Source organism: Flavobacterium sp. KMS (genome assembly GCF_000813005.1).
Taxonomy (GTDB): domain Bacteria; phylum Bacteroidota; class Bacteroidia; order Flavobacteriales; family Flavobacteriaceae; genus Flavobacterium.
The window spans coordinates 1-57,671 of record NZ_JSYP01000024.1; the positions used below are offsets into that span (position 1 = coordinate 1).

Annotated in this window: 45 protein-coding genes; 11 read left to right on the top strand and 34 right to left on the bottom strand. The window is 32.8% G+C overall.

Annotation, left to right across the window (positions count from 1 at the left end; translation table 11 throughout):
- On the bottom strand, positions 1-2,849 hold a 2,849-nt coding region (locus OA93_RS19650; RefSeq protein ID WP_117615860.1), incomplete at its 3' end, for a choice-of-anchor L domain-containing protein.
- A 381-nt stretch (positions 2,850-3,230) separates the two neighbouring features.
- Between OA93_RS19650 and OA93_RS19655 the strand changes: the two genes are divergently transcribed.
- On the top strand, positions 3,231-6,179 hold the full coding sequence (locus OA93_RS19655) for an ATP-binding protein (protein WP_039115586.1): 2,949 nt from the start codon (positions 3,231-3,233) through the stop codon (positions 6,177-6,179).
- Positions 6,180-6,217: 38 nt separating this feature from the next.
- Here the strand turns inward: OA93_RS19655 and OA93_RS19660 are convergent, their stop codons facing one another.
- The 4 genes from OA93_RS19660 to OA93_RS19670 form a co-directional block, all read right to left on the bottom strand.
- A complete protein-coding gene (locus OA93_RS19660; protein WP_039115587.1) occupies positions 6,218-6,850 on the bottom strand; it encodes a response regulator transcription factor in 633 nt (210 codons plus the stop codon).
- A gap of 129 nt (positions 6,851-6,979) precedes the next feature.
- The gene (locus OA93_RS19665; protein WP_039115589.1) at positions 6,980-8,083 is read right to left on the bottom strand and encodes a lipase family protein; all 1,104 of its coding nucleotides are present in this window, start codon (positions 8,081-8,083) and stop codon (positions 6,980-6,982) included.
- A 305-nt stretch (positions 8,084-8,388) separates the two neighbouring features.
- A complete protein-coding gene (locus OA93_RS25160; RefSeq protein WP_165572124.1) occupies positions 8,389-8,565 on the bottom strand; it encodes a hypothetical protein in 177 nt (58 codons plus the stop codon).
- A gap of 8 nt (positions 8,566-8,573) precedes the next feature.
- Entirely contained in the window at positions 8,574-8,789 is a 216-nt protein-coding gene (locus OA93_RS19670; RefSeq protein WP_039115590.1) for a hypothetical protein, read from the bottom strand.
- 181 nt (positions 8,790-8,970) lie between these two features.
- Between OA93_RS19670 and OA93_RS19675 the strand changes: the two genes are divergently transcribed.
- On the top strand, positions 8,971-9,477 hold the full coding sequence (locus tag OA93_RS19675; RefSeq protein ID WP_039115591.1) for a GNAT family N-acetyltransferase: 507 nt from the start codon (positions 8,971-8,973) through the stop codon (positions 9,475-9,477).
- A 20-nt stretch (positions 9,478-9,497) separates the two neighbouring features.
- On the opposite strand, the gene OA93_RS19680 is transcribed toward OA93_RS19675, so the two are convergent.
- Together OA93_RS19680 and OA93_RS19685 are read right to left on the bottom strand one after the other, a co-directional pair.
- Entirely contained in the window at positions 9,498-9,887 is a 390-nt protein-coding gene (locus tag OA93_RS19680) for a hypothetical protein (RefSeq protein ID WP_039115592.1), read from the bottom strand.
- Between the two features lie 215 nt (positions 9,888-10,102).
- Complete coding sequence (locus OA93_RS19685; RefSeq protein ID WP_039115593.1) at positions 10,103-10,450, bottom strand: helix-turn-helix domain-containing protein; 348 nt, start codon at positions 10,448-10,450, stop codon at positions 10,103-10,105.
- A gap of 152 nt (positions 10,451-10,602) precedes the next feature.
- Between OA93_RS19685 and OA93_RS19690 the strand changes: the two genes are divergently transcribed.
- From OA93_RS19690 to OA93_RS19700, 3 genes are all read left to right on the top strand, one after another.
- Positions 10,603-11,406, top strand: coding sequence for a DNA alkylation repair protein (locus OA93_RS19690; RefSeq protein ID WP_039115595.1), 804 nt, complete (start codon positions 10,603-10,605; stop codon positions 11,404-11,406).
- 181 nt (positions 11,407-11,587) lie between these two features.
- Entirely contained in the window at positions 11,588-11,968 is a 381-nt protein-coding gene (locus OA93_RS19695) for a hypothetical protein (protein ID WP_039115596.1), read from the top strand.
- A gap of 33 nt (positions 11,969-12,001) precedes the next feature.
- The gene (locus tag OA93_RS19700) at positions 12,002-12,604 is read left to right on the top strand and encodes a DNA-3-methyladenine glycosylase (RefSeq protein WP_039115598.1); all 603 of its coding nucleotides are present in this window, start codon (positions 12,002-12,004) and stop codon (positions 12,602-12,604) included.
- 245 nt (positions 12,605-12,849) lie between these two features.
- On the opposite strand, the gene OA93_RS19705 is transcribed toward OA93_RS19700, so the two are convergent.
- Complete coding sequence (locus OA93_RS19705; protein WP_039115599.1) at positions 12,850-13,605, bottom strand: dihydrodipicolinate reductase C-terminal domain-containing protein; 756 nt, start codon at positions 13,603-13,605, stop codon at positions 12,850-12,852.
- A 238-nt stretch (positions 13,606-13,843) separates the two neighbouring features.
- Between OA93_RS19705 and OA93_RS19710 the strand changes: the two genes are divergently transcribed.
- A complete protein-coding gene (locus OA93_RS19710; RefSeq protein WP_039115601.1) occupies positions 13,844-14,221 on the top strand; it encodes a hypothetical protein in 378 nt (125 codons plus the stop codon).
- Between the two features lie 78 nt (positions 14,222-14,299).
- On the opposite strand, the gene gldM is transcribed toward OA93_RS19710, so the two are convergent.
- Together gldM and gldL are read right to left on the bottom strand one after the other, a co-directional pair.
- Positions 14,300-15,838, bottom strand: a complete 1,539-nt coding sequence (gldM, locus tag OA93_RS19715; protein WP_039115602.1) for a gliding motility protein GldM — start codon at positions 15,836-15,838, stop codon at positions 14,300-14,302.
- Positions 15,839-15,886: 48 nt separating this feature from the next.
- Positions 15,887-16,540, bottom strand: coding sequence for a gliding motility protein GldL (gene gldL, locus OA93_RS19720; RefSeq protein WP_039115604.1), 654 nt, complete (start codon positions 16,538-16,540; stop codon positions 15,887-15,889).
- 376 nt (positions 16,541-16,916) lie between these two features.
- Here gldL and OA93_RS25165 point away from each other — a divergent pair, with 376 nt between their 5' ends.
- Entirely contained in the window at positions 16,917-17,054 is a 138-nt protein-coding gene (locus tag OA93_RS25165; protein ID WP_165572125.1) for a hypothetical protein, read from the top strand.
- A 216-nt stretch (positions 17,055-17,270) separates the two neighbouring features.
- Here the strand turns inward: OA93_RS25165 and OA93_RS19725 are convergent, their stop codons facing one another.
- From OA93_RS19725 to OA93_RS19740, 4 genes are all read right to left on the bottom strand, one after another.
- Positions 17,271-18,323: a UDP-glucose--hexose-1-phosphate uridylyltransferase gene (locus OA93_RS19725; protein ID WP_039115605.1), complete on the bottom strand. Its 1,053-nt coding sequence runs from the start codon at positions 18,321-18,323 to the stop codon at positions 17,271-17,273.
- Between the two features lie 6 nt (positions 18,324-18,329).
- Complete coding sequence (gene galK / locus OA93_RS19730; protein WP_039115606.1) at positions 18,330-19,496, bottom strand: galactokinase; 1,167 nt, start codon at positions 19,494-19,496, stop codon at positions 18,330-18,332.
- Positions 19,497-19,903: 407 nt separating this feature from the next.
- Positions 19,904-20,380, bottom strand: a complete 477-nt coding sequence (locus OA93_RS19735) for an MEKHLA domain-containing protein (protein WP_039115607.1) — start codon at positions 20,378-20,380, stop codon at positions 19,904-19,906.
- A gap of 11 nt (positions 20,381-20,391) precedes the next feature.
- Positions 20,392-22,098, bottom strand: coding sequence for a thiamine pyrophosphate-dependent enzyme (locus tag OA93_RS19740; RefSeq protein ID WP_039115608.1), 1,707 nt, complete (start codon positions 22,096-22,098; stop codon positions 20,392-20,394).
- Between the two features lie 440 nt (positions 22,099-22,538).
- Here OA93_RS19740 and OA93_RS19745 point away from each other — a divergent pair, with 440 nt between their 5' ends.
- Positions 22,539-24,317, top strand: a complete 1,779-nt coding sequence (locus OA93_RS19745; RefSeq protein WP_039115609.1) for an ABC transporter ATP-binding protein — start codon at positions 22,539-22,541, stop codon at positions 24,315-24,317.
- A 95-nt stretch (positions 24,318-24,412) separates the two neighbouring features.
- On the opposite strand, the gene OA93_RS19750 is transcribed toward OA93_RS19745, so the two are convergent.
- Together OA93_RS19750 and OA93_RS19755 are read right to left on the bottom strand one after the other, a co-directional pair.
- Positions 24,413-24,808: a DoxX family protein gene (locus OA93_RS19750; RefSeq protein ID WP_039115611.1), complete on the bottom strand. Its 396-nt coding sequence runs from the start codon at positions 24,806-24,808 to the stop codon at positions 24,413-24,415.
- A gap of 247 nt (positions 24,809-25,055) precedes the next feature.
- Positions 25,056-25,508, bottom strand: coding sequence for an Hsp20/alpha crystallin family protein (locus OA93_RS19755; protein WP_039115613.1), 453 nt, complete (start codon positions 25,506-25,508; stop codon positions 25,056-25,058).
- A 319-nt stretch (positions 25,509-25,827) separates the two neighbouring features.
- On the opposite strand from OA93_RS19755, the gene OA93_RS19760 reads away from it, so the two are divergent.
- Entirely contained in the window at positions 25,828-26,232 is a 405-nt protein-coding gene (locus tag OA93_RS19760; RefSeq protein ID WP_039115615.1) for a hypothetical protein, read from the top strand.
- A 5-nt stretch (positions 26,233-26,237) separates the two neighbouring features.
- Positions 26,238-26,924 (top strand): VIT family protein, encoded by a 687-nt coding sequence (locus OA93_RS19765; protein ID WP_039115616.1) that lies wholly within the window; start codon positions 26,238-26,240, stop codon positions 26,922-26,924.
- Here OA93_RS19765 and OA93_RS19770 read toward each other — a convergent pair.
- The 14 genes from OA93_RS19770 to OA93_RS19835 all read right to left on the bottom strand — a co-directional run bounded on the left by OA93_RS19770 (position 26,921) and on the right by OA93_RS19835 (position 50,411).
- Positions 26,921-27,667: a rhamnogalacturonan acetylesterase gene (locus OA93_RS19770; protein WP_039115618.1), complete on the bottom strand. Its 747-nt coding sequence runs from the start codon at positions 27,665-27,667 to the stop codon at positions 26,921-26,923. The two genes, OA93_RS19765 and OA93_RS19770, sit on opposite strands and share 4 nt — an antisense overlap.
- 580 nt (positions 27,668-28,247) lie before the next feature.
- Entirely contained in the window at positions 28,248-29,552 is a 1,305-nt protein-coding gene (locus OA93_RS19775) for a glycoside hydrolase family 28 protein (protein WP_052259535.1), read from the bottom strand.
- A gap of 245 nt (positions 29,553-29,797) precedes the next feature.
- Positions 29,798-30,673, bottom strand: coding sequence for a pectinesterase family protein (locus OA93_RS25430; protein WP_082001853.1), 876 nt, complete (start codon positions 30,671-30,673; stop codon positions 29,798-29,800).
- Positions 30,673-31,797: a pectate lyase gene (gene pelA / locus OA93_RS25435; RefSeq protein WP_039115621.1), complete on the bottom strand. Its 1,125-nt coding sequence runs from the start codon at positions 31,795-31,797 to the stop codon at positions 30,673-30,675. Before pelA ends, OA93_RS25430 begins: the two co-directional genes overlap by 1 nt.
- A gap of 6 nt (positions 31,798-31,803) precedes the next feature.
- Complete coding sequence (locus OA93_RS19790) at positions 31,804-33,027, bottom strand: glycoside hydrolase family 88 protein (RefSeq protein WP_039115623.1); 1,224 nt, start codon at positions 33,025-33,027, stop codon at positions 31,804-31,806.
- Positions 33,028-33,048: 21 nt separating this feature from the next.
- Entirely contained in the window at positions 33,049-34,233 is a 1,185-nt protein-coding gene (locus tag OA93_RS19795; protein ID WP_039115625.1) for a glycoside hydrolase family 88 protein, read from the bottom strand.
- A 187-nt stretch (positions 34,234-34,420) separates the two neighbouring features.
- Positions 34,421-35,389: a DUF4861 family protein gene (locus OA93_RS19800; protein ID WP_039115627.1), complete on the bottom strand. Its 969-nt coding sequence runs from the start codon at positions 35,387-35,389 to the stop codon at positions 34,421-34,423.
- 11 nt (positions 35,390-35,400) lie between these two features.
- Positions 35,401-36,336 carry an alpha/beta hydrolase gene (locus OA93_RS19805; RefSeq protein ID WP_039115629.1) on the bottom strand — a complete coding sequence of 312 codons (936 nt, stop codon included), beginning with the start codon at positions 36,334-36,336 and terminating at the stop codon, positions 35,401-35,403.
- A 118-nt stretch (positions 36,337-36,454) separates the two neighbouring features.
- A complete protein-coding gene (locus tag OA93_RS19810) occupies positions 36,455-38,158 on the bottom strand; it encodes a RagB/SusD family nutrient uptake outer membrane protein (RefSeq protein WP_039115632.1) in 1,704 nt (567 codons plus the stop codon).
- An 11-nt stretch (positions 38,159-38,169) separates the two neighbouring features.
- Positions 38,170-41,343, bottom strand: a complete 3,174-nt coding sequence (locus tag OA93_RS19815) for a SusC/RagA family TonB-linked outer membrane protein (RefSeq protein ID WP_039115634.1) — start codon at positions 41,341-41,343, stop codon at positions 38,170-38,172.
- Between the two features lie 960 nt (positions 41,344-42,303).
- Positions 42,304-43,860 carry a DUF4957 domain-containing protein gene (locus OA93_RS19820; RefSeq protein ID WP_039115636.1) on the bottom strand — a complete coding sequence of 519 codons (1,557 nt, stop codon included), beginning with the start codon at positions 43,858-43,860 and terminating at the stop codon, positions 42,304-42,306.
- Positions 43,861-43,896: 36 nt separating this feature from the next.
- On the bottom strand, positions 43,897-45,708 hold the full coding sequence (locus tag OA93_RS19825) for a RagB/SusD family nutrient uptake outer membrane protein (protein ID WP_039115638.1): 1,812 nt from the start codon (positions 45,706-45,708) through the stop codon (positions 43,897-43,899).
- Between the two features lie 18 nt (positions 45,709-45,726).
- Entirely contained in the window at positions 45,727-48,864 is a 3,138-nt protein-coding gene (locus tag OA93_RS19830) for a TonB-dependent receptor (RefSeq protein WP_240474771.1), read from the bottom strand.
- Positions 48,865-48,977: 113 nt separating this feature from the next.
- Entirely contained in the window at positions 48,978-50,411 is a 1,434-nt protein-coding gene (locus tag OA93_RS19835) for a glycoside hydrolase family 28 protein (protein ID WP_039115642.1), read from the bottom strand.
- 291 nt (positions 50,412-50,702) lie between these two features.
- Here OA93_RS19835 and OA93_RS19840 point away from each other — a divergent pair, with 291 nt between their 5' ends.
- Positions 50,703-51,731 carry a LacI family DNA-binding transcriptional regulator gene (locus OA93_RS19840; protein WP_039115643.1) on the top strand — a complete coding sequence of 343 codons (1,029 nt, stop codon included), beginning with the start codon at positions 50,703-50,705 and terminating at the stop codon, positions 51,729-51,731.
- A gap of 685 nt (positions 51,732-52,416) precedes the next feature.
- On the opposite strand, the gene OA93_RS19845 is transcribed toward OA93_RS19840, so the two are convergent.
- The 4 genes from OA93_RS19845 to OA93_RS19860 form a co-directional block, all read right to left on the bottom strand.
- Positions 52,417-54,039, bottom strand: coding sequence for an altronate dehydratase family protein (locus OA93_RS19845; RefSeq protein ID WP_039115644.1), 1,623 nt, complete (start codon positions 54,037-54,039; stop codon positions 52,417-52,419).
- A gap of 2 nt (positions 54,040-54,041) precedes the next feature.
- The gene (locus tag OA93_RS19850) at positions 54,042-55,508 is read right to left on the bottom strand and encodes a tagaturonate reductase (RefSeq protein ID WP_039115645.1); all 1,467 of its coding nucleotides are present in this window, start codon (positions 55,506-55,508) and stop codon (positions 54,042-54,044) included.
- A 196-nt stretch (positions 55,509-55,704) separates the two neighbouring features.
- Complete coding sequence (locus OA93_RS19855) at positions 55,705-56,373, bottom strand: bifunctional 4-hydroxy-2-oxoglutarate aldolase/2-dehydro-3-deoxy-phosphogluconate aldolase (protein ID WP_039115647.1); 669 nt, start codon at positions 56,371-56,373, stop codon at positions 55,705-55,707.
- An 11-nt stretch (positions 56,374-56,384) separates the two neighbouring features.
- Positions 56,385-57,407: a sugar kinase gene (locus tag OA93_RS19860; RefSeq protein WP_039115649.1), complete on the bottom strand. Its 1,023-nt coding sequence runs from the start codon at positions 57,405-57,407 to the stop codon at positions 56,385-56,387.
- Positions 57,408-57,671: the final 264 nt, after the last annotated feature.

Below are 57,671 nucleotides of genomic sequence, written 5' to 3' on the forward strand. Positions count from 1 at the left end.
TCAATTGTCTGGCTTGCATAATACGTTCCTGATGCTAAAACATCTGTTACTGAATATAATGTTCCGTTTGTTGCTGCGGAATACCATTGAATAGCTGTTCCTGTAGCTTGTAAATCACCTACTTTTTTAGCTTCGGCTGAACAAAATGTTTGCGTTGTAGCGGTTGGTTCTGCTGGTGTAGGAGTAATTTTTACCACTATAGCAGTTCTTGCACTTTCGCAGCCGTCAATTGTTTGGCTTGCATAATACGTTCCTGATGTTAAAACATCTGTTACTGAATATAATGTTCCGTTTGTTGCTGCGGAATACCATTGAATCGCTGTTCCTGTAGCTTGTAAATCACCTACTTTTTTAGCTTCGGCTGAACAAAATGTTTGCGTTGTAGCGGTTGGTTCTGCTGGTGTAGGAGTAATTTTTACCACTACAGCAGTTCTTGCACTTTCACATCCATCAATTGTCTGGCTTGCATAATACGTTCCTGATGCTAAAACATCTGTTACTGAATATAATGTTCCGTTTCTACTTGCCGAATACCATTGAATCGCTGTTCCTGTAGCTTGTAAATCGCCTACTTTTTTAGCTTCTGCTGAACAAAATGTTTGAGTTGTTGCGTTTGGTTCTGCTGGTGTAGGAGTTATTTTTACTACTACAGCAGTTCTTGCACTTTCGCATCCGTCAATTGTCTGACTTGCATAATACGTTCCTGATGCTAAAACATCTGTTACTGAATATAATGTTCCGTTTGTGCTTGCGGAATACCATTGAATAGCTGTTCCTGTAGCTTGTAAATCACCTACTTTTTTAGCTTCTGCAGAACAAAATGCTTGCGTTGTTGCTGTTGGCTCTGCTGGTGTTGTTTTTGGAGCAGCAATTCCACTACCTGAATTGGTACATCCATTTACAGTAGTCGTAACTGTATAGGTTCCTGCTGTACTTACTATAATACTAGATGTTGTTTCGCCATTACTCCACAATAAAGTACCAGCAGCTGTAGTCGATAATTTTGATGTACCATCACAATTATCTTCAACTATTACAACTGGTGCTACTGGAGCAGAATTAATCGTTACAGTCACCGCTGTTCTCGTACTTTCATTTCCGTTTATAGTCTGACTTGCATAATAGGTTCTCGTTCCTAATACATGAGTTGCATCATATAGAATCCCACCTGTTAAACTATCGTACCATTTTATTTCATTGCCTGTAGCAGGTAAATCAGTCATTTTTTTTAGGTCAGCAGAACAAAATGTTTGTGCACTAGCTGTTGGTGGTTTCGTTTTTACAGTAACAGTAATTGTAGCTTCATTAGATGTAAAACCATCGTTATCATTTACAACATAGTTCAAGCTTGCGGTTCCGCTAAAAGTTACCAAAGGTGTAAATGTTACAATTCCTGAAGCATCTACAGTATATGTTCCTTCACCTGCTACAGTAAACGTGGGCTGAATACCTGGCGTAAGAGGATCCAGATCTACTGTTGCAACATTTATAGTTCCATCAGGATCAGTATCATTTGTTGTTACAGCAATAGTAACAGCTGTGCCTCCAATAGTATTTCCTGAATCATTATTAGCTACTGGCGGTTTTACTGGTTGACTAGAGCTTTCGTTATTTAAAGGATCTGGATCTTCTTCATTTCCTGTAATTTTAGCAATATTATTATAATCTCCCTTGGCATTAAGAGTCGCTTTTACAGTCAAAGTAGCGTTTCCTCTATTGGCAAGTGTACCAATATTCCAAACTCCGGTACCTGAATTATAAGTACCTGTCGATGGGGTTGCACTTACAAAAGTATATCCCGAAGGCAATAAATCGTTTACTTTAACTCCCGTTGCTCCATATGGTCCAGCATTATAAGCAGAAATAAGAAAAGTAGCTTCATCTCCTACTTTTTTAGCAATTCCTACTACTTCTTTTTTTACCGATAGATCGGCACCATAACTAGCCGTAATTACATCTACAAATACCCCTGAATCATATTGAGAATCTCCAACATCTGCAATTGCTATTTTAAAATTATAGGTTGCTCCTGGAGTTAGTTGTGTAAGATCATAAGATATTCTTTTTGTCAATCCATTGTATTCTACAAATACGGGCCTAGGTCCAATTCCATTATTAAGAGCGCCAGTATTACTATGTCCATTATTTATGTAATAATCAGTCTGAAATCTATCGGTTATAGGTGTGCCTGTATTATCCTTAGAAGCTCCAAGTACTCCTCCATTTACCGAATTAACAGAAATTTCTCTGTTGCTCGATGGCAGTTTTGCGATATTTTGTGTCCCTGTAACTCCAGGTCCTGAAATAAAAAATCCAAAAACATCATTATATCTACTTCCAACATAATCAGGATACTCTTCTGATCCGAACTGAAAAAAGATACGAATAGCAGTCATTTTAGGATCTAGAGTTACCTTGAAGGTATATACAACTGCATCATTATTTGCTGAGGCATCAAGAGTTGCTAAATCCGGATCAATCGTTGAAGATCCCATTGCATTATTACTCACCCCTAAAGCTGTATTTCTAGTACTTAAATCCGCAGTAGCAAGTCCTGTAGAAAATAAAATACCTTTATCAATTCCTAAACCAGCAGGTGTACCTCCCGAGAAAATAGCAATTTGCTTAGCTCTATCTCCTTTTACTAATGTGGGAACGCTCAAAATAACACCACTACCATTTAATCTGCTTAATATTGTTGTATCATTAGGGCCTGCACTATGTGTGGTCTGGACTTGTGAGTAGCCTGTGTTTCCAAATATAAACAGAAACAAGAAACAGACTAGAAATCGATTCAGAGCCCCCTCTTTATTTGGCATTAATAATTTAAAATAAGTAAAGTTCCTCATATAATAATTGTTATTAAAATTCTAAAAAATAGTATTCAGGGATATTTATTAATCTCTAAATATTGTAACTATTGAAATCAAACTATTTGGTATTCTATTCTGGTGGTTGCTTTAATCGAAATTTGCAGTTTTTAATCAATGCTTTTAATTGATAAACAACTACTTCCATATTAGAGTAATCCAGATGCGAATTTCTTTCTAATCATTAAGAAGCCATGTAGAGAATACAGAATTGTACTGTAGAATTAATTCTACAGATAAAGGCTCCTGCTTTTTCGTAATATTGAACGGTAAATTTTCAAGGTATTTAAATGCCTTTCTCTAAGAAATATCCCAATAATCATTAAAGATTTTAATAATTTAATAGCATTATTTCTGACATTGTTTTTTGTCAATTTTCTTTATTCTCAGATAGATAATAAAGACTATACTCTTATTTGGTATTCTGCAGACAATAATATACTTCCTCAAAACAGTGTAAAATCCATAATAAAAGATAATAATGGTTTTATATGGATGGCTACCGAAAATGGATTAGTAAGATATGATGGAAATCAATTTAAGACATTTAATACCGAAAATGTAGCAGGAATGACTACTAACAGGATGAGTCTTTTTAGAGGAAATGCACTTAAAGACAATATCTATTTACTCAATGATCTTGCCGATTATATTAGGATAAAAAACAATACTGCTTCTATAATTCCTAAAAATAAAATTCCTAAGCAATTTAAAATCAATAATGCCCTTTATAAAAAAAGACGATTCTATAACAACAAAATTCATAGAACTGATAACAAATATTTTACACTCTCAAAAAAGTATATTGGTCTGTATCAAGATGAAAACAAACTATTGTGGCAGGTTAAATATGCTTATGATGAGTATCAAAACTTTTTCATACTAAACAATAGTATTTACAACTATGATGGAGAAAAATTCATAAAATTCGAGAATGGAAAAATTGATCCTATAAAGATAGATGGGCTAAAAACAAATAATTTTTCTATTATCATAAACAATGTTTCTCAACAAATCTTTTTTATCGTTGAAGGCAATTTTTACATCCTTGAAAAAAAACATAAAAAACTTGTACTTCGTTTGCTGTTAAAAAATTATGACCTTTCAAAAAGAAATATAGTATCTGCATATTATGACCTAGATGATCGAATTTTATATATCGGAAGTAGCACTGATGGATTACTTGTAGTTAAGGAAAAACTTTTTTTGGCCATTCCTGGAAAAAATAAGGATGGTGTATATTACGCGCAGGTTCCATATCAGGATAATCAATTCTTGGCCACATCGGGAGAAATTTTCACGACAGATGGGCAATCATTAAGTAATCCTTTATTTAAAGTTCTAAATGATAATTATAGCCTGATGTTTGATAAAATGGGAAATATCTGGACTAAGGCAAATAATATTGTGTACTGTTTTCATAAAAAAAGCAATTTTATTACCTATAACAAATGGAGTTTTGAGGATAGGGTTACACAAATTTTCCAGATGAATAATGGGGAAATAATAGTAGGAATGAGCGTTGGAGGTTCTCCAAATGGAAAATTATACACATTAGGAGGTACAAAAGATAAACCTCATTTTAATTTTTATATGAATGTTCCTTTTAATGTAACCTATATGCTTCAGATAAAAGATAATATTATCTGGACAGGATCACATTTGGGATTTCATCAAATTCATTTTAAAGAGAAAAAAATTGAAAATGTAAAGGAAACAGAAAACAATTATGTAAGAAGTGTATATATTGGAAAACCCAATGAAATATGGATAACAACTTATGGAAATGGTTTTTATCTATACAATCAATTTACAAAAAAAACCACCTCTTTTCCTGTAGATAAAAACAAGTATCTACTCACCTCTCATTGTATTATAGAAGATAAAAACGGATATTTTTGGATTACTACTAATAAAGGATTGTTTCAGGTTTCTAAAAAAAACCTACTGGATTATTCCAACAAAAAAATAAAAAATATTTATTATCAATATTATGATAAGTCCGATGGTTTTGCAACCAATGAATTTAATGGCGGATGCCAGCCATGCGGATTATTATTAAAGAATAATTACGTGACATTCCCATCAATGAAAGGAAATGTGGTATTTGATTCTAAAAAAGTAAAAAGACTTTTACCTAAAGGAGATATTTATTTTGAGCAAGCAGAAGTCAACAACTCAAATGTTACTATTAAAAATGACACTCTTAACTTAAATCATGATTTTGAACGACTTAGGCTTTTTATAAATAGTCCTTATTATGGAAATTCAAATAACTTAAATATAGAAACCAAAGTCGAAGGTCCGATATCTCAAAAATGGGAATCGATAATCGATAATAATATTTACTTTACGACTTTACCACACGGAACTTATCATCTTACAGCCAGAAAAATGACCGGACATGATTCTGAATACCGATACAAAACACTAACTATAATAATCGCTCCGGCATTTTATCAAACCATTTGGTTTAACGTATTGATTTTTATTTTAGCCTTTACTACTCTATTTTATGTTGTAAAATTAAGACTGAAATATGTTCGATTGAAAAACATTCATTTAGAAAAAAAAATAGCCGAACAAACTTTTCAACTCCGTAATACAATTACAACATTAAAAGATACAACCGAAAATTTACGTGAACAAATTACAAATCACAAAAAACTTATAGGAACAATTACACACGATATAAAAAGCCCATTGCGTTTTTTGGCAATGACTGCAAAACACATTTATCAAAATCCAAACGATTCAGAAACTGTTCAGGATGGTATAAAATCATTACATACTTCATCTTTCCAACTCTATAATTTTGTAAATAATATATTAGAATATACCAAAGTATCTAAACACGAAAACTTATCCAGTACGTATTGTTTATATGATCTGATCGAAGAAAAAATAAAAATTTTCCTGACCATTGCCTCTTCCAAAAAAATCGTAATTGAAAACCTCATTGATACAAACCAAACTATCAGCAATAATCGATTATTATTTTCAATCGTAGTACATAATCTTCTGGACAATGCAATAAAAAATACTCCATCAGGAAAAATTACTTTAGTCTCAGGAATAATGGATAACAAGCTTTTCTTTGCTATTAAAGATACTGGAAGCGGAATGTCAGGCGATATTGTAAACCTTTACAATAAACAAGATATAAAATCAACGCAAACCCAAGAAAAACCTGGAATGGGGCTACAAATTGTGACCGAACTTTTGGAGATTATGAAAGCTAAAATGAAGATTGAGAGTACTATAAATATCGGTACAAAAATTACAATTCTGTTTTTGAATACCAAATAAATCTAGTTTATGAGTTATAAGAAAGCCTAGATTATTATTTAGTTTTTATAGATTTTTAAAATTTCGACTAGTCTAACAACATTGTTGATTCCTAGTTTTTCAAAGATTCTATTTTTAAAAGTACTTACAGTTGTCATCTGGATATTCAACTTATTCGATATTTCGAGATTCCCTTCTCCATTAACAAGAAGTTCGGCAACTTCAATCTCTCTATCCGAAAGGATTTCTAATGGATTTATTGGAGTTTTATTTAGCGCATTTTCAAGAATTTTCTCTTTTACAACATCACTAATATATTTTCCGGTTTCGATAACAGAGCGAACAGCTTTAATAATTTCCTCGTCACTGCTGTCTTTATTTAAAAAACCATTGGCGCCAGCATGAATATAACGTAAAGCATATTGCGTTTCATCATATGCAGAAAACATCAAGATCAATAAATTAGGGTGATTTTGCTTAATTTTTTCAACCATTTTGGTACTATTCCCTCCAGGAAGGTTAATATCTAAAAAAATCAAGTCTTGTTTCTGGCGTAGTTTGCTTATAACTTCTTCAAAACTATCTGCATGAGTAATGTTAATACTTCGGAAAGCTTCTTTTAATAACAAAGAAATTCCGTGCCGTACTACACTATGGTCATCTGCTAATAATATATTGAAGTCTTTTTTCATAGAAAATTTTACAGCTCAAAATTACAATTATTTGCCTGAACTAAAAACATTTATGATAAATCAATGCTGTTAAATCATAATTTTAACACCTATAAAAGTTATTTTTATAATAAGATAAGACCAAATACTCTATTCCAACTGATCCAGAAGGTATAAGTAAGGCGGAAAAGAATGATGAATCATTAAATCCTTACTATTATTTGGGAATTTTTCATAATACACCGCATCATCTTGTTTAGGATAAAGTACAATAGTAGTACTTGTACGCACATAATTATTACTGTTATAAAAAGGTGGTGGTACAAACTCAGGCAAAAACTCTTTTACTCTCTTAGCCATTTCTTTACCTAACAACTTTTGATACGTTTTTACCGTTTTGCGTGATGGACTCGTTGCTTTATCATAAACCATGTTTAAAAGCATTCTTTTAAAGAAGTTTTGCTTCTTAATGGTTTCTTCTACCAAGGCAATTGGACTTACTATAGGTAAATCTTCAGGCATTTCTACAGAAAATGGTGTTTGAGGAACCCAATCTGCAGCACTTACAACATTATATGCCCAACCGTTTTGAGTTTTACGCTCATAATCATAAGCAAAATATAAATTTCCGGGTTTAGGAGCTGCACTACAATAGGTTTTAAAACGAATATCGGCTGGTATAACACCTTTGCTTTGCAAATTATAAAAATGTGCTGTAAGCAAATAGCTAATTCCTCCGCCTTGGCTATGTCCCATGATTATGAAATTCTTAATCCCTTGTTTGTAACAAGAATCTATCTTTGGGAGCATTTCTTTAGAAAGAAAAGCAGTACTTAAAAGATATCCTGTATGAACAGCTGCATCTTTATTAGTAGATAATTCATATTTAAAAGTATCCGTATTAGAAATTTTTAATTCTCCCTTTGCCGGAGTCATTGCCGCATAAAGATTTGCAAGCCAACTTTCTCCTTTTTCGGTAGTTCCCCTTGTACACAATACAGCAGTTTTACCATCTTTAAGCCATAACTCCCACTGATTATCCAGCCCTATTGATTTGCTTTGATACACCAATTTTGAATGTTCTGGCAGCGGAATATCCTTTGCTTTCTCTGGAGATTCTGTCGATCGAGTGGCAATATAAACTAACTCACGATATTCTGCCTTATCAAATCCGGGTTTTAAATCTTGCGCAATGCTATGTGTAAAAGAAAACAAAAAGCAGAAAACAACTAAAGGTGATTTTAAAAATTTCATAAAGACCAAGGTGCTAATTTATTAGTAATAACGATTTTGATTAGAAATTAAAAAATAGCATAATTACCTATGTTTATCTAAACTAAGACTTTATATAAAACATTCGATATAATTATGACTACTTATTTATTTGAGAACTAATCTTACAATAAATATAGACATTATTTTGGTAGTACTTCCTGATTTTTATTTCCATAAGCATCAAAAACACACTTGTTGCATACAGAGTAAAGAGGATAATTACAGATCAAATCCATCTTTTAGACGATAATCTTTTGGTCTTTAAATCTATATTTGTTTTTATATTAATGATATAAAAACTTGTACAATCGGTACGAGAATAAAAGCATTCCTATGACAACAAAAAACCACCAGTATTTTTTCATCGAAGTATAACTCTCATTCTTTGAGTTCTTAATTGCAAATCCCATAACAATACTGATTAAAGGAATTATTAGCCTAACTATTTCTTCTATACCCATTTTTAATTTTAATTAATTGACTTAAATAAACATACTATTGCGCCTATTACAAAACCTATAATAATTACCCAACTATTAAAATTTTGAAGGTTTGTTTGTGGTTTTGAATACAAATCAGGATTTTTATTTCCATCTCTGCCTTCTAATGACCATTTGTTTAACTTATAATAGGCAATAGCACCAATTATAAATAAAAAGCAATACACTAAAAATCTATAATTCATAAATATAATACTGTCTTTCTTTATTGAAGTTTGCGAATATATGTATTTTAATTTTATCGAATAAAGATAGCTCGAATGTTGCTGAAAAAGTAAAAATAAAGCTAGAACAAACAATTATATTAACATTTCATCCATCTAAATAATATGTTTTTTTTACTTTTGATACATACAAAAAAATAATATGTCAAATTTATATCAAACTCCTAGAATAATTATTCGTGAGTTCTTGTCAGAAGAGCAACAAACGTTTTTAGATCTGTTTAAAGACGACGAAGTGACCCAATATTTACCTCAAGTTTCCCCTGAGAGATATGAGGAAATGTTTAGTGAACTTCTTGAAAATTATGAGAAAGGCAACCTAAGCCGATGGGCAATTTTTGATACTACAAATAATAATTTTATAGGTATGTGTGTTGCGCGTGTTTTTGTACACAACACCAATCAAATAGAAATAGGATATGTACTTAGTAAAGAATACTGGGGAAAAGGAATTGCTACTGAAGTATGTAAAGGTTTAACCCAATATTGCTTTACAAATACTGATATAAATGAGGTAGTTGCTATAACAGATCTTAACAATAGCGGATCCCAAAATGTATTACTGAAAGTAGGATTTGAGCGATTAGATAACATAATAAGAGATGACGAAGAAATAGCTTATTTTGTAACAAAAAGACCTTTGGTTTAATTAAAAACACTACTTGCAAGCTAGTAAATAGAGATTTTGCGTAAAATACTAGTAGAACATTTTAAGCTTTTCAGTAGCATTTTTTGGTGTATCGCCAGCATAATATCCCTATTGATGTGAATCGTAGGGCTATTTTTATCACTTATTGGTATTTGAGAAACTGTAAAGTAAAAATACTTTTCTAAATTAGTTTTTAGATAAGCAAACAATTTAGGTTGCTCATTATCAAATTCAAGAATAAAAGACCGCTCATTAATTGCCAGAATATCCAAAACTTTGGTATTAACCAATACGCATAGTAAATATTCTTTGGCCTCAGCATAATCTGTAAAATCATTTTCGCAATCGATGGTATCAAATGAGAAATGATATAGTTGTCTTTTGTGTATGGAGTCCTTTATTTTTGCCATGAGCGATTTTATCAAATTGTTCATTTGAAAGCAATAAAATGTGATTCTTTTTAATATTAATAAAATGATATAAACAAAACATAAAAAACCAAAATGAATAGTCGTTTATATTAAATTTATTCTCGAATTTAACTATGCTTAAAATTAAATCTACTTTTTTAAAGCCTAGTACTTTTTGCATCAAGAAATGTTTCATTTTAAAATTTGGAACACGTTTACTCAATATGAAACTCTTCTTCAGGAATCATTAATTTACCCCAATCGTTTAACATCCACAGAATATCCACCAACTTCACCCCTAGTTCAGTGAGCGAATACTCTACTCTTGGCGGAAGCTCATTAAATGAAACTTTAGTTAAGATACCATCTTGTTCCATTTCTTTTAACTGTTGATTCAAAACTCTTCTATCGACCTTGGCAATTCCACGCAAAAATTCACTTGGGCGCTTTTTACCTTCATTAATTTGCCAAACAATCGGAATTTTCCATTTACCACTGATAGAATTAACTGCTACTTCCAATGGACAAATTTTGTTTTCTATGCTTCTTTCCTTTGTTTTCATAATAGTGACTTTTTTACCCCTATGTGACAATAATATGCGTTATTGCACATATGAACTTTCTTTTAAACCTTTGTAAAATTAATAAACATTTTAGCAAAGCAAATGAGAAACCGCGCAAATGCATGTTTATTTAAACAATAGATAAAATCAGTATGACAGATATAAAACGAAAAGGCTCACGCTCAACAAAAGACATACCCAAAGATATTTTAGAGAAATTAAATAAAGGAGAAATCGAAACCGCTAATTTAGTCGAATGGCTCGCAATTGATCAAAAACTACTCCTTAAGAACTTTCTTGATCAGAATAATCGTTTAAGGTATTTAGAGCCAATCAATACTACAATTGATGCGTTAAAGAAACAAACTGTCAATACTATTAATGAAGCCATTGGAACAAGTCTTTTTAAATTAGCAAAATCAGAAGATGATACTGAACTATTTTCAATACTATCAAAGCATAAATCGGATTTAATTAGATGTTGGGCAACTTATACAATTGGAAAAAATACCGAGCTATCAATTGAAGAAATGTTAGAACAGATTCAGTTTTTTTCTGCCGATAAACATTTTGGCGTTAGAGAGATTTGCTGGTTAGCCGTAAGACAAACAATTGCCCAGAATCTAACCGAAAGTTTGGGAATCCTAGCTAAATGGACAAAACACTCAGACGAAAACGTAAGACGATTTGCTAGCGAAGCCACAAGACCAAGAGGAGTTTGGTGTGAACACATCGAAGAATTAAAGCAAAACCCTGATTTGGGATTAATCATTTTGGAACCTCTAAAATCGGATAAATCAAAATACGTACAAGATAGTGTTGGCAACTGGCTAAATGATGCGAGCAAAACCAAACCAGAATTTGTAATTGCTATTTGCGAAAATTGGAAAAACATAAGTCCCACAAAAGAAACTGTTTATATAATAAAAAAGGCACTTCGTACAATCGAAAAGTGATCTATGCCAGAAAAAGTATTCAGTCTCAGTTTCGGTTTTCAGTCTCTGTTTTCAGTCACAATTTCTTAGTCTCTTAGTACCTCAGAACCTTTGAACCTCAGAACCTTTGCGCCTTTGCGCCTTTGAACCTTTGAAAAAAACACTTATATTAGCATTAAACAAACCAAGTAATTTATAAATAATGCTAGATGTTATCAAGAAACTAAAATTTAAGGATAAAGGAACAGTTATTAATGCTCCAAAAGTAATAGAAGATGAGTTTATTCAGCTTGGTATGAAAACTACTTTTGATAAAAAAATAAAAAGTACAAACACGCTAATTTTCATCAATAATAATGAAGAGTTTTTAAATTACCTTAAAAATGATTTAGAAAACGTAGAATCTGATAGTGTCTTATGGTTTGCGTACCCAAAAGGAACTTCTAAAATTAAAACTGACATAAATAGAGATACGATTCATGTTACAGGTAAAGAATTTGGATTAAAAACAGTAACAGCTATTTCTATAAACGATACTTGGAGCGCATTACGTTTTAGACCTGTCGATAAGGTTGGTACCTAATATTTCTTATTTTCTAAATCTAATACCTCAACAATGTCACATCCCTATATATCACATCTTTCGAAAGATTCTGCATTCCAAAAAATTCTTGAAAATGCAGAACATCGTGAACTTAAAACAAACACTAATCTTGCTCAGTTTTTATATACATCAATTATTAATCAGCAATTATCTGCCAAAGTTGGTGATGTTTTTTTAAAACGTTTTCTGGATATATACGACGGACTAGAGCCTAATTCTTCTCAAATTCTTGAAACTCCAGATGAAACATTGCAAGCTATAGGTTTATCAAAACCCAAAGTTAGCTATATAAAAAATGTAGCACAATTTGATGTCGATTTTGGATTAGAATACAACAAATTTATCGAAATGACCGATCAGGAAATTATCGATTTGGTAACTTCTATTAAAGGTATAGGCAAATGGTCAGCCCAAAACTTACTTATGTTTGCCTTAGGACGCGAAGATGTTTTTTCGGCCGATGATTTAATTATTCGTAACAAAATGGCAATCTTGTTTAATCTCGATAAAACCGATAAGAAAAAATTTAATGAAGACATTATTCGTCTCTCGAAACCATGGAGCCCGTACAGAACATTTGCATGCCTACATTTATGGCGATGGAAAGATTTTTGAGTTACTAAGTTTTTAAGGTTCAGAGTTTAAGAGGTGCAAAGGGACAAAGGTTCTGAGGTACTGAGTTTTTGCAAACCTTATATAAGCCTTTGTGTACTTTGCGTAGTCCTTCGTGTCCCTTGCAGTTTATCTTTCTGTTAAAAATCACAATACAACCACAATATTGGGGAGAAACTTTGCGTAGCCCTTTGCGCCCTTTGCGGTTAATCCACACAGGTTAAAACCTTTACAATTATTCTTTAAACCTATTTATCAAGTTGAAAATAAGGCGCTAAAATATCCTCAAAATTATACAATCCGATACCTTTATTTTCTATGTTTTCGGCAACAAAAATAACTCCAGTTCCAAATGCTTCCCTCGAAATCGATTCGTGAATAAGTCGAACTGTTTGGTAAGGAAACCCGAATATTACTTCATGTTTTCCAACGATACCTCCTGCCCTAACTGAATTTATACTTTCTTTCTCGACATCTAGAGCTTCTGCAATTTTTATAGCAGTACCTGATGTTCCTTCTTTTAACTTAAAATGTTCTTCATTGACCTCAATATCAACCCAAGGTGCAATTTTCTTCAAAAATTTAGCTGCAAATAACAAATAGTTAACTCCAAGAGTAATATTTGGAGACCAAAACACCGTTGTTTTAATCGCTAATTCTTTTAAAAATTTTAATTCTTTATCTTTATAATGAGATATCGCCGATATAATTTTAATGCCTCTTTGGGCAGCAGCTTCACCATAAGTATGAATTCCTAAACTTGAAGAAAAATCAATTATAATATCGACAGGATGTTTGTCTAAAAGCTCTTTAATTGTTGTTTTGGAACTAGAATATATTAATCCTGGTTCATCTGAAGGAACACCAAAAAACTCTGGTACTGATCGATGTTCTAAAACTGTACTTTGTCTTAATACCCATTCTAAACAAAAATTTTTATTTTCAAGTAATACTGAAGCAACTGACTTTCCTGTTTTTCCAAATCCTATTAATCCTATTTTCATATTTTATAATTTAAATGGTTTCCAACTTATTTCAAGTTTAAAATTTTAATTTTACAAGTAAACAAATTGATTATTAATACTATTTAAGTAAAAATAGGTTAAAAAAATTAATCGAAATTATACGATAACAGCAATATATTACAATATACCAATATGATAATTCATACAAACTGCTAACATACTGCTGTCATAAGATCATCTTAACTTTGTTAATAGAAATCATAAATTATGGAAACTTATGGAAACTAAAGATGGAAAACTAGCAATCTATGCTATTACAAGAGCTGAATGGCGAAATTGGCTGAAAGAAAATAGTCAAGTCGAAAAATCTGTTTGGTTAATTTTATACCACAAAAAAAGCACTACACAAAGTGTTAATCTTAATGATGCAACCGAAGAAGCATTATGTTATGGTTGGATAGATAGTTTATGCAAAAAACGGGATTCCGAAAGTTTTTATTTGACATTCTCTCCCCGAAACCCCAAAAAAAGCAAATGGAGTAAACCCAATAGAGAACGAGCAGAACGACTGATAGAACAGGGCTTAATGACCGAACACGGACAAAAGCTAATTGATATTGCAAAAGATAGCGGTAAATGGGATGAAGCCTTATAACATTACAACTTTAGCAAAAAAAACCTGCTCAATTAAATGAACAGGTTTAAATCTATTTTAAAAAAGTAAATACTTTATTTATTGTATTTCAAAAATTACTGGAGCGGTTCTGGATACTTGATAGTTTCCTCCTCCAACAAGTCTAGTTTTAATTTCCGAAATCGTAGCTTGATCTCCTCTACCTGCTTTAGATAATGCAGCTTTACATTGCGCATTTAATTTATCACCAGAAACTACAACTGTAGCTTGTCCCGGGATTTTAAAATTAAATCCAACAACATCTAATCCTACTTCAAAATCAAAGTCTACCAATTTAGCTCCAATTGTAACTACTTCCAGATTCGATTTAGGCCCTTTTACAATACCCATTTCTCCTCTAATAGTTCCAACTGGGGCAGGAATACCTTTAATTCTAAAAGTTCTCTTATCAGAAACTGTAGAACCGTTTGGTAATGTACCTGTAACAGTAATTGTAGTTTCTGTGCCTGTACCCGGACTCATATTATATTTTCCTGGTCTACCAGCAGAAGATAATCCTGGAGCACTTGCTACAACTTTATTATCTGCAACACCTGCAAATGATACGGATATTGGATTAACAACACCTCTGTAAACTACATTCATTTTATCTGCAGATATTGTAGCTGAATTTGGCTTAGGTACTACAACATATTTTCCTTCAAATTTAAGTGGAATAGTTTTTCCATCTTCTAAGAAAGTAAATTGCCCGTTAATACTTTGTTCTCCTACTCCACCAGCAGTCATAGAAATAACAGCTTGTCCGTTTACAATTTTTCCTGGACCAGAGAATGAAGTTGGTATTGTATTTTCGTCATAACGACCTAAAACAACTTTACCTGTAACCGTTTCTCCCTGAAAGTAAGCATTTTTATCAAGAACTACAATTGCTTTATAATTGTTATAAGAGTTAGTCGTCATTGCTGCCTCTCCTAAAGCTGCACTGTAAACATCTGATTCCGTTTTTTGAACATCACTTTGCCAAGCAGATAATTTTGCAACCGATGCAACTACAGGGAAATTTTTAAAATGGTACGATAAAAATTTATCTTTTAAACCTTCTTTATTTTTAACGTCTGATGTATCAAATTTGCTATCAATCTCAGCTACAATTGCTTTGTATTTTTTGTCACTTAGTACCGCTTTCATATCAGCTTTGTACTTATTAATTTTTGCAACAATCTCGTTTCCTTTTGCAGTATACCCTTCTCCAACAAACCAATTATCAGTATTATCACCTTTCTCCATATCCTCATAAGGTAATTTTCCTGTTGCTGCATCTTTATCAAATCCTTTTACAACATCTGTCTTTAATGTATTTATATAATTGTAAAAATCTTTAGATATAGCTTCCACTTTATGAGCTGTTTGAGCCGCCAGAGCAAATTCTCCTTTTGCCTCTTCTGCTTTGGTATCTAATGAAGCTAACTTTTGTGCATTGCTCATATTTGAAGATGCATTGGCACTTTCAAATTTCTCATTCATTAAGCCAAAAGCAGACAATACTTCTTTTGACATATTCATTGCTAACATTGCGATAAAAACCAGATACATAAGGTTTATCATCTTCTGTCTAGGGGTTAATTTTCCTCCTGCCATATTTTCTAAATAATTAGTTCGTATTAATAATAATTGCTTTTTAACTAATTATCCTTTGTTACCCATAGCCGAAAGCATACCGCCATATACATTGTTTAAAGAAGCAATATTTGCAGTCATAGATTGCATTTGCTCTTTTAGTTTAGTTGCGTTTTCAGCGATTTCTTTATTAGCTTCTGCATTTCTTGAAGCACTTTGTAATTGAACTTTATATAGACTGTTTAATGATTCCATTTGAGAAGCCGCAATAGATAACTCATCACTGTATTTTTTAGTAGAAGCAATTGAATCAACAGTTGGAGCAATTCCTTTAGCAGCAGATTCAAAATTCTTAATACTGTTTCCTAAGCTTGACATTAACTCACCGTCAATTTTAGCTTCTTTAAGCATAATATCTAATTTTTGAGATAATAGCCCTTGTGCTTCAGTTGGAGTCTCCACTTTAGCCATTTTAGTTTCCTTTCTAGCTTTACCATCTCCTAATTCTGGATATACAATGGTCCAATCCAATTCCTTTTCTACAGGTTCAAAAGCAGAAAGAGCAAAGATTAATGCTTCAGTTACTAATCCGATTGAAAGCATCAAGGTTCCTGTTAACGGTCCGATTTCAAAGTGAGTAATTTTGAATAAAGCTCCAATAATAACTACTGCTGCTCCCATACCATAAGCGAAATTCATTGCTTTTTTACTTAATAATGCCATAATTTTTTTGTTTTAAATTTTATTTTAGGTTTTAAATAAGAACTTGTTTTTATTTTTAATTTGCGCTAAATAATTAATCATCTTAATTCTCTGTTACTTAAGTTTCCATATAAAATGATCTGATTTTTTATCTAATAAAAACATGCAAATGTCTTTATAAATCACTATCCCCTATAAACAACAAAAGCCTTTAAATAAACAGATTAAGACATTTCTTTGTTGCTTTATAATTTTAACAGAAATAATCTGTCAAACAAACTCCTTAAATATTTTAAAAAAAGAATATTAGACAAAAAGGATGTAATAAAGGAATTTGAGTTTCATATAAATGCTAAAATAATACGACTCCAGAAATACAAGTCATGTCTTAAAAGCTATGGGAATAGATAATGAAACGGCTCAATCGACAATACGATTTTCAATAGGAAAATACACAACCCAAGATGATATTGATTTTGCAATTAATAAAGTAGAAGAAGTTCTAACCACATTACGCCCTATAAAATTGAAATAAACAAGCTGGCAACGTTGGATTAACTAATAAGTATTCTAAAAAAAATAAGGAAGCCGAAGCTTCCTTAATCTTGAAAAGAACTTATTTAAAAAATTACTTGTCTCATGGAGTAAGACAAATGAAAAATCTAAAGCAAATATCTCCTTATTCTAGAAGTAATTCTGCCTCAAAACGTTTTTAAAAACATATAATAAGACAAAAAAACAACTTTAAAATTTATGATTCTAGTTTATAATGTATATCCGACTGCTCTCTTAAAGTTGCAGCACTTTTCTCTGGAGTAATATCTCTTTGAGACTCACCTAACATTTCGTAACCTACCATAAATTTCTTAACCGATGCTGATCGCAATAAAGGTGGATAAAAATGCATATGGAAATGCCATTCCGGATGTGCATTACCATCTGTTGGAGCCTGATGAATACCTGATGAGTATGGAAAAGATGTCTTAAAAAGATTATCGTATTTTGTTGTCAACTGTTTTAAAATTTTAGCGAAAGCAGTTGCTTCTTCTTCAGTAAAATCAGTAATTCTTCCAAAATGTCTTTTGCTTATAATCATCGTTTCATAAGGCCATATTGCCCAAAACGGAACCAAAGCTACAAAGTGATCATTTTCTATAACGATACGTTCATCCTTTTTTAATTCAGCTTGAAGGTAATCTTGTAAAAGAGTAGCCTTATATTTATCAAAATAATTTTTTAAACTATTTTGTGTTTTTTCAACCTGAGTTGGCAAGGATGATTGTGCCCAAATTTGTCCATGAGGATGCGGATTGCTACATCCCATAACGCTTCCTTTATTTTCAAAAATCTGAACGTGATTTATATATTTAATTGCACCTAAATCTGTATATTCTTTTTGCCATGTTTTTACAATATTTTCAATATCCTTTACTTCCATTTCTGGTAATGTAAGGTCATGTCTTGGCGAAAAACAAACTACTCTTGAGATTCCTCTTTCTGGTTTAGCCAGAAAAAAAGTGTATTTAATGTCTTCTTCATAAATGATTTCATCCTGTTTCATGGCAGCAAAATCATTTTCGAAAACAAAGCTTCCTTCGTATTTAGGATTATTCAATCCGTTTGCCCTTACATTATCTGGACACAAATAGCAAGTTGGGTCATATTTAGGTAAAGGTTCGGTAATAACTAACTCATTTTGCCCTTGCCACGGGCGTTTTGCTCTATGAGGTGAAACTAAAACCCATTCGTTAAGTAATGGATTATAACGTCTGTGTGGGTCTTCGCTAATATTAAAATTTCTCATTTAATTTTATAAGTTGTAAAGTGATGTTCCATTTGCTATTTTTACGTCGTAAAATTTTAATTCAATCCCAAATATATCTAAATAAAGGGACGAAAACTTATTTTTTACTTCATTTTCTTCTCCTTTTTTAATTAAATTAATGGTGCAGCCTCCAAAACCGCCACCCATCAATCGAGAACCTATTATAGAATCATCATCTTTTGCAGTAGCAACAAGCATATCTAGTTCAGGACAACTCACTTCATATTCATTAGACAAACCATCATGAGTATCAAAAAGCAATTGTCCTAAAAGCTCAATGTTACCTTTATCAAGAGCGTTACAAGCCTGTGCAACACGATTAATTTCTTTTACAACATAGTGTACTCTTTTAAAAACAGTTGCATTCATTTTATCCTGAATACTTAATAACTGATCTTCTGTACAATCTCTAAAACTTTTTATTTCAGGAAAATGATTTTTAATTATCGATAAACCTTCCCCACATTCTTTGCGACGCGTATTATATTCAGATGTAAATAATGAATGTTTTACATTACTATCAAACAAAACCAAAACATAATCACTAAAATTAGCATCGTGATATTCAAATTCCAACGTTTTGCAATCTAATTTGATTACTTTATTTTCTTGCCCATGTACGCTGGAAAACTGATCCATTATACCGCAATTAATCCCCACCCAATGTTCGGCCTTTTGTCCTAATAAGGCAATATCTACTTTATTAATAGTAAGATTAAACAATGCTGCAATTCCAAAAATCATCCCACATTCTAATGCTGCCGAAGATGATAAACCTGAACCAACGGGAATATTACTGCTAAAAACGCAATTAAATCCTTCAAAAGAAAAACCATTATCCTGAAGTTGTTTTATAACTCCAAGAATATAATTTGTCCATACAACATTACTTAACTGAATCTCTTTTGTTAAATCAACTTCAAATTCGTCATTTAAATCTATTGCATAAATTTTTGATTTTTTTGAATTACTCTTCTCAAAAGCAAAACAAATAATTTTATCTATAGCTGCTGGCAAAACATAACCATCATTATAATCGATATGTTCACCTATAATATTAATTCTTCCTGGAGAGAGGACTACTTTTTGTGGTTGGTTACCAAATTTTTCTTTAAAAAAATGGGTCGTATTTTGGATTAAAATATCATTCATTATTATTTACTAATTAATATGGTTGATGGGTTAATTTATTTAAACTTTTAAAATTCTTATAAAATTCAATTAAAAGAAACTCATAAGATAAAGAAAAACTAATTTCATTAAATTATTTACAATTAATAGAAAACCAAAAATAAATACTTACACAAAACAATCCTACTAGTCCCTACTGGTTTTGAGAATATAAAAATGAAATTCTCAAAAATTACAACTTTATCAAAATAATATTCTATAATATTTTTTTAGAATATATCTTCTTTAACTCCCATAAACACAGCTATAATTTCTTAAAAAACATCAGAAATAAAAACATAAAAAAAACCATTTCTTTAAAATGGCTTTAAGTTAATTTTACTTTTTATAACAACAAACTGGTATAGTTTTATACTGATATTTTTTAATTAAAGATCAAAATACCAATCTGGTCGTAGTTTTTCATCTCGCCAAAATAACGCTCCTTGTCCCCATACATCGCCATTTGTATTTTGTAATTGCCAAACTATAGTATCATGAATGGTAAAACTATTCTCGTACTTATCAACTCGTTCTCCTTTGTAATTATATACAATACCCTCTTGTGCGACTTTATCAAATAATAATTTGCGTTCGTATCTATTCTCAATTGCAGCACTAAAACTGGATGGTATCGCTAGAATTTCCTCATTCGAGTATTTAAAACAAGACAAAGCATATTTATTGGCATAAATAAAATAAGAATTAGTATTGGCATTTTGAGCCAATATGCTATAAGGTGCATTTTCATGTAACCATTGGTAACGGTCGGAAATATTGGGCGGAGATGGAAGTTTTTTTCCATTTAGGGCCAAGAAACAATCATCAATTTGTTTCAGCAGAATGTGTTCATTTTTTAAAGACATAATATTTTGTTTTATAGGTTCTTAAGACGGGGATTACTTCCTAACAATTGCAGCGAATCGACAGTAATTTCTATAAGCAAAGATTGAGGAGGTTTATTTTTTATCATCATACTATCTAACAGATCATCTAGATTAGATAAATCGGTATTTAATATTTCGGCATTCCAGCCACATGCCCTCGCAATACTACAATAATCAAGAGATTTTAATCGGGCATGATAACGCTCATTATCAACATCTGGCATAATTTTGCCCAATCCTTGTTCGACAATTCCTAATGTTTCATTATTTAATAAAAATAAAACCAAACCAAGATCGTGAACTTCTCCCATGCTACCAGAGAATAGACGAAAGCAGCCATCACCCGTAAATAAAAAAACAGAGCGATCAGGACTTGCTAGTTTTGCTCCTACTGCAACACCAAATGCACCACCCATAGCCGAGCCTCGATAAAGTGAATAAAATTGAATATTATTATTAGGACGTTGGGTTACATATTGCCGGTCTTTATAGGCTTGGCAAACATCATCAATCCCTATAGAGCGTGCAGGCCACCAATTATCAAGCTTTTGATATAAAGTGACCATATCTACATAGTTATCACGGGCAAAAGCAAATGGCAAATTATTTAAGTCTTTTGGAGCAGACTCAAATGGGAGGTTCTCGAAAGGCAATAAATGGGCTGCATCGATTATTTTTTGAATTACTAAATCTAAAGGAGCATAAACATGATCATATTTACTTTCTATAATATGTTCTAAACTATTATCAACCAGTCCGTATGCATCGGGAATATTGCCAATAAAAAAGGTATGAGCAACTGGGAATTTATTAAAATTAACCGTGTATTCGTCTGGGCATGCACCAAGTATCATTAAAACATCATTTTCATCCAGAGCATTTATTAATGATAAGGCTTTATCATTTCCTCCAAACGATACATATCCGTAACCATAAGGATTATCACGATTTACAGCATTTGCGCCATTAATGCTCCAAATAACAGCTGGACATAAAAGTTTACTTAACTCAGATGTATAATGTATCGCATCTGGATAACGTGCCATCTCTTCTCCCACAAGAAGAACTAATCGTTTACCTTTAATTGTTTCCTTAAAACTAGTTATAAAACTATCTAAGTTTGTATTCTTAAAAACATTTGACTGATTCGGATATGGAGATTTACATACAGTAGAAATAATATTTAATCCTTCGTTATCAAGAACCAAAACAACTGGTTTAAAACGATCTAATTGTTTTTTTGCCTGAACTAAAGTTTCTTTTAATGTAGCTTGATTATTTAATATAAAAACAGAATCAGGCAATTTGGCTTTTAATTGCTCCACAATATTACTACCGTAGTGTGTGGAATCTTGTAAAGGAGAAAAACCTACAGTACTATTCCCTGAAACAGGTACAATATATACAGCTGGAATATCATGTAATTTGGCATCGCTCAGGCCACAACTAATAAGCTTTGTAGCTGCTCCTGTAGTTGCCACAGTTGCTGCTATCTTACCCGTACTTAAGTAATAACCTAACGGCACAAAACCTGCGCTATACTCCCCAAAAGTTAAAAACTCTGTTGTATTAAAAGAATCCCTTTTATAAGGATTGAGGTATTTAAGAAAATGAATAACACCACCACCAGTAACACCGGTATATAGTGATATTCCCCAACTTTCGAGGGTATTTACTATTAACTGATTGCTGTCCATATAGTTTTGAAACTTTTAATTATTAAAGAATAATAAAAAGCTTATTGAATAAGATAACTCTAAGTATCTTTTTAATTAAGAGTTTATGATACCCAATTAAGCATCACAAACTTTTCAGAACAACAAACAACCTTGTTGTATTAATATGATAATTCGTTTCATAATGATAAGATTTGGGTCTTATAAAGATATAAACAAATTCCTGTATAACAGCAAGTAAATCAGTACAAATAAAACATAATTAACTGAATTACAGTATTTTAAAATAAAATAAATAATTTTAAAGTTTATATAATTATTATAGTCTGAAAATAAATAATCATAAAAAAAACCTGCTAAAAAAATTGAATTTATAAATCACAATTATTCATTTCTTTATTTAATATCTTTATAATTCTTTTGCTAGTTATAGCTGTGTATTCATTTCAATTAAGATTCATATGATTTTATTCTGGAAATACCTTAAACCGTATAGTTGGCTTATTGTACTTGTTTTATTTTTTGCTGGGATATCGCAAATACTCTCACTTTATGATCCAATTATTTTTGGAAAAATCATCGATGATTATGCCTTAAACAATAAACAAGGCAGCAGTAGCAAAGAAGAAGGTGTTATAAAATTATTAATAATAGCTGTTATCGTAGCCCTTGCGGCACGTTTGTTCCTTTCGCTCAAGGATTATGTATTACGAATGATTGTGCAAAAATTTGGGATGCAAATTTTTAATGATGGATTGAGACAAACACTAAGATTACCTTTTCAGGAATTTGAAGACCAAAGCAGCGGAGAAATTTTATCGGTATTACAAAAAGTACGTACGGATACCGAGAAATTTATTTCGTCTTTTATAAACATCCTATTTACATCGGTAGTAGGCATCGGTTTTTTAATGTGGTATGCTATTACGAAACATTGGGCACTTATTCCTGTATTTTTTATTGGTGTAGTTGTCCTTGGCGGATTGACAAGCATTTTAAGTCGTTCGATAAAAACATTACAACGTTCGCTTATTCGACAAAACCGACAAATGAGTGGTACTATAACCGAAAGTTTGCGTAACATAGAACTTGTAAAAAGTCTAGGTCTTACTTATCCTGAAATTAGACGTTTAAAAGTTCATACTCAGGAAATATATGATCTAGAAATGGAAAAGGTCAAGAAAATGCGAACTCTAACTTTTCTTCAAGGCAGCATTCTGATATTTCTAAAACAATCTATTCTATTTATACTGTTATGGCTTATTTTTAAAAACGTTTTATCTCCTGGCGAACTTATTTCTATGCAGTTTATATCCTCTGGAATTATAAGTCCGTTACAAGATCTTGGCAGCATTATAATATCCTACCGCGAGGCCGAAACTGCTTTATTTCTTTTTAATGAGCTAATGCAAAAGCAACCAGAATATAGTCCTGAAGATCCTGTAGAAGTTGGCGCAATTAGCCAATTACATTTTAATGATGTCGTTTTCAGACATAAAAATGCCAGCTATAACGCCATTCAGAATATTACCTTTAAAGCAAAACTAGGCGATAATATTGCATTTGTAGGGCCATCTGGCTCAGGAAAATCAACTCTTGTAAAACTATTGGTAGGTTTATACCGTCCTGTAGAAGGCGATATTCTTTATGATGATATATCTATTAAAGATTTGCGATACAATCGTGTTCGCAGACAAATGGGGTTTGTAACACAAGATACCCAACTATTCTCTGGATCTATTCGTGAGAACCTGCTTTTTGTTAAACCCGATGCTACAGATGAAGAAATGCTTTCGGCAATAGAGAAAGCTTCTGCAACTCCTATTATAATTAATTCTGGGAAAGGTCTTGATACTGTTCTTGGCGAAGGAGGAAAAAAACTTTCGGGTGGCGAGAAACAACGACTCTCTATAGCCAGAGCTTTATTACGTAAACCAAAGATATTAATATTTGATGAAGCAACTTCGGCGTTAGATTCTCTTACTGAATCTCAAATTACACAAACGGTTAGAGAAATATCTGCAGACAAACAGCAAATTACCATTCTCATTGCACACCGATTATCGACCATAATGCATGCCGATACTATATTTGTACTCGAACGTGGAAAAATTATTGAACAAGGAAATCATAATGAGCTTGTAGAAAGAAAAGGATTGTATTATGCTATGTGGAGACAGCAAATAGGTGAACGTAAAGACGATTTAGCTCCATCAAAAAAACAGAATAAAACCAATTGAAAAAATATTTTAACCATATAAGTAATCTAAGAAAACATAAGCATAAAACTTAAATGAACTTACATTACTTATATAGTTAACTCTTGAGTACAATCTTATTTCCTGGCTTTATATTCATCAAAACTATAAGGCCCAGCTCCAAAAAAAGAAATCATTAATGCTGCCCCAATAATAGAAAGGTTTCTCATAAAAGTCATAAGAACCAATTGATGATGAACTGGATCTTCAATATTCCAGAAATCATGCATTACAAATGTTACTGGTAACAGAATAAGAATTATCAACCATGAACCCCATTTGGCCATGAACCCCGTTAAAATACTTAATCCTCCCAATAATTCAAAAATCCCCACCAAAGGAACCAAAATATAAGAACATGGTATTCCTTTTGCCGTAGCTTCATAAACAAAATAATCTGAAAAATTTGCGATAGAAGAATACATAAAAATTGTACTAAATAAGATTCTGCCGATTAAAGGGATATAATTCATAATAAAAAGTATTAATTAGGTTAATAATAGTTTTATTTTGGAATAAATCTTTGAATAAATTAAAGAACACTTAAATTTAGTGAATTAAAATCAAAGGACAAGGGCTTACTGAAATTCTTACAAGTCTAAGAGGAATACTTTCCTTAAAATTAAGCTTTTATATAAAAAAATAAGGGCCATCTCATATTGAGACGACCCCTATTAAAAAAAACTAAATGTAATTGTTTTTGAGTGACCGAATTTAGTATTAACTAATTTCAATTACTCGTGGAGATTTACTTTCCTTTGCTTCTTCTTTTTTAGGAATAACAAGGTGTAAAAGTCCGTTATCGTAATGTGCTTTTATTTTTTCTTCGTCAACTATATTGTTTGGTAATTCAAAACTTCTTTGGAATGATTGATAACTAAATTCTTTTCGAGTATAATTATCTTCAACTGTTTCTTTCTCATTCTGTTTAACAGAAGATATCGTTAATAAATTATCGTTAAGAGTAACATTAAAATCCTTTTTATCCATTCCTGGTGCAGCAACTTCTACTTCAAAATTTTCATCAGTTTCTTTAATATTTATTGATGGTATAGTTGTACTTGTAGATGAAAAATTGCTGTTTTCCCAGTTAAAAAGTTCACGTCCGAAAAAATCGTCTAATAGTGATGGAAATGATTGTGTATTGTTTCCGTTATTTCTGATACTTAACATGATGATTTACTTTTAATAGTTATACAAATAATTTAATAATCATTAAAAATGTTGATCAACATCATGCATATAACAAAATAAATACCAAACCATAAAACCTGTCATTTTTTCATAAATAAATGAAGTATTGACATAAAAAATCCTAACATAAACTATTAACACTAACAAAATGACAGTATCTATCTATTTACCCCAATCATACCGACCTAAAGCTCTTAAAATAATCCCTTTCTAAAATTTAGAACCAGTCTAACCGACTAACAAAGATCTTTGCCAATTTTTAATACTAATTTTATCCTTTAATTATAAAATTATTACCATGAGTGCTATTGAAAATGAAACCTTGCTGAGTAAGGAACTCTCTGTAATAGACAAAAAATTAAATAAGCTTAATGATGAAAAAATAAAGCTTCTTTTTAATGCATTAGGTCTTACCTCACGCGAAGATATCCCGAAAAATTACCTTGACTGGGAAACAATTCTAATCATTGTACCAAACCGTCAAGTATCGCATGAACTAAAATCTTATAAATATTCAATCTCCAGAATTACCTTTGCTACAAATGTTTATGCAAAAGAGATACATATTTATGACTTAAATGATTGGAAAAAAGCATTTAGTAACAAAACACATTTGCAAATAAAAAATGCTTTAAAAGAAAGTTTTGGTGGTGTTCAAAGAACACAGGAAGAATATATCAAAACTATCCCGAAAGGCAACTAAATAGCATGGAAGCAGAACATCATTATATAAACAGAAGTGGATGGTTACGAGCAGCAGTTCTTGGTGCCAATGATGGTATTTTATCAACCACAAGTTTAGCTATTGGTATTGCTGCTGCCAGTACAACTCGTGAACCTATTATTCTGGCTACCATAGCTGGTTTAGTAGCTGGTGCTTTGTCTATGGCTGCAGGTGAATATGTTTCAGTAAGTTCCCAATCTGATATTGAAACTGCAGATTTAGAAAGAGAGCAAATTGCGTTAAAAACAATGCCTGAAATAGAATTAGAAGAACTTGCTGACATCTATGAAAAAAGAGGATTAAAACCCGAACTTGCCAAAGAGGTTGCCAAACAATTAACTGCTCACGATGCTCTGGAAACTCATGCAAGGGACGAATTAGGTATTAACGAAATCACTCAGGCAAGACCTCTACAAGCTGCTCTTGCATCGGCAGCATCATTTATTGCTGGAGGTGTTTTACCGCTCTTTGTTTCAATTTTTGCTCCTCTTAAAGAAATTGTACTATATCAATATGTTTTTGCCATAATCTTTCTAGCACTTTCTGGAGCATTAGCCGCCAAAGCTGGTGGTTCTGATACTACTAAAGCAATATTACGAATTACTATTTGGGGTACTTTTGCTATGGGAATATCAGCATTAGTTGGTTATCTTTTTGGAGTAAATATTTAATTCTTAATTCCTTTTTTGAGATTTTTAAGCAACGGATTATCCGAAAGCTTAATTTGTTCCATCGCTAATTTTGCAATTTCGGTTGCGCCCAATAAAGAAAGATGTGTATCATCATCTTTGCCTTCTGGATAAAATGCAATTTCTCCTGCTTTGTAATGCAAATGTAATTTCTTCGATTTTTCAGGACCGTAAGATTGTTCTAATAATTCCGTATAATATTCTAAGTCGATAAACGGCACATTCAATTCCTTAGCAACCAATCTGGCTTCTAAAGGGTAATCTCCATGTGTACCAATTAGAACACCTTGCTCATTAAAATTTCTTCTGGCGATAGACGAAAACAGAATCGGAATTGCTCCTTTTTCTCTACTTTCTGTCACAAAACGAATTAGATTATGTCGATACGCCGTATGTGGATTAGTATATCTAAGAGAATCGGCTATTTTTTCATCGTTATGTCCAAACTGAATAAAAACATAATCCCCTTTCTTAAGTGATTTATATACTGTTTCCCATAGTTTTTCATCAATAAAACTTTTTGTACTTCGTCCGTTTACGGCTTTATTCTCAACAATAATACTCTCATTAAAAAATGGTTGCAATACCTGACACCAACCATGCTCTGGATTTCGCTCTGGATCTTTTTTATTCGCCATAGTAGAATCTCCAATGCAATACAAAGTTGTTTTTTGTGCAGAAACATTAAGGGTAATAAGCAATATGATTAATAGGTAATATTTCATTTTTTAGACTTCTTTATTTTTAGACTTCTTAGAATGTTAGATTCTAGACTTCTTAGATTCTAGACTTCTTAGATTTTTATTTTTTTTATACATTATATGTCTGCAACAAAATATGATTGTATTATGGTAAGCCTATATTATGTAGACGCACTACGGTGCGTCTCTACAGAAAAACTTTGTTCCTTTCTTTCCTTTGTTCCTTTCTTTCCTCAATCTTGTCACCCTGAGGAACGAAGGGTCTCCACAAGAAACTAACACAAACTTGTCATAAATTGTCGAGCTACTCGCGGAGATTCTTCCTGCGTCAGAAAGACAAGTTTGGGGTTACATTATGGATAAACCTGCAGTGCGTCTCTACAGAAAATCTTTGTGACTTAGAACCTTTATTCCTTTGCACCTTTCTTTCCCCAATCTTGTCTCCCTGAGGAACGAAGGGTCTCCACTAGAAACTAACATAAGCTTGTCTTAAATTGTCGAGCTACACGCAGAGATTCTTCCTGCGTCAGAAAGACAAGTTTGGGGTTACTTTATGGATAAACCTGCGGTGCGCCTCTACAGAAAACCTTTGCGCCTTTGAACCTTAGTTCCTCTGAACCTCTAAAACCTTAGAAACCGCCGTAGGCACTGTTGCTTTCTCTCCTATAAAAACCTCACTCATCGTTACGTTTACGGCATTACTATTCGAAATGGCATTCTTAGCCGATTTAATTTCGATGTTATCCAATGTGATGTTTTTAACTTTTTTCTCTGGGAATCCCTGAATTACAATTCCTGTTCCCGTCACTTTATTACACGAAATATTAGAGAATGAAATATCTGATATTTCCGATGGGAAACCACTTCCCTCTCCATGATAATTAGCGGTAATATACAAGCAATCTTCAACTTCGTCTAATTGGATATTTCGAACAAAAACATTTTTTATATAACCACCTCTATCCGCATTTGTTTTTAAATAAATCCCTCTTTTTAAGTAACCAACAGTTTTGCAATTATCAACAAATACGTTTTTAATTCCTGCCGACATTTCACTTCCTAAAACTACACCATGAAGTCCTTTAAAATTACAATCCCTAATTACAATATTCTCACTTGGCGTATCCGAATTTGCTCTTCCCTCATGATCTCTACCTGCTTTAATCGCAATATTATCATCGCCATTATTAAATGTAATTCGCTCTATCAATACATCTTTGGCGTATTCAGGATCGATTCCGTCGTTGTTATGATTCAAAGATTTATAGCTTACATCTCTAACAGTTATACTTTCAGATTTTAATAAATGTAAACACCAAAATGGTGAATTTTCTATTCTGATTTTCTCAACCATAATGTTTTTACAATTGAAAAACTGAATCATCTGCGGTCTTAAAAAATATCCGTCACCGAATTTTCTATCTTTTAACGGAACATTATTATGATTCATTTCGCGGCTTAATTTTTTACCTGTTCCTTCTTTGGCTTTAAAACTACGCCAAGTATTTCCTCCTTCGCCATCAATTGTTCCTTCCCCTGTTATAGCAATATCCGTACAGCCATACGCATATATTAATGGACTATAATTATAAAGCATTGTTCCTTCCCAACTTGTAAGTACCAACGGTAAATAATGATTGGGATTGTCACTAAATTTAATTTTAGCATCTTTTTCTATCACTAATCTTACATTACTCACAAAATGTATTGGTCCATTGAGTTTATATATTCCTTTAGGAACTATAATAGTTCCACCTTTATTTTTCTTGCACAATGCCATTGCTTTATCAAAAGCAGGTTTGCTATCACTCACAGAATCTCCTTTGGCGCCAAGCCTCACAACATTTATTTGATACGACGGAATTACTGGTAACTTGATTCTGCTAACGATCGAATCGACTTTACTCATTGGAAATTCAACCGTTTGCGCAAAACAATTGAATGATATTAATAAGAAAAAAAGAAAGCTGTATTTCATAATTTAGACTTCTTAGATTTTTAGACTACTTAGAATGTTAGACTTCTTAGATTATTAGACTTCTTAGAATGTTAGACTTCTTAGATTATTAGATTTGAACCTTTATTGCGTAGACACACTGCGGTGCGTCTCTACAGAAAACCTTTGAACCTTTGTTTCTCAGAACCTTTGAACCTTTAAAAAAACCTTTGAACCTTAGAAAAAACATTCTCAACTGTATATTTCTTAGCCTCTTTTTTGGTTAACTGATACGACCATTTAACTCTTTCCTTTGGTTTAAATCCTTCACCACTACAATTGTATTCGGCATAAAAAGCTGTTTTTTCGGCTTCGGGTTTAGACCAGTTTTCCCAACCTTGTGGTACTATATGATTTCCCATTTTGCATTCTATAAAAACGGTTTTAGCATAAATACGCCATGGTCTCCCCAAGTAAACTTGTGTTGCATTTTTATCGGCTGTCAGGTTACAGTTTTTAAACACAAACCCAAACGCTGTACCTTCGGGTGTTGCTGCTGCTGTTATATATGAATTCTTGAGACTATGAATTTGGCAATTCTCGAATAATACGGTGGCTTTCCCAAAAATAAAATCGGTTGTTCCTTCGATATAACAATCTTTAAAATACTGCCTGGAGTTGTTTCCCGAGGCATATAATGTATCTTGGTTTCCTAATATATTACAATTAAAAATATAGGCATTATCTCCCATAATTGATAAAGCCACTGCTTGCCCTATATCTCCTGATGAATTTTGAATCGTTAAATTGGATGCCGAAAAATCATTCCCTTCTACCAGCATTGTGTAGGTATAAAAAGTGCTATTTCTGCCTAAATTCATTTTTCCAAAATAATCATCGTAGGTAATAATTGTCTTTTCTTTACTCTCTCCAATTAAAGAAACATTATTATTAAATTCTGGAATTCTTACTTTTTCATAATACGTTCCGTTTTTAATATGAATCGTTACTTTCTCATACGGAAAAGCTTTGGCCGCATTTATCGCATCCTGAATTAACTTGAAGTCACCAGAACCATCTTGAGCTACTGTAATTACGTTTTCGGACTCCCCTTTTTTTTTTCGCTTTTTTCAAAAGCGTATTTTTTCTCCCAACTTGAGTATTTTTTTAAAGGCTCTTTTGGCTCATCGGTGTACCAAGCGTATCCGTTTTTGCGTTCTGCTCCTATTTCGTCCAGAGATTTCTTTTTGACTCCATCTCTATCACAAAAAAATGGTTCGTTGTTGTCTAGCTCCATAAATCTTGCCCAAATTGGCGAAGCATTTGTAGCAGGAATCATTTTTTTATCGATAATTTTCCCCGCATCATTTAGAATTCGTTTTTCTTCCAGATTCGTAATTTTTGTTTTTTCAAACCATGCGCAAGCACTTTTTACTGCTGTAATTACTTCTGGTGACGGTTTATCGATAGACATTAGTAACAATACTATTTTAGCCGATTCTTTCCCGCTTAATGATGGTAATTCGTAAGCTCTTGCTTTGGCTGGAGCCAAAGTGTTTTCGTCATGTTGTGCGCACCAAGCTGTTAAAACTCCGTTTTGCTTGTATTGTGTTTTTATGATACAGGTTATTCCTTTGTCAAAAGCAGTTTTAGCTTTAGTAACATAATCTTGTGAGATAGCTATACCGTAATAATCGGAAGTTTCTGAGATTTGTTTTAATATCGATAGGATATGAAACATCGAATCGTCATTATAGGTTATATGGGTGTAATATCCTTTTTTTAAGGGATAAAATTGTGGCCATCCTCCATTATCATATTGTGCTTCTAGCAAGTAATCCAGTCCTAAAAGAAATGCTTTTTTATATCTTTCGTCAGATTTTTGCTTGTACATTTTTGCCAGAAAAAGCATTTCCTGACACGTTGCACCATTATCGGTTGTGATATCGTGTAGGTCACTTTTTAATGCAATTAAACTTTGCTTTTCAGTATCAGAAAGTGGTTTCTGCATTTCGATATTCTTTGGCCATCCGCCAATGTTACGTTGGTACAATAACACGTTCTCGGCTATGGCTTGAGCTTCGGGCGTTGCAAACCAAGCTGCATCGCTTTTGCGAATAATATCACTCCAGTTTTTATAGCTATTTTGAGCTTGCACCATTACGCTGCATCCCAATACTATTACTAGATTTAATACTATGATTTTAATATGTTTCATTTCAAATTATCTATTTAATTCTAATGCTGCCAAAATAAATGGACCTGTTGCTTTAGGATCGTTGTCTTTTTTTCTTTCGTTTATATAATATTCATAAGAACCGTCTCTATATGGTTTTCCACCTAATCCAGCCACAGCGCAAGCATTCGTAATTGTAATTTCACCATCGGCATCAACTTTTATCAATTGTTTGGTTAATCCATCAAAAGATTTGTTTGCGATGTCTTTATATTTTTTTGGTAAATATCCTTTGTTTGCTCCTTTCGCGAAAGCATAAATAAACATTGATGATCCTGATGATTCTAAATAATTTCCTTTTTTATCTCCCATATCGGTTACCTGATACCAAAGTCCTGTTTTTTTATCTTGAAATTTCACCAAAGTTTCTGCAAGTTGGTTTAAATACTCAACTAGTTCTTTTTGTTTCGGGTGGTCTTTAGGAAAATAATCCAATACATCGACCAATGCCATTGCGTACCAACCTAATGAACGTGACCAGAAATTTGGCGATGTTCCTGTTTCTGGATTTGCCCAAGGCATTTTTTTACTTTCGTCCCAAGCATGAAAAAGCAATCCTGTTTTTTTATCCAAATCGTTTTTCTGAATTAATTCAAACTGTTTGGCGATATCATTAAGTTCTGCTCCTTTTTCAAACTGGGTTGTATATTGTGCATAAAATGGTTCTCCCATATACAATCCGTCTAGCCACATTTGGTCTGGATATATTTTTTTATGCCAGAATCCGCCACTTGCTGTTCTTGGTTGCTCTTTTATTTGTTTCCTTAAAAGCTCTAATGCTTTTAAATATTTTTGATCTTTTGTTGTGTCGTATAAATTAAATAATAAACGACCAGCCGTAACCATGTCTATATTATAGGTTTCAAATTTATAGCTTTTAATGCTACCATCTTCTTGCACTAAATCGTCTACATACTTTTTTATGTAATTGTAATATTTAACATCGCCTGTTTTTTTATACAATTCTTCAAATGATGTAAGTACCAATCCGTGTACATAATCCCATTTTGGTTCTTTTAAATCATCAATCATATAAGCTTCGGGATGACGCTTCATGATAGACAAAGCCATTTTTTCTGACCATTTTAGGTCTTTAGAAATCGCTACAGAAGTTTTTGCAGGTTCTTGAGAAATAGTTTTACAACTCATTAATGTCATTACACAAACCAATGCTATTGACCCAAAATAATTTCGTTTTATAATATTCTTCATTTTAAAATATGCTTTATATTTTTATTTATCCAACTCTATCGCACTCAACATAAATGCTGTTAAAGCTATCGAACTGTTGTCTTTCTTTTTTCCGTTAACGTAATATTCATTTGTCCCATCTCTAAATGGATTTCCTCCTAAACCTACATTTGGTGAGACATTAATTATGTTTAATTCTACATTATCTCCAAATCTAACAAACTCTTTTATAAATCCATCAAATGATTTTTCGGCAATCGTTTTATATTCCGAAGGTAAATATCCTTTATTTACTCCTTTTGTAAAAGCATAAATAAACATTGCCGATCCCGATGGTTCTAGATAATTATCTTTAAGCGTTGGTTTATCTGTTACCTGAAACCATAATCCCGACTTGTCTTTATAGGTAAGCAACGCTTTGGCTAATTGATTTAAATACCCAACTAATACTTTCGTTTTCGGGTGATTTTTTGGATAATAATCCAATGCATCTACCAGAGCCATCATGTACCAACCCATTCCTCGTGACCAAATTGTTGGCGATGTTCCTGTCTCTGGATTTGCCCACGCAATTTGTTTGCTTTCGTCCCAAGCATGATATAACAATCCTGTTTTTGTATCGACAAAATGATTCTGTACCAACTCAAATTGTTTGGCAATATCATCTAAACCTTTACCTTTTTCAAACTCAACTGTATATCGTGCATAAAAAGGTTCTGCCATATACAATCCATCTAACCACATTTGATTGGGATAAATTTGCTTGTGCCAAAATCCTCCACTTGCGTTTCTAGGCTGAGTTTCAATTTGATTTCTCAAAATAACCAAGGCTTTACGATAGCGTTCTTCTTTGGTTAAATCATACAAATCAAAAAGGATTTTCCCTGGATTGATATAATCGATATTATATTCTCTGGCATCATAACTTGCAATATTTCCTGAACTATCTATCAACTCATTTGTGTATTCTTTTACATAATCCAGATACTTTGGATTTTTGGTCTTTTGATATAATTTTTCAAAAGAAAGCAATGCAAATCCTATTTTGTAATCCCATTTTGGCTTTTCGGCTCCATCAATCTGCCATGCTTTTGGATATTTGTTTATAATCGAAAGCGCGGTTTTTTCAGACCATTTGCCTTGAGCATTCGCTTTACAGCAAAATAACACCAATACGATAATTACCAGTTTATGAAAATGCAATTTGTTAGAATTAGTTTGAATCATTAATAATTATATTTTTAATACTTTAATGTATAGTATTTTTTCTTGCACGCAGATTTAAAAAAGATTTAAGCTGATCTACGCAGATAATTATCCATTATTGATTTTTAAAACTAAATCTGCTACAATCTGCAGAATCTGCGTGAAACAAAACTCTTTTAATCTGTGGCTATTAAACAAAAATCATATTTTACATTTTACCTTTTTTATTCAATACTTCTAATCTTTCGTCTAGGTATTTTATAAATTCTTCTTTGTTTTTAATACCGTCTTTTTCTTGTTCCCAAGCGCCTAAGAAATAGAACGACGTTGGTTTTGTGGTTGGTTTAAAAACCAATAAATAATCTAAATCTGTATCGGCTACATTTTCGATTGTGCTAGTTTCATAAAAAATTGCCATTCCTAATTTATCTGGAACTAATGATTGTGTTCCGTATGTTGCAAGGTATGCCCACTTTTTATTTTTGCTTTCTTTTTTAAGCAATTCGGCATTTTTCTGTTTTACAATTCCTGTACAAATTCCTTGGATTTCTTTAGAAGCCTTAATTGTATGCTGCGTATATAATTGGTCTGGCTTAATGATTAACTCCGATGTGAAATCAATTTTATCTGAAGCTGTTTTCCAACCAAAATAATTCACTTTTACCTTAGATTCATTTACCTTATTCTCTACATAAGCCAATGTTGAATCGACTTCATAAAAATGTAGTTTCTTATTATCTAAATAACGATCTATAGAACCAATTCCGATTCCTTTTCCAGCTTTTAAAATATCTGCTCCCCAATCGCTCATTTCATGATATGAGTCAAAATTATCCTGCCCTACTTGAGGCAGAATCATCTCTGATGTTTTTTTTCCGAAAATATCAATGGCATTTCTCCAGTCTAAATACAAACGATATCCTATTCTGTTGCTTTCCCAACCTGGGCCTTCGTAACGAATATCAAATGAATGGTCGGTATGTTCTGGTGCTAATTTTAGTTTATCTACATTTTTAAATACAGTTCCTCCTATATACTTGCGTCCTTCCCATTTTCCATCTGTTTTTACCGATAATTCGGCGTAGGTTTTGGCTGTTTTTATATCGTATTTATTTTGTGCTTTACAACTCGTAAATCCTAAAATCAATGCTGCCGATACTGTTATTATTGTTTTCATTTTATTCTAATTTATTTAAATATTGTAGCTAAAAATTGTGTTGTATGTTGTACTGTTTCATCAAACCATGGATTAAAAAACCAAAATGAATGCGGCGAATTCTCTATCGTTTTTACCTCGTTATATATCTTATTTTGTTTCAAAATGGCTATCATGTCGTCTCTTCCTGCATGAAATCTATCCAAACTGCTATTGATAAACAGTATTGGTGGTGTGTTTTTATTGGTATGCGTTAATGCCGAAGCATTTTTCCAATTCTTAGGATTTTCTTCATAAGAACCATTTAACCACAAAGCTGCCATTTCTCCCTCTTCGGATTCTGGATGTTTAAAAGCTAAAATTCCATCTATATCAATAATTGCGTTTACTGCTGCCGATGATTTACTCTTAAACAAAGCATCTTCATAAGCTAAATCTCCATTTGTTGTACCAATCAAAGCAGCCATTTGACCTCCCGAAGAACATCCTAAAATAGCTATTTTGTTTGGATCCACTCGGAATCTTTTAGCATTATCTTTTATAAACTTAATTGCATTTTTTACATCGTAAATTGCCTGTGGATATTTCGCTTCAAGCGATAATCTGTATTCTATTGCAAAACAAGAATATCCTTTTAATGCTATTTCCTGTCCTAGAACCTGCATTTGTTTTTTATTTCCTGATTTCCAACCTCCGCCATGTATCATGATTACGGCTGGATTTAGTTCTTGTTTTTTATTGATAAAAGCATCCAAATGCAATGGCCTGCTTTTATCTTTATTATAAACTATATCATATACGGCATTAATATCTTTATTCTTTTGCGCCTGAGCAATTGTTATAGACGGATATCGCTTAATTAATTTAGTATATGTACTTTTTACAGTATACGATGTATCAATGCTATACTGACTTTGCACAGCAATAGCTTTGAAAAAAAGCAAACAAAAAAGCAATATTCTTATCATCTATAAAAAATAATTTTTAGTTAAGAAAGGAGTTCGACATATAATCAAACTCCTTTTTAACTAACTCAAAAAACTAATAATTTAAAAAAATTATGGAATTACTAATTACTAACTCTTCTTAATATGCGGGATTTTGAGGGAAATCTTTATTTCTGTTCAAATCTAATGCTGCTTGTGGTATTGGTCTTAAAACTTTAAGATTTCCATTTTGTCCGTTAAAGGCATTAGCACTTGTAACTTTAGGATTAAATAAAACAGTTCTTTGTACTAGTGTTCCTGTACGTTTTAAGTCGAACCAACGGTGATATTCACCTAATAATTCTCTTCCTCTTTCGTCTAGTATTGTGTTAATATCTATTGTTGTAAGTACTGGTATTACTCCTGCTACTCCTCCTCCAGCTCTTTTTCTTACTTCGTTTAAACGTGCTAAAGCTGTTGGCGAATCTCCAGCTTTAAAATATGCTTCGGCTGCAATTAAATACGTTTCTCCAAGTCTTGCTATGATAAAATCACGTGTGCTACTTCTGTTTGTTGCCACTGTATATGGTGTGGTGTTAAAGTTTACACTTGTTGCGCCACTATATGGTGCTTTTGGATCGTCGAATTTACGAACTGGAATAAGGTTGTAATCTCCTCCTGCTGCTGCAGCTGATGAATAAGATCCCCAAATATGGTATCCTGTAGGCGTTGTTGCCGGTGCAACTACTTTTCCTAAGTCTTTATGTGCTGCTATATAGGCATCTCTATCGGCTTGGGTAAACCATTTTGGCTCGTAAAAATGAGCAATTTTTAAGGCTGTTTTATCGGCCACATCATAATAATCGTAATATCTGCTATAGATTTCGGTCATGAATGTTCCTTCCCAACGTTTGTCGCCTTTTTCAAATAATGATAAAGCGTAAACTGTAGGACAAAGTGTGTAACTTCTGTTAGGATAAGGATTCCCTGCAGCTGCTGCACCTAAATACGAACTAAACCAATAGTTTTGTGAACTTCCTAATGATGTTGTTCCCGTAGCATTTGAAGCGATTGAGAATTGAACTGAAAAGATGGTTTCGGCATTCATTTCGTTTCCTGGTTTTACTACATTATCAAATGAAACGGCTAATGCCTGACCATTAATTACCTTATCTGCCAAGGCTGCTGCAGTTGTAAAATCTGTTGCTGTACCAAAAGTTTCATATCCTCTTGTAAGGTAAACTTTGGCCAATAAATTCTGAACGGCTCTTTTATTTACTCTTCCTGTGTAAGCTCCATCTGCTACTAGCGGAAGTGCTTCGTTAAGGTCTTTTATGATTTGAGTATATACTTGTTCTGCTGTATTTCTGTCAAATGAAGTAACTGCTGTATTGATATTATCTAACACTACTGGAACTCCTCCATAAGTTTGTACTAACAAGAAATAAGCATTTGCTCTTAAAAATTTAAGTTCTCCTATTCTTGTATCTACTGTACTTGCTTTTTCGGTTATTCCCGAATAATACAATCCTTTATTCGCTTGTTGTATAGATGAATAACAGGTTCTATACAATTGATCTACTCCTTGCGATGATGATGAAAGTGTTAGGTATTTAGCCAATCCTTCTGGTTCTTGATTTCTTCCTTCTGAGTACATATCAGTTCCAGCTTCAAACAACCAAGGGTCTCCACCGTAAACATCTTTTAGTGCTGCATAATTTGTGTTTACCAATGATTCAAAACCGGGAGCAGTAATAAAATATTGCTCTGCCGAACCATAGGAACGATTATCTTCCTCGATATAATCCGAGCATGAATTTAGTGTCGTTACCAGTATTCCTATAATTACTATTATTCTTTTCATTTTTCTTTAATTTAAAATTTTAAACTTAATCCCATTTGTACTGTCATTGTCGACACACGGTTAACTGCAAGTGCCGCAGTTGCCCATTCTGGGTCGTATCCTTCATAATTTGTAAATACAAACGGATTCAGGACATTTACATAAAGGCGTAAGCTTTTAAGTTTTAATTTATCTAGTAATTCATCGTTAAAACTATACCCTAAAGCAATGTTTTGAATTTTAACAAATGATGCATCTTTGTAAAAAGCTACATTATTAGTATCATAATAAACTCCTGCTCCACGTGGTAATGGGTTTGTGTTTGAGTATTGTGCAGGTAAACCTGCTCCATTTGCAGGAACATACCAATCACCTAAATCTAATTTCTGGCGACCTCTATCGGTAACATCGGCAAAATTGTCGTGGAATCCGCTAAATACTGTCATTCCTTGATTTGTTATCAATGACATCGATAAATCAAATTGTTTTACTTTTAATGTTGTAGAGAAACTTCCTGACCATTTTGGATCATAATTTCCTAAAATCGCTCTATCATTATTAGCATCTATTTTACCATCATTATTTAAATCTTTTACTTTTGCTTCTCCAGGTTTTTGACCATAAGAAAGTGCCTGAGCAGCTTCGCTTTCTTGCCAAACTCCATCAAAAACATAGTTGTAATACGAATGGATATTTTCTCCTATAAATAAGTTGTTTCCAACATCGTCTACTTTGTCTTGTCCGTAAATAGACTCTAATTTATTCACGTTTTTAGTAAACGTAAAACTGGTTTCCCAAGACACATTTTTAGTTTGGATATTCTTAGTTACCAAGGCAACCTCGATTCCTCTATTACTTACTGAACCTACGTTTGAAGTAATTGTAGGAACTCCAATCTCTAATGGTAATGCTTGTTGGAATAATAAATCTTTTGATAAACGATCGTAAACATCTACGCTACCTGAGATTCTGTTTCGTACAAATCCAAAATCTAAACCTAAGTTTACCTCTTTTGTCTTTTCCCAAGTTAAGTCTGTATTCCCTAAACTTGAAGATGTATATCCATTTGCTACTGTACCATTAAAATCATAATATGTTGGCACTTTTAAAACACTTAAACTTGAGTATGGACTTACGTTGTCATTTCCTGTATAACCGATACTTCCTCTTAATTTAAAGTTTGAAACAAATTTTAAATTTTTCATGAACGATTCTTCGTGAACATTCCAACCTAAAGCTACAGATGGGAAAGCTGTCCATTTATTCTCTTCAGATAAAACCGATGATCCATCATATCGTACTGAAGCTGTCAATAAATAACGCCCTTTGTATGCGTAGTTTAAACGAGCTGCATAAGATTCTAATGTGTTTTTAGAATACGGAATAAATACACCCGAAGGAATTAAAGCAATATTACCTGATGGTGTTAATGAATATGTTGCTTGTGCTCCTGAAGGAAGATTGTAAAAACTGGTTTCGAAAGGATTTTCTCTTGAAGAAGAAAAATAAGTTTCGGTTGTATTTGAATAAAAACTCTGAAGTCCTAAAAAGCTAAATACGTGAGCATCTTTTATAGTATAATTGATATTGAACTGATTGTCCCAAGTATAATTAAAGTTGTCTACATTGGTTACATCACCAGATGTTAAGCTCTTGTTTTTGAGTCCAAAATCGGTCTGTGCTCCTAATGATCTACCTTCTCTGGCATCCATTTTTCCTGCTGAAAAAGTTGACTTGAATGATAACCAGCTTGTCGCTTTGTACTCTGCAAATACACTACCTATTGTAGTAAATCTTCTTATTTCGTCGCTAGAATTAGCAATTTCTAAAAGCGGATTGTATGATCCTGTTTTATTAATTCCAAGGGTTCCATTTGGGTACTTTAAAGTACCTGGTTGTTGTGCATACGTACCAACTATTTCGTTACCCGATGCATCTATCGCCCACGGAGATGTATAAGGGTTTTGTCTGAAGGCTTCTTGCATTGCAGTTCCACTGCCAAGTTGCTCGTCTGTTTTAGACATCGTTAAGTTTACTCCAAATGAAATTTTATCATTTATCTTATGATTCAAACCTGCCTTAAAAGTATATTTATCGATTCCCTCATTATCAATAACTCCAGTTTCTTTCTGTGCTCCCAAACCTATGTTATAAGATAGTCCGTTATCGGCACGACCCGAAACTGTAAAATAATTATTTTGTGTCATTCCGCCTTTAAGCACAGTGTCTTGCCAATTGTAGCTTTGGTTATTTGCTACTCTTTGAAATAAAACGGCATTAGTTCCGCCTTGTCCTACAGCTGCATTTAATTCTGTTGGATCTATATCCATATAAGTAGGATTGGTTGCCGAAATTGTAGTTGCCAAAAATGCCGATTGATGATAATACCACCATTTTTCTGGGCTCATTAATTTAGGCAATCTCACCGCTTGTTTGTTTCCGTAAGAAGTATCAAAAGTTACGGTTACACCAGCTTTAGCATTTGTTCCATTTTTTGTAGTCACAATAATAACTCCACTTCCTCCTCTTGAACCATAAATAGCTGCCGATGATGCATCTTTAAGTACATCCATTCTGGCAATGTCCTGCGGGTTTAAGAAATCGATATTATCTGTAGGTACTCCATCTACAACAAACAGCGGTTTTGATCCGTCTTTATTAATAGAGTTTGCTCCTCTTATAATAACATTAAATCCATCGCCTATTCTTCCTGAGTTTGAGGTTACCTGAACCCCTGCAATACTACCCTGAATTGCTTCCATTGGATTGGTAACATTTCTTTCTGTGATTTTGGCAGACGATAACGTGTTTACTGCTCCCGTAAGATCAGCTTTCTTAACTGTTCCGTATCCTACCACAACTACCTCTTTTAGAGAATTTGTATCTTCGCTAAGGCTTATATTAATTTTTGTTTTTCCTGCTACGCTCATTTCTTGGGTCTGGAAACCTAAATAACTAAATACTAGGATAGCTTTGCTGTTTGATACATTTATTTTAAAACTTCCTTCAAAGTCTGTGGAAGTTCCGTTTTTAGTTCCTTTTTCTTGAATATTCACTCCTGGCAGAGATAATCCAGCGGCATCGGTAATTTTTCCTTCTATTACAGTTGATTGAGCACTTATTGTGTTGCTCAACAGGAAATTCAGGAAAAATAAAAATACAAGATTGTATTTTATTTTTTTCTTTAATAATGGTTTAATGTTCATAGTTTGGTTTTAATGGTTTTGTTAATTGATAGTATTTTAATTCATAATTGATTCTATTTTTTTATCATTTATATAGATGGGTAGTAATAAAATTTATGCTTTTAATATTCTTTAGTAAATAAACCTAATCTGCTTTTTTTGCGATTAATCCCTCTTTTTCCATGGATTGGATTCCGAAATATCATGAACTTGTTTCTCTGTATGAAAAACCAACAGTATAATCACATTAAAAACTGCAACTATTTGTGACGTTATAAACTTACTTACAATCATTTATATCGATTATTAATGCCTTTTCTGAATAAAAAACAACAATTATGTAATCGATTACACGAAAGTATAAAATTAGTTTGAATGAGCCAAATTAAATTAAATAAAAATTACGTATTTAATTTATATACAGGATTAAAATTACAATAAGTGTAAAAAAACTGATAATTTGTTATTATAATAATTTAAATAAGATTCAAATGTTACATTAAAGTAATCGATTGCTTTAAGTATTCAGTTTCGGCTTGCAGTACTAGTTTACAGTTTCAGTTGTGGTGATTGAGAAATGTGAAATGTAAATTGTATAATATTTTAATCATAGCTCACTGTTTCAACCCTGTGATACAGGTTGTGATGATGTATTGTGCTCCAATGGTTGAAACCGTTGGCAATATTTATAAGCTAATATGCAGTGAAAGTCTTCGGTTATGGTGATTGAAAATATGAAATGTAAAAATTGGAATGGAGTTACTTGCGGAGATCCCTCCTGCGTCGGGAAGACAAGTTTGTGGGGAAAGTTTGTGGAGAAAGATTACCTGTAAGGAGCTACATACTGAGACTGCTACTGTAAACTGCTACTGTAAACTGACACTAAATACTGAAACTAAACACTGTGCCTAAAAAATGAACAAAAAAAAGAGATATGCAAAAAATTGCATACCTCTTTTTAAACTAATTTATAAGATAATACTATTTAAACCAACGCGGATCTCCTACATTATTCTCTTTTAATGTCTGATTTCCAACTGTAAAATCACCATTTAAAGCATTTGTGAATTTAGGATCTAATGTTGTGTAATTTCCAGAATTATCAAATTTTATAGGAGTTGCAGCTGTAGTAAAAAGTGCAGCCGAATTATAATAATTATTATTTACAAATGTTGGAGCTACTGTAACAGCTTGATTTGCAAAGATTGCAGCTGTTTGCGCAAACAATGTATTACGAATTGTCGTTGCATTAGATACAAAACGTATGTACAAAATTCTATTTGAAGCTGTCATTCCATTATTAAATATCGTACAACCATCAATTAATATATTAGTGATTAAACCTGTCCCTGTTAAATCTTTGGCATTATCTATACGGATAAAATCACGTCCTAATGCACAATTATTAAACGTACTGTTTTTTAATGTAAGCTGTCCTAAATGAGCAATCCTAAAGTCAATAAAATCACCATTATTAGTCAATACATTTGTTACAACAGTGTTCTCTACTATAGCTGAACCAACTCTTGTGTTGGCTTGACTTGAAGATATTAATGATTTTCCGAAATCATGAATATTACATCCACTTATTAAAAGCGGACCATACGTTACATTTGCTTCATTGTATTTAACAGCATCAGTAAGAGTTTTATCTCCGTTTAAATCTAAATCTATCAAATTAAGAATTGTAGATCCATTATTAAGTGAGAAGTTTACATGTAGTAATGGCTTCTTATAGCTATATAATCCTCTAATAGTGATTGATTTATTCAAACTGATTGTACCTTTAAAAACAGTATAATCTCCAGGCATCAATACTAATACGGCTCCTGGCGCAGCATCGGCAATTTTAGCACTTAAATCATCTTCTGGTTTTACTAGAATTCCTGTTCCTATGTCAATTCCTGTTGTAAAAGCGAGTAAACCTCTTTTTTTGCTGCCATTAAACAATTCTGCTATATAAGGTGTTTCTCCTTTTAATCCTGTTATTATCGCAATTCCGTTTATTTTTTCTTCTGCAGTTACAACATGTTTAATGGCGCCAGGATTAACAACTATTTCTGTTACATTACTATTAGCAGTCCATCTCAAGGTAACTTTATTCGACTCTATGTCGCCATCTTGGCTAGCTAAGAAAATTTGCTCTGATGATGTGGTTGCCTTAGTAATAGACCATTTAGAATCTTCTAATCCTGTTGAACTCACTGCTTTTATTCGAATTGAATACGTTGTTTCTCCTTCTAATTGTATACGAACCGGCAATTCTTGTGGATTAACGTTAACTGTTTTATAAATAGTCTTAAAGTCTACATCATCTGCGCTAAACTCTACAACATAATGATCTGCATCTTCATTAACAGTCCAATTTAAATCAACTGCTGTTTGATTTCTAACTACTGCAGTAAGACCTATAGGCGAAAACTCTCTGGTTGCTCCTATTCCGTCTAGTAATCCTTCATTATAAGTTTCGCAGCTAGCAAAAGCAAGCATGAACAATAATGTGGCTATTAATCCTTTTAGTATATATTTTATTTTCATAAACTTAATAATTTATAATTAGTTTTAAGTTAGATATTAATAGCCATAATCGTTAAACAATTTTCCATTGCTTCCTTCAATAAGCTTTTGCCATATTGGCCAAAACTGTCTTGTATCTGGATCAACTCCAATCTTGTAAATCGAATTTATCTTACTATCCGTAAGTGTACTCCAAGCAAAAGAGGTATAATCTGGTCCTGGATTTACATTCTCACCGCGATTTAATCCATAAATATCAAGAGTTACATTATCAGCTTTGTACTTATAATACAAAGTAGTTGGTACATCGGCATAATCTCCTGTGTGTTTTTGTAAATCGAACATTTTTTGCTTGGCTTCGTCTAATTTTACTTTAAGTAAATTCCAACGAATAAGTGCTTGTTTACGTTCCATTTCTCCAGTAAACTCATATTTATTTTCATCTACAATAGCATTGAACATTGCTGTTTTACTACTTAAACCATTTACATAATTATCTACTTTTTGACTCTGATCTCCAGCAGCAAAAGCTCTTCTGCGTATTTCTTTTAAGTAAGGCGCAGCAGCTGCAGGGCCTTCTAATTCATTAGCAGCTTCGGCAGCAATTAAAAGCACTTCGGCATAACGCATATAAATTTTATTTACTCCATCATCATTTGTAGAAGTCACAAAACGAGTCATCCATTCGTAACGGTATTTACCAAAATACCATTTATTTAATGCTCCTAATTCTTGCTTGGCGATTCCATTTACTGGTTTACCATATAAGTAAGGTACACAGGTAACATCTCTACGACTATCTGCTTTATCGTAATCATAAAAAATAGTAGGTAGTGGTCCTGCCGAACCTCCACGGTTAGCTCCATTTGCATGAAATTGATCTACATCTGTATGTTTTACAGCAAAACTGTATAACATTCTTCCTCTACCATCTGCAAAAGGAATTTCCCAAAGAGATTCCCCTCCTGCCGTAATGTTTTCCTGGTTATATTTTCTCCAGAATGTTTCAAATGAAGCTTCCAAATTAGCTTTCCCACTCTGAATAACTGAACGAGATTCATCTAATGCCAATTTATACATTTTATCTACCGAAAGTTCTACATCATTACTTCTATGAACACCGTCTGGATATTGCTGAAATCCACTAGCAACCAATGCTAAACGAGCACGTAATCCTTTTACAAAAGCTTTATTAATGCGTTCTACACTTGCAGTAGCAGCACTTTCATTAGGCCATGGAACTAATGTAGCGGCTTCTCCTAAATCCTGAATAATTTGCTTATAAATTACATCACGACTTGATTTTGGCAAATAAATGGTTTCTGTATTAACTGGCTCAAAACGAGCAGGTACATCGCCATGTGCTTTAACTAAATCTGCGTAAAATACAGCACGCAATGTTAAAGCCTCTCCTAATAAATATCCAAATTCTGTTCCTGGTTTTGGGTCACCATATTTACGAATACCGTTGATACAAATATTAGCTCGCTCGATTCCCGTATACATAGATGTCCAAGGATTACCTCCACCACCATCTGTTACCTCCAGATTCATCTGGCTATTAGTAGGCTTTGCATCGTAAATACTTAAACTTGCTTTATCATCAGAAGTAGATTCTGAAGCATTATACCACTCAGTATCTGTATTAAATCCGTAAAAAGGAAGAAAACGACCTCTGTGTCCATTAGTTTCAGCAAAGGCCACTTTAATACCATCAACTGCACCTTTGGTTAATCCCTCATTAGAAAAAATATCCTGTTCGTCTAATGTTGATTTTCCGGGAGCATCCAAATAATCTTCTGAAAACTCTTGGCAAGCACTAAAAAGACTTGCTAAAATTAGTCCTGCTATTATTATTTTATGTTTCATCTTTTGATACGTGTTAAATTAAAAAGCTAGATTTAAACCAAAAACCATTTGCCTGCTACGCGGATATGCAGAGTAATCTACTCCCGGAGTTAGCGGTGTTTTTCTTCTTGTAGAAACCTCAGGATCTGGTCCTGAATAATTCGTAAGAAGGAAAACATTAGTAGCTGTTAGGTAAAATCTTAATTTAGAAACTCCCAATGCTGAAATAAGAGAATTTGGAGATGTATATCCTAATGTAAGCGTATTAAGTCTTAAAAAAGAACCATCTTCGACTGCCCAATCATTAAAAACAAAACGATTCATATATGGTGACCACATTGTTGTATTAGCGTTAAGAGCTGCTAATTGAGTAGGATCTGTTACTAACTGTCCAGAAGCCGGATCAAGATTTGTCCATCTGTTACCATCGGCCATATCTGTACTTAAATTTCTATATTGCCCATTTGGCGTAGAAGTCGTAAATTCAACTTTATTAGCATTATAAACATCATTACCAATACTATAGTTAAAAGAAGCTGAAAGGTCAAATCCATAAGCGTTACCGTTAATTACAAAACCTCCACTATATTTTGGGTTAGAATTACCAATTATTGTACGATCATCTACAGTCACCACTCCATCACCGTTTAAATCTTTTAACTTCATACTTCCTGGTCGCACAGGACCAACAATACCCGAGCTGTTTGTAATTCCTGGTTTTAAAGTATATTTCGTTCCATCATAATCAAAATCAGATACTTCATAACGACCATCATTCTTAAAGCCATACATCATACCTATTGGCTGACCCACTTTTACCTGATAATCTCCATCTATCGCCGAATTCCAAGTGCTTGAAGGATTAAAACTATTCATAACTCCAAGAGAGTTAATGCGGTTTTTATTTATACCTACGTTAAAAGAAAAATTCAAACCATAATTTTGTTTTTGTAATGCCACAACATTTAGAGTAGCTTCAAAACCTGTATTTTGAGTTTCTCCCATGTTTCGATATTGGCTCGAATAACCTGATCCTGCTATAAGGAAATTTATCAAAAGATCTTTAGTTACATTTTTATACATTTCTACAGAACCATTTACACGGCTTCTGAAAAAATCAAAATCTATTCCTAAGTTCTGCGTTACTGTAGTCTCCCATTTTAAGTCTGGATTAAACAAGATCGTCGGTGCAGCCCAATAGTTTTCTGTACCATCTATCCAAGAAGATGGCGTTGATTCTAACGTTTTTACTGTTTGTCCAGTTGGGATATTATTATTCCCAGCTTCACCATAACTCAATCTTACTTTAAGTGAGTTTATCCAGGAAACCTCTTTTAAGAAACTTTCTTCAGATATTTTCCAAGCTGCTGCTGCTGCAGGGAAAAATCCCCATTTATTACCGTCGGCAAACTTACTAGAACCATCGGCACGATATGTTGCTGTAAAAAGATAACGATCTTTATAATCGTAATTTAGACGTCCAAAAAACGAAAGTAATTTATCATCTGCAAAATAATAATTATCTACAGAGATAGGTTTACCTTGTGAAGTCAATTTTTTAGCTTGTTCAAAATCAAAAAACGTTGGAAAACCTTGTAAAGTAGTATTTACATCATTTCTTTGATAATTAATAGACTCTTCTCCTACAAGGATTTTTAAATTATGATTATCACCCAATGCTTTTTTAAAGTCATAATTAAGGGTATTTGCGTTTCTAAAACGAACTTCTGTACGATCACTCATTATAAGTGCAGGCATTCCTTGTAGTGTAGCAGCAGGTTTATTGGCCACATAATAAGTAGAACGTCCGTAAAAACGAGAATCTAAATAACTATAATTATCAAGTCCTAAATCTGTTTTAAAAACCAGTTTATCAGTAATTTTCCATGAAAAACTACCCAACATATTAAAGTTTTTTCTAAGCTGCTGACGGTCATTATCGGCTACAGCCACAAAAGGATTTACAAGATAACCTGATACTGCCTCATCTGTATCATCTGTAGTTAAACCTGGCATTGGTAATGGCGAATATCCCACAGCGTGTTTTAAACGAGAATCATTTGATGAAACTTCATTTTGTTCATTAGCTCCTCCTCCGTTTATTTCTGAATTAGAGTAACGCATCGTAAAGGTAAGATCAACTTTTTCACTCGCTTTACTTTTTAGCGCAAGCGATAAGTTATCTCTTTTAAAATCTGAACCTTGCATAATAGCAGTTTCATCATAATGCGCATAATTAAAATTGAAATTAATTTTATCCGAACCACCACGTATGGCTAAATCGCGGCTTTGAACTTCTCCAGTACGTCCATAAATTTGTTTTTGCCAGTTGTCCCCCTTTAAACCTTTATAAATATCATAATCTTGCCATGATCCAAAATATTTTTCATACGAATCTGCGTTTCCTTTTTCGAGCAAAGCATATTCATATTGCCACTTTACAAAATCATCTGGCGCAAGAACATCAATTTCATTTGCCATCTTTTTCATTCCGTAGAACATATTAAAGTTCACTGCAATTTTACCATCTTTACCACTTTTGGTAGTAATAATAATAACCCCATTTGCACCTCTCGAACCATAAATAGCTGTAGATGCAGCATCTTTTAAGGTGGTAATAGTATCAATATCAGATGGAGAAATATCGTTCATACTATTTACAGGAAATCCATCTACTATTATTAATGGAGAGCTATCTTGTGTTAAAGATCCTCCTCCACGAATTCTAATTTTAACCTCAGAATCTGGTGAACCTTCTGAAGATATTACCTGAACCCCAGCTATACGCCCTGTTAGAGCTTCGGCTACGTTTGCAATAGGTGTCTTTCTTACATCGTTACCCGATAAAGTAGAAACAGCGCCAGTTAAATCCCCTTTTTTTACTGACCCATATCCAATAACAACAACTTCGTTTAATGTATTGGCATCTTCATTTAATACAATATCTATTTTGTTTTTTCCTGTTAGAGCAACTTCTTTAGTTTTAAACCCTATAAACGAAAAAGTTAATATCGCTTTCGGATTGGTAAGTTTGATTTTATAATGTCCGTCAAAGTCGGTCGAAACACCATTCTTTGATCCTTTTTCTAATACATTTACACCTGGTAAAGTTAAACCTGCTGCATCTTTAACGGTACCTTCTATTGTTACATCCTGAGCAAAAATTTGATTGCTCATGAAAAATATCAGAAAAAAGGCCCAGACAAAATAACTTCTTGTCCCTTTTTTTAATAAATGGTTATTATTCATAAATTTGGTTTTAATAGTTAAGGTTTATTTGTTTTGGTAGTTTATTTTATGTTCTTCATTTTAATACCATTGATATAAGTATTATTAAACTTTAAATTCTTTACATGTTTAAGCGAATATGGTTTTTCTACTTTATCGATTCTAACATTGGTGAACGTGATATTTTCTATAGGCGATTGCTCATATCCATCGGCTAGAATACCAAACTTTCCTCCATTTTTCACTTTAATATTTTCTAGATTAATGTTTCGTATTGCTGGAATAAAATCACCTACTTGGCTACCATAGATATCATAAAACATGGTAACTCTCAAAACACTTTCGGCAACGGTTCCTACTTCAATATTCCTTACATAAACATTCTCTGTAAGTCCACCTCTTTTTGAATTCGTTTTGATTCGAATAGCTCTATCTAGATTAGGACTATCCATGATGCAATTTTCTACAAAAACATTGCTTACACCAGCAGATATCTCACTTCCCATTACAACTCCTCCATGACCATCTATCATTTTACAGTTTTGAACAATGATATTTTTACTCGGAATCCCAACTCTTCTTCCATCCCCATCTCTACCAGATTTTATAGCTATACAATCATCACCAGTATTAAAAGTGCAGTTTCTGATAATTACATTTTGAGAATATTCCGGATCACAACCATCATTATTAGGTCCATGACTTATTATAGTTACACCATCGACGATTACATCTCTGGATTTCATAGGATGAATAACCCATGAAGGCACATCGATAATTTTTACATCTTTTACCAAAACAGTATTACACTCGAAGAACTCTAAGAAGTTTGGGCGTATATAATGACCTTCTCCAAAAACTCTTTCGGCTACCGGAGTTCCTATTTCTCCCATTTCTACCAAAGCTGGACGATTAAGTGCATCATTCTGACTTGGCATTCCTTTTTCCCAACCATACCCCTTACCAGCCCAAGTCCACCAGTTTTTAGTATTAGATTGACCGTTAAGCATTCCTTTTCCGGTTACTGCAACATTTGTTTTTTTGTAAGCATATATAAAAGGAGAATAATTCATCATTTCTGTTCCCTCAAAAGAGGTATGAACTATAGGATAATCTTTAGAATTTGTACTAAATAAAATCTCTGCATTATCATCCAGAAACAAATTCACATTATTGTCTAAATGTATTGCTCCTGTAAAATATTTTCCGTTTGGCACTACTACCTTACCACCACCACTTGCAACACAAGCTTCGATAGCTTTTTTAAACGCTAGCGTATTATCTGTTACACCATCAGATATTGCTCCATACTCATTTATGTTAAAATTTTTATCTGGAAATTTTGTAGTAGGAATTTTTTTAATTATTTCTTCCATTTCCTTCCATGGATTTTTTTGAGCTTGCAATTTAGAAGAAGTAATACACGATAAAAATAAAGCTGTAATTACTATATAAATATATTTAGTATTCGCAAGTATTGGTTTATTTATAAGCATTGTGGTATAGTTTTTAGAATTCGTTTTCAACAATTAAATATTTTAATGTAATCGATTACACGAAAATATATAATTACTTTGAATGCGCCAAATATATTTAGATAAAAATTAGATATTTAATTTTTAATCACAAATAAAATTATATTTAGTTCAAAAAAACTAATAAATTATTACTATAATGCACTTTTAAAAGCCTTACTAAAGAAATAAAGTAATCGATAACAACTACCAGCCATTAATGTTAAAAAAATTCTTATTTTTGTAACTTACTAATAAAAAGACTACTGCTGCATGAGCGAAAAAATAACTATTTATGATATTGCCGAAAGATTAAATATCACTGCTGCTACTGTATCTAGAGCATTAAATAATAATCCTAAGATCAAAGAAAGTACGCGCAAGTTAGTTATAGAAACAGCTGCTGCGATGAACTACAAACAAAACAGACTTGCTCTTGCTCTACAGAGTGGAAGAAGCAATAATGTAGGTGTTATTGTTCCTCGTATAGATAGTAACTTTTTTGCCTCGGTAATTAGAGGTATCGAAGAAGAATTACACCCTCATGGTTTTCATGTTATTATTTGTCAAACTCATGAAAATCCAAAAAGAGAAAATGAAAACTTACATACATTACTTGATGCTCAGGTAGATGGGATTTTAATGTCGGTTACTGACGTTACAAATGAAAACGATACAGCATTTATGAATATCGTTAACAATGACGTTCCGCTAATATTTTTTGATAGAAAAAAAGACATCAACGGAGTAAGTTCTGTAACAATCGATGACTTTAAAGGTGGATACGAAACTACCAAACATCTTATTAATCAGGGATGTAAATCTATTGCACATTTTTCTGGAGATCAGTCGCTGGAAATTTTCAAAAACAGGTTTCTTGGTTACAAACAGGCTTTATTAGATTCTGGATTAACATTTGACGAAAAATATGTTATCCAATCCAAGAGTAGTGTTGATGCAGGAAAAGAAGCATTAGATATTTTAATGCAATACGATACGCCACCAGACGCTATATTTTCTTCGAGTGACTTTGCAGCTTTGGGAGCAATTCAGGAATTGAGAGCCAGAGATATTAATATTCCAGCCGATTTTTGTGTTGCTGGTTTTAGTAACGAACCTTTTACTAAATTCATGGAACTTTCTATAACTTCAGTAGATCAGTCTCCACTAGAAATGGGTAAAATGGCAGCTCGTGTTTTCTTGGAACAAATGGAGAAAACAGATAAAATCATGATAGAAAAAAAGGTAGTCCTGAAGCCTGAATTACACATCCGTAAATCATCTGCAAGAACTACCCATTAATATTTTTAAACATCACATTTAAGTTTTTTTACCATTAAGGTATTAAGAAAAATTAAGTTTTATAAGCGTTTCGCTTAAATGAACTTATATAACTTATATGGTTAACTTTTATATTTTAAACCATTTTTACCATTTAGATATTTTCTTTTTACCATTTAGATATTAAGAAAAATTAAGGTTTATAAGCGTTTCGCTTAAATAAACTTATATAACTTATATGGTTAACTTTTATATTTTAAACCATTTTTACCATTTAGATATTTTCTTTTTACCATTTAGATATTAAGAAAAATTAAGTTTTATAAACGTTTCGCTTAAATGAACTTATATAACTTATATGGTTACCTTTTTGAAACATATAAGTCACTTAAGAAAATATAAGTTTTATAAAAAATTAAACTCTAAAGAGTATTATTTTGAGTAAAACAACCGCGAACTTGTCACCCTGAGGAACGAAGGGTTTCCACAAGAAACTAACACAAAGTATTTTTTAGGTTATCGAACTACTCACGGAGACCCTTCGTTCCTCAGGGTGACAAGATTGGGTGGGAATTAAACAAAAAAAGACCATCATTTCTGATAGTCTTTTACTTAACTTTTCTTAATGCCTTAATGGTTCAAATCTTTGCTTACTTTGCGAAAATCTTTGCTTACTTTGCGGTTAAATTTTTAGCCACAAACCTGTCTAAAGCGAAACCCCACGTTTCCAAGGAATAAAATCGTTTTGGTTTAAAATCGCAGCCTTCGTTTTAATCTTACCACTTGCTACATTTATTATAAATTCTAACATTTCATCACCCATTTCTTCAATAGATTTTTCTCCTGTGATGATTCCACCTGTGTCAATATCGATAATATCCGACATTTTTGCAGCCAACTCAGAATTTGATGAAATTTTTACAACTGGCGCAATTGGGTTTCCTGTTGGAGTTCCTAAACCTGTTGTAAACAAAACCATATTTGCTCCAGAACCAACCATTGCCGTAGTACATTCTACATCATTTCCTGGAGTACAAAGCAAGTTTAAACCTGGTTTTGTAATATATTCTCCGTAATCCGAAACACCTACAATTGGCGAAGTTCCGCCTTTTTTGGCAGCTCCAGCCGATTTCATTGCGTCGGTAATTAAACCATCTTTTATATTTCCTGGTGAAGGGTTCATGTCAAATCCAGAACCTGCATCGACAACTGTTTTTTCATACCATTTCATCAATTCCAAGAAACGTTTTCCGCTCTCGTCTTCTACACATCGGTTTACCAACTCCTGCTCTACTCCACATAATTCTGGAAACTCCGAAAGAATTGTAGTTCCTCCTAAAGCAGCCAATAAATCAGATGTTATTCCTAATGTTGGGTTGGCCGAAATTCCTGAGAAACCATCAGATCCACCACATTCTAATCCAATTTTTAATTTAGATAATGGAGCTGGCGTTCTTTGTATTTCATTCGCTTTTTTAATAGCTTCAAATGTATCTTTTACAACGCTACTAAGCATTGCCTCAATAGTTCCTATTTGTTGCTGATCGTAAATTAAAACAGGCTTTTTACTGTTAGGATTTATCTCGTCCAGAGCATCTTTAAAGATTTGTATTTGAAGATTCTGACATCCTAAACTCAATACGGTTGCTCCAGCCACGTTAGGATTATTTACATAACCAGCCAACAGTTTGGCTAAACTATGCGAATCCTGACGAATACCTCCACATCCACCTTGATGGGTGATGAATTTTACTTCTATATTATTGAATAAATTAGAATCATTAGAAGCCGCTTCATTACTAGCGCCACCACTTTCTGATTTTACCAAAGAGCGCAATAATAACTGATAATCATTCTCTTTAGGTTTCATTAATTCCTTCTCGAAAATATCTTTTAGGATTTCGATATTTCTGTTTTCACAAAAAACCAAAGGAAAAAACAACCAAACATTTTCAGTTCCTACTTGCCCATCTTCTCTATGATATCCATCAAAAGTTCTATCTTTCCATTTATCGATATTTGGAACAGTCCAACCAATCGATTCTGTTTTTTCGAATACTTTAGCGCTTTCATGTTTTACATTACTTATCGTAAGTACATCTCCTTTTACAATCGTTTGACTTGCTCTTCCGACCAAAACACCATACATAATAATTTTTTCACCTGACGCAAAATCAGACAAAGCAATTTTATGTTTCATTTTCACATCAGTCTTAATAGTGATGTCTTCACCTTCAAAATTGATGACCTCACCAGCTGAAAGATTTACCAAAGCTACTGCTACATTATCGGTAGGATGAACTTTTATTAATTTTTTTTGAGTTGCCATGATTAAACGTTCTGAGTTGTTGTATTTAATTGTTTTTGGAAATTAGCAAAACCATTCTCAATTCCGTTTGCATCAATTTCCTCTAATGCAATTGTAATTGCTTTTGTCAAGCCCAGAATCAGCGTTAAATCTTCATCCCAGAAACTTTTATTTTGCAAAGTAAGTCGTGCTATTTTCTCATAATCATCGGATTTCCAAAGTCCATCAAAGAAAGTAACAATATCCTCACTATCATTAATTGGTAAAGCTTGATTTTGCCAAGTGCCTTTATAAAAACGAATCAAACAAGCAAAAGCAAACGTTAAATGAATTGGAAGCTTGTTGTGAATTGCAACATATTCGACTAAACTTGGCAAAACACGAACTTTAAATTTCGAAATAGAGTTCAATGCAATACTGGATAATAAATGCTTTATAAATGGGTTTCTAAAACGATCCAAGACTTCATCAGAGAAGCTTATTAGCTCATCCTTATCCATGTTTAATGTTTCGTTTATTTCATCAAAAACGGCTTTATTTACAAAGTCACCTGTAAATGGATTATCTACTGTTTCCTTTACCGTTTCATTTCCATAAAGAAGAGAAAACGGAACCATTGCAGTATGTGCACCATTTAAGATTCTAACTTTACGAGTTCTATACGGTTGCATATCGGCAACAATTTTCACATCCAGATTGGTTTTCTCAAACGGAAGTTTTGCCTTCAATTTATCATCTCCTTCTATAACCCACAAAAAGAATGTTTCGGCACTTACAATCAAATTATCTGAGTAATCCAACTGTTTGTTGTATTCTTCTATTTGATCTTTTGGATAACCCGGAACGATACGATCTACTAATGTATTATGAAAAGTACAATGATTTAAAAGCCATAATGTAAAATCTACTTCAAGGCTCCAATCTGCACAATATTTTAATATAATCTCTTTTAAAGTATCCGAGTTATAATTGATTAATTCGCAAGGAATAATCGTTAATCCTTTAGACTTATCTCCATTAAAATGTTTAAATCTTTCGTGCAAAAGCACCGTTAATTTAGCAGGAAATGAAACTGGTGGTTGCATTGTAGGCTTATCACTAGCGATATATTCTATACCTGCTTCGGTAGTATTAGAAATGATAAAAGCTAATTCTTCTTCTTTGGCTAAAGCCAAAAACTCATTAAAAGAAGCATAAGGATCAACTGCTTTTACAATATTTGTAATCAATTCTTTTTCCTGAATTTCTTCTCCTTTTTTTATCCCTTTCATGAATAATGTATACAAACCATCCTGGTCGTTAATCATATTAACCAAGCCTTTATCGATAGGCTGTACAACAGCAATTCCTGCATTAAAATTGGCATCTTGATTCAGTTTCTGAAAAGCAAATTCTACAAATGCTCTCAAAAAATTTCCTTCTCCAAATTGAACAATTTTTATTGGAAGTTTATCGGATAATCCTATATTTTCTCTATTTAGTTTTTTCATTATTATAACTTAAAGTGTTGTATATAATTGAATTAAAAATTTCAAACCTTCAGTTGTAAAAGAAACATTATACTTACTGTCAACAAAACTTGTTGTGAGGACTGGCAGGTTTTATTCTGCAAGAATAATGCTCTATTACAACTTAAAAATCAAAAAAACATTTAAAAACAATCTTTAGGAATGGCTATTCCGTATTTTATTTTCTAATTTTTTTAATAATCTCAAGAACTTCACTGACTTTGTTTTTTAGTCCTTCAAAATCATTATTTTCTATTATTTCTTTTGAGATTAATTGCGAACCAATTCCTACGCAAGTTGCACCAGCATTAAGCCAGGATGACAAACTTTCTTCGGTTGGGAAAACTCCGCCCGTAGGCATAATACTTGTCCAGGGAGATGGTCCTTTTATTCCTTTTATAAATTCTGGTCCATAAGTATCTGCTGGAAATAATTTTACAATTTCGCAACCTAATTCTTCGGCTTTGGCAATCTCGGTAAGTGTACCACAACCCGGTGACCACAATACTTTGCGACGATTACAAACTATTGCAATATCTTCTCTAAGTACTGGCGTCACAATAAAATTGGCTCCCAATTGCATATATAATGAAACCGCTGCTGCATCGGTAACTGATCCTACACCCAGAATCATTCCGGGCAATTCAGCCAAAGCATATTTATTTAAAGCCCCAAACACTTCAAAAGCAAAATCACCACGACTCGTAAATTCCATTAATCTAGAACCTCCATCGTAACACGCTTTTAATACTTTCTTACTTATCTCTATATCTGAATGAAAAAAAAGCGGAATCATACCGTTTTCTTTCATTGTCGTAGCTACTTCTATTCTTGAATATTTTGCCATTTTTATATTATTTATCTTGATACTAATCCTGCCGAATTACCATCTAGCATATTTTCAACTTCTTTTAACGTTACCAAATTATAATCGCCTGAAATAGTATGTTTTAAACAACAAGCTACAACTGCAAAATCTAATGCTCTTTGGTTATTATTTGGGTATTCCAGTAATCCGTAAATTAATCCTCCCATAAAAGCATCGCCACTTCCTACACGATCCACAACTGGTGTTACCTCTTGTACGGCAGCCTGATAAATTGCTTTTCCGTCAAATAATACACCTCCAATTCTTTGGTGAGAGGCGCTTACAGAATAGCGTAAAGTTGTTGCGACAGTTTTTAAATTCGGAATCAGTTCAAATAACTTACTATACAAAACAGGGAGTGATTTATCATCCTGATAATTAGGGTTTACTTTAAGGATTCCAAGCATGAAATATGCCGTATCAATATCTCCTAAAATAACATTGCTATATTGTAACATCTCTGGCATAACATCGCTTGGAGCTTTGCCATATTGCCATAATTTTGATCTATAATTTAAATCACATGAAATCGGAATTCCCATTTTATGAGCCACTTTAATAGCTTCAAGACAAGCTTCGGCAGCACTTTGAGAAATCGCTGGAGTAATTCCGCTCCAATGAAACCAATTTGCACCTTCTAAAACTTTTTCCCAATCGATTAATCCTTTTTCAATAGTTGCCATCGAGCTATGCGCACGGTCATAAACGACATTACTTCCGCGTGTTCCTGCACCTGTTTCCAGAAAATAAATTCCTAAACGCTCTCCACCATAAATTACATTTTGGGAAGCCACATTCATTTTTCGCATTTCTTTTACTGCCGAAACACCGATTTCATTTTCAGGTAATCGTGTAACAAACTCAGCATTTAAACCATAATTAGCCAAAGACACGCAAACATTAAATTCGCCTCCGCCATAATTAGATCCAAATGTTTTAGCTTGAGAAAAACGGAGGTGTCTCTCTGTAGAAAGACGCAACATAATTTCACCGAATGCAACTACTTTATTCATTATAAATACTTATTAATATTATTTATTTACCATTAGGATAATTTAACCGCTAAGGGCGCAAAGATTTACGCAAAGGGCGCAAAATTTTGAACCATTAAGAGATTAAGAAAAATTAAGATTTAGCCTTATAACCGTTTTTTTTTGCCACTGATTATTATGATTAAAAGATTTTTTCTTGCCACTGATTAAAAAAATCTGCTTTATCTGCTAAATCTGCGTGAAACTTTTTTTTACCACTCCCGAAGCTTCGGGATAAAATGATTC

What these genes read in the sequence shown, in the direction of transcription:
- OA93_RS19660 (WP_039115587.1), bottom strand. Translation starts at nt 6,850, where the DNA reads ATGAAAAAAGACTTCAATATATTATTAGCAGATGACCATAGTGTAGTA.
- OA93_RS19665 (WP_039115589.1), bottom strand. Translation starts at nt 8,083, where the DNA reads ATGAAATTTTTAAAATCACCTTTAGTTGTTTTCTGCTTTTTGTTTTCT.
- OA93_RS25160 (WP_165572124.1), bottom strand. Translation starts at nt 8,565, where the DNA reads ATGGGTATAGAAGAAATAGTTAGGCTAATAATTCCTTTAATCAGTATT.
- OA93_RS19670 (WP_039115590.1), bottom strand. Translation starts at nt 8,789, where the DNA reads ATGAATTATAGATTTTTAGTGTATTGCTTTTTATTTATAATTGGTGCT.
- OA93_RS19675 (WP_039115591.1), top strand. Translation starts at nt 8,971, where the DNA reads ATGTCAAATTTATATCAAACTCCTAGAATAATTATTCGTGAGTTCTTG.
- OA93_RS19680 (WP_039115592.1), bottom strand. Translation starts at nt 9,887, where the DNA reads ATGGCAAAAATAAAGGACTCCATACACAAAAGACAACTATATCATTTC.
- OA93_RS19685 (WP_039115593.1), bottom strand. Translation starts at nt 10,450, where the DNA reads ATGAAAACAAAGGAAAGAAGCATAGAAAACAAAATTTGTCCATTGGAA.
- OA93_RS19690 (WP_039115595.1), top strand. Translation starts at nt 10,603, where the DNA reads ATGACAGATATAAAACGAAAAGGCTCACGCTCAACAAAAGACATACCC.
- OA93_RS19695 (WP_039115596.1), top strand. Translation starts at nt 11,588, where the DNA reads ATGCTAGATGTTATCAAGAAACTAAAATTTAAGGATAAAGGAACAGTT.
- OA93_RS19700 (WP_039115598.1), top strand. Translation starts at nt 12,002, where the DNA reads ATGTCACATCCCTATATATCACATCTTTCGAAAGATTCTGCATTCCAA.
- OA93_RS19705 (WP_039115599.1), bottom strand. Translation starts at nt 13,605, where the DNA reads ATGAAAATAGGATTAATAGGATTTGGAAAAACAGGAAAGTCAGTTGCT.
- OA93_RS19710 (WP_039115601.1), top strand. Translation starts at nt 13,844, where the DNA reads ATGGAAACTAAAGATGGAAAACTAGCAATCTATGCTATTACAAGAGCT.
- gldM (WP_039115602.1), bottom strand. Translation starts at nt 15,838, where the DNA reads ATGGCAGGAGGAAAATTAACCCCTAGACAGAAGATGATAAACCTTATG.
- gldL (WP_039115604.1), bottom strand. Translation starts at nt 16,540, where the DNA reads ATGGCATTATTAAGTAAAAAAGCAATGAATTTCGCTTATGGTATGGGA.
- OA93_RS25165 (WP_165572125.1), top strand. Translation starts at nt 16,917, where the DNA reads ATGGGAATAGATAATGAAACGGCTCAATCGACAATACGATTTTCAATA.
- OA93_RS19725 (WP_039115605.1), bottom strand. Translation starts at nt 18,323, where the DNA reads ATGAGAAATTTTAATATTAGCGAAGACCCACACAGACGTTATAATCCA.
- galK (WP_039115606.1), bottom strand. Translation starts at nt 19,496, where the DNA reads ATGAATGATATTTTAATCCAAAATACGACCCATTTTTTTAAAGAAAAA.
- OA93_RS19735 (WP_039115607.1), bottom strand. Translation starts at nt 20,380, where the DNA reads ATGTCTTTAAAAAATGAACACATTCTGCTGAAACAAATTGATGATTGT.
- OA93_RS19740 (WP_039115608.1), bottom strand. Translation starts at nt 22,098, where the DNA reads ATGGACAGCAATCAGTTAATAGTAAATACCCTCGAAAGTTGGGGAATA.
- OA93_RS19745 (WP_039115609.1), top strand. Translation starts at nt 22,539, where the DNA reads ATGATTTTATTCTGGAAATACCTTAAACCGTATAGTTGGCTTATTGTA.
- OA93_RS19750 (WP_039115611.1), bottom strand. Translation starts at nt 24,808, where the DNA reads ATGAATTATATCCCTTTAATCGGCAGAATCTTATTTAGTACAATTTTT.
- OA93_RS19755 (WP_039115613.1), bottom strand. Translation starts at nt 25,508, where the DNA reads ATGTTAAGTATCAGAAATAACGGAAACAATACACAATCATTTCCATCA.
- OA93_RS19760 (WP_039115615.1), top strand. Translation starts at nt 25,828, where the DNA reads ATGAGTGCTATTGAAAATGAAACCTTGCTGAGTAAGGAACTCTCTGTA.
- OA93_RS19765 (WP_039115616.1), top strand. Translation starts at nt 26,238, where the DNA reads ATGGAAGCAGAACATCATTATATAAACAGAAGTGGATGGTTACGAGCA.
- OA93_RS19770 (WP_039115618.1), bottom strand. Translation starts at nt 27,667, where the DNA reads ATGAAATATTACCTATTAATCATATTGCTTATTACCCTTAATGTTTCT.
- OA93_RS19775 (WP_052259535.1), bottom strand. Translation starts at nt 29,552, where the DNA reads ATGAGTAAAGTCGATTCGATCGTTAGCAGAATCAAGTTACCAGTAATT.
- pelA (WP_039115621.1), bottom strand. Translation starts at nt 31,797, where the DNA reads ATGAAACATATTAAAATCATAGTATTAAATCTAGTAATAGTATTGGGA.
- OA93_RS19790 (WP_039115623.1), bottom strand. Translation starts at nt 33,027, where the DNA reads ATGAAGAATATTATAAAACGAAATTATTTTGGGTCAATAGCATTGGTT.
- OA93_RS19795 (WP_039115625.1), bottom strand. Translation starts at nt 34,233, where the DNA reads ATGATTCAAACTAATTCTAACAAATTGCATTTTCATAAACTGGTAATT.
- OA93_RS19800 (WP_039115627.1), bottom strand. Translation starts at nt 35,389, where the DNA reads ATGAAAACAATAATAACAGTATCGGCAGCATTGATTTTAGGATTTACG.
- OA93_RS19805 (WP_039115629.1), bottom strand. Translation starts at nt 36,336, where the DNA reads ATGATAAGAATATTGCTTTTTTGTTTGCTTTTTTTCAAAGCTATTGCT.
- OA93_RS19810 (WP_039115632.1), bottom strand. Translation starts at nt 38,158, where the DNA reads ATGAAAAGAATAATAGTAATTATAGGAATACTGGTAACGACACTAAAT.
- OA93_RS19815 (WP_039115634.1), bottom strand. Translation starts at nt 41,343, where the DNA reads ATGAACATTAAACCATTATTAAAGAAAAAAATAAAATACAATCTTGTA.
- OA93_RS19820 (WP_039115636.1), bottom strand. Translation starts at nt 43,860, where the DNA reads ATGAAAATAAAATATATACTAAAAGGATTAATAGCCACATTATTGTTC.
- OA93_RS19825 (WP_039115638.1), bottom strand. Translation starts at nt 45,708, where the DNA reads ATGAAACATAAAATAATAATAGCAGGACTAATTTTAGCAAGTCTTTTT.
- OA93_RS19830 (WP_240474771.1), bottom strand. Translation starts at nt 48,864, where the DNA reads ATGAGCAATCAAATTTTTGCTCAGGATGTAACAATAGAAGGTACCGTT.
- OA93_RS19835 (WP_039115642.1), bottom strand. Translation starts at nt 50,411, where the DNA reads ATGCTTATAAATAAACCAATACTTGCGAATACTAAATATATTTATATA.
- OA93_RS19840 (WP_039115643.1), top strand. Translation starts at nt 50,703, where the DNA reads ATGAGCGAAAAAATAACTATTTATGATATTGCCGAAAGATTAAATATC.
- OA93_RS19845 (WP_039115644.1), bottom strand. Translation starts at nt 54,039, where the DNA reads ATGGCAACTCAAAAAAAATTAATAAAAGTTCATCCTACCGATAATGTA.
- OA93_RS19850 (WP_039115645.1), bottom strand. Translation starts at nt 55,508, where the DNA reads ATGAAAAAACTAAATAGAGAAAATATAGGATTATCCGATAAACTTCCA.
- OA93_RS19855 (WP_039115647.1), bottom strand. Translation starts at nt 56,373, where the DNA reads ATGGCAAAATATTCAAGAATAGAAGTAGCTACGACAATGAAAGAAAAC.
- OA93_RS19860 (WP_039115649.1), bottom strand. Translation starts at nt 57,407, where the DNA reads ATGAATAAAGTAGTTGCATTCGGTGAAATTATGTTGCGTCTTTCTACA.